Raw genomic sequence first — 49,275 nt, 5'->3', positions numbered from 1 at the left:
GGCCAGGCGCCATCAGGCGCTTTCGAAGATGCGGGTCAGGACGAATTCGCGGTGGCCCAGGGCTTCGGCCGCGGTCCAGCGGCCATTGGCGGTGGCGAGCATGCATTCGAGCAGCTTGTCGCCGGCCTGGTTCAGGTCGATCTCGCGCTGCAGCAGGCCGCTGGTGTCGACGTCGATGTGTTCCGACATGGTGCGCACCGTGCGCGGGTTGGCGCAGATCTTGATGACCGGCAGGATCGGGTTGCCGATGACGTTGCCCTGGCCGGTGGGGAAGAAATGCACTGCGTAGCCCGAGGCCGCGCACAGCGTCACCATCTCGGCCGCGGCCGAGGACGAGTCCATGAACCACAGGCCCGGCCCGTCGGGGATCTCGGCCTTGTCGATCACGCCGTCGACGCGGCATTGCTTGCCGATTTTCTGGATGTTGCCCAGCGCCTTTTCCTCGATGGTGGTCAGGCCGCCGGCGATGTTGCCCTTGGTGGGTTGCGATTCGGACAGGTCGCTGGTCTTCCAGCGGTCGATCATGGCCTGGTAGCGGTCGAACATGAACATGAAGCGTTCGCGCACGGCGTCGTTGGCGCAGCGCTCGGCCACGATGTGCTCGCCGCCGGTCAGTTCCGAGGTTTCGCCGAACACCAGCGTCGAGCCCAACGCGTACAGCTTGTCGAAGGCGTTGCCCACGGTGGGATTGGCGCCACAGCCCGAGGTGGTGTCGGATTCGCCGCACTTGGTCGAGACCCACAGGTCCGAGATCGGACACGTGCTACGGGTGAGCGCGGTGGCGTAGTGCACGAATTCCTTGGCGCAGCGCGAGGCCCGCATGATGGTGTCGTGGTCGCCGTGCAGTTCGATGCTGAAGCCCATGACCGGCTTGCCGGTGGCGGCAATGCCGTCGACCACGCGCTTGGTCCAGCCTTCCTCGATGCCGATCACCACCACCGCCGCCACGTTGGGGTTGCAGCCGGTGCCGATGAGGGTGCGGAAGTGCAGTTCCAGGTCTTCGCCGAACTGCAGGCGACCGTAGGGGTGCGGCAGGGCCAGGGTGCCCTTGATGTTGTTGGCGACGGCCTCGGCCGCGGCGTTGGAGATGTCGTCCACGGGCAGCACGATGACGTGGTTGCGCACGCCGACGCGGCCGTTGTCGCGGCGGTAGCCCTGGAAGGTGGTCTGAGCATTGATGACGGACATGATGGTTTCCTGTGTGGGCGGAGGGATCGGCTTACCAGCGCTTGGTCTTGATGTTGTGCACGTGGGCGTGCTGGCCGGCCTGGATCGGCGCGACCACGCGGCCGATGTCCACGCCGTACTTGTAGACCGTGTCGCCCACGGCCATGTCCTTCATCGCGACCTTGTGGCCGATGGGGATGTCCTGCGAGGCCCGCACATGGATGATCTTGTCTTCATCCATGATCCAGGCATTGAGTTCCGTTCCGGCGGTCAGGCCTTCCACCACGGCGACCGCCACCGTGTCCTTGGCATCGTGCAATACGGCGTGAATCATCGTCTTCCTCTCCTGGGTGAGCGCCACGGCGGAGTGCCGCGGGCGCTTCGGATCACAACGTCCGGCAAATCTTAGGGCGGGCGTTTTCGCATGTCAACTAAATCATATATATGAATTGTATGACTTGAGCGCAGGCCGCGCGCGCCGCTACACTGGAGGCCCGGATTTATTGCGATGCACCCATGAACACCAGCCTGTCATCGACTGTGCCTTTGGGCAGTCCCTTGTACGAGCAGGTCAAGCAGGCCGTGCTGGCCGCGCTGGCGCAAGGCGAATGGAAGCAGGGCGAGGCGATTCCGCCGGAAAAGCACCTGGCCGAGCGTTTCGGCGTGTCGATCGGCACGCTGCGCAAGGCGATCGACGAACTGGCCGCCGAGAACATCCTGGTGCGCCACCAGGGCCGCGGCACGTATGTGGCGGTGCACACGCGCAATCACCACTTCTTCAAGTTCTTCCGCATCCTGCGCCAGGACGGCCACAAGTCGTACCCGGCCACCGAGCTGCTGCGCTTTCGCCGCGTCAAGGCCTCGGCCGAGGCGCGCGACAAGCTGGGGCTGCCGGCCGGCGCCTACGTGTTCGAGTTCCTCAACATGCTGTCGCTGAACGGCGATGTGGTGATGATCGATGCCATCTGCCTGCCGGAATCGCGCTTTCCCGGCATGACCGAGGCCCATCTGCGCGAGCGTGCCAGCACGCTGTATGCGCTGTACCAGGACGTGTTCGGCGTCAACGTCATCGCCACCGACGAGCGCCTGCGCACCTGCCTGGCGGACCGCGCCCAAGCGCGCTGGCTCGGCGTGGCCGAAGGCTCGCCACTGCTGGAGATCCGGCGCGTGGCGTATTCGTACAACCGCCAGCCGGTCGAATGGCGCATCTCGCGTGTCAATACCGAGCGCTACGAATACCTGGGGCATGAGCCCTGGGAGGCGGGGGCCTGAGGCGCCTGCCGCCTCGCAGCGGGGCATGCGGCCGGCGGGAGAATGCGGCTGGCATCCCGGCGCTGACGGCCGCCGCCGTTCCCGGCCGCTTGCCGCTCCTGCCGCCAGCAGTGCTAGAATTCCTGCCGCACTACCCAATTTTCGGCGCCGATTTGCCTGATCCGCTTGCGGGCGCCTTCCAATAAATCCAGCTAAAGAGGTCCGTATGACCACTCCTGCCCAACATTTGGCCGGTGATTCGGCCAGCGCCGCGCTCGCGACCCTGCCCGCCGCCACCGTCAAGCAGTCCGATGCCGCTGATCCCGGTTCCGTCGGACTGGTCGCTCCCGTCTTCCTGCGTTTCGACGAGCCGTTGCCGTTGCTCAGCGGCCAGTCGCTGGCCAGCTACGAGCTGGCGGTCGAGACCTATGGCACGCTCAACGCCAAGCGCAGCAATGCGGTGCTGATCTGCCATGCCCTGAACGCCTCGCACCACGTGGCCGGCCAGGCCGCGGACAGCCCCGGCGACGTGGGCTGGTGGGACAACATGGTGGGCCCCGGCAAGCCGGTCGACACCAATGTGTTCTTCGTCATCGGCGTCAACAACCTGGGCTCCTGCTTCGGCTCGACCGGCCCGGCCAGCATCAATCCCGAGACCGGCAAGCCCTGGGGCGCCGCCTTTCCGGTGCTGACGGTGGAGGACTGGGTGCAGGCGCAGGCGCGGGTCGCGGACCACTTCGGCATCGAGCGCTTCGCCGCCGTGATGGGCGGATCGCTGGGCGGCATGCAGGCGCTGAGCTGGGCCATCACGCTGCCCGAGCGCGTGGCGCATTGCGTGGTCATCGCCAGCACGCCGCGTCTGTCGGCGCAGAACATCGGCTTTAACGAAGTGGCGCGGCGCGCCATCATCACCGACCCGGATTTCCACGGCGGCGATTACTACGCCCAGGACACCGTGCCGCGCCGCGGCCTGTCGGTGGCGCGCATGATCGGCCACATCACCTACCTGTCCGACGACGACATGGCCGAGAAATTCGGCCGCGCCCAGCGCGAGCCGGCCGCCAACGGCGCCTACCGCTACGGCTACGACGTCGAGTTCGAGGTCGAGTCGTACCTGCGCTACCAGGGCGAGAAGTTCACCCGCTATTTCGACGCCAATACCTACCTGCTGATCACCCGCGCGCTGGACTATTTCGATCCGGCCCGCAACACCGGCGGCGACCTGGCGCGCGCGCTGGCGCCGGCCAAGTCCGACTTCCTGCTGGTGTCCTTCACCACCGACTGGCGTTTTCCGCCGGAGCGCTCGCGCGAGATCGTGCGCGCCCTGCTCAAGAATTCCAGCCCCGTCACCTACGCCGAGATCGACGCGCCGCATGGCCACGACGCCTTCCTGCTGGACGACGCGCGCTACCATGCCGTGGTTCGCGGCTATTACGAGCGCATCGCCCGCGAGCTGGGGTTGACCCAAGCCGTTCAGACCGAAGGACGCCCCGCATGAACCCCGTCACTCCCCGTCCCGCCGTCAACGCGTTGCGCCCCGACCTGGCGCGCATCGCCAGTTGGATCGAACCCGGCAGCCGGGTGCTGGACCTGGGCTGCGGCGACGGCGCGCTGCTGGCGCACCTGCGCGATCATCGCCAGGTGCGCGGCGCCGGCGTCGAGCTGGACGACACCTGCGTCATCGCCTGCGTGCGGCGCGGCGTCGAGGTGATCCAGCAGAACCTGGAAGACGGCCTGGCGCTGTTCGACGACAAGCAGTTCGACACCGTGGTGCTGTCGCAGACGCTGCAGTCCATGCACCGCACCGAGCATATCCTGCGCGAGATGGCGCGGGTGGCGCGCTACGGCGTGGTGTCGTTTCCCAACTTCGGCTACTGGCCGCACGGCTGGGCCATCCTGCGCGGCCGCATGCCGGTGACGGGGCAGATGCCGTACCAGTGGTACAACACGCCCAACATCCACCTGTGCACGCTGCGCGATTTCGAACAGTTGGCCGACGAACTCGGCCTGCGCATCCTGGAGCGCGCTACCTTCAACGAAGGGCGCGAGATCAAGGCCTTTCCGAGCTGGCGCAGCACGCTGGCGGTATACCGCTTCGCCTCGCCCTGACATTCTGAAGCGCCGGCTGACGGCCTGGACGCCAGCGCCTAAAATGCCGCAAGCCCGCCGCGCCCGTCCGTGCGCCCGGCGGGCTCGTTTCAGGAGACCGTCATTTTCGCTGTATCCAACGTCTACACCAGCCCCCGCGTCGCACCCCTGCTGGTCCTGGGGTTCGCCAGCGGCCTGCCGCTGGCCCTGACCAGCGGCACCTTGCAGGCCTGGGCCACGGTGGCCGGGGTGCCCTTGCAGCAGATCGGTTTCCTGACCCTGGTGGGCACCGCCTACACCTTGAAGTTCCTGTGGGCGCCGCTGGTGGACCGCTATGCGCCGCCGCTGTTGGGCCGGCGCCGGGGCTGGATGCTGGTGACACAGGCGCTGCTGGGGCTGGCGATCATGGTCATGGGCACGCTGTCGCCATCCTCGTCGCTGCAGACGCTGGCCCTCCTGGCGGTGCTGGTGGCTTTCCTGTCGGCCACCCAGGACATCGTCTTCGACGCCTATTGCACCGATGTGCTGCGCAAGGAAGAGCGCGGCGCCGGCGCGGCCATCAAGGTCATGGGCTACCGGGTGGCCATGATCGTCTCGGGCGGCCTGGCGCTGATCATGGCGGATCAATGGATCGGCTGGGGCAATACCTATGTGGTGATGGGCGGCTTGATGCTGTTGTGCGTGCTGGCGACGCTGTGGGCGCCCGAGCCGGAGCACCAGTCGCAGCCGCCGCGCAGCCTGGGCGAGGCGGTGTCGGCGCCGTTGCGGGAATTCTTCACCCGGCGCGGTGCGCTGGCGGTGCTGCTGTTGATCGTGCTGTACAAGCTGGGCGATGCCTTTGCCGGCGCCTTGTCCACCACTTTCCTGATCCGTGGCGCCGGTTACACGGCCACCGAGGTCGGCGCGGTCAACAAGGTCATGGGCATGGCCGCGACCGTGGTGGGCGCGCTGGCCGGCGGGCTCATCATGGCGCGCTGGAGCCTGTATCGTTCCCTGATGGTGTTCGGCCTGCTGCAGGCGGTGTCCAACCTGGGCTATTGGCTGATCGCGGTCAGTCCCAAGAGCATCTGGCTGATGGCCGGCGCGGTGGGGCTGGAGAACCTGTGCGGAGGCCTGGGCACGGCGTCGTTTGTCGGGCTCTTGATGGCCCTGTGCCGGCAGCGTTTTTCGGCCACGCAGTTCGCGCTGCTGTCGGCCTTGTCCGCGGTTGGCCGCACCTACCTGGCCGGGCCGCTGACGCCGCCGCTGGTCGAACACCTGGGCTGGCCCGGCTTCTTCCTGGTGACGGTGGCGATCGCATTGCCGGGCCTGCTGCTGTTGCACGCGATGCGCGACCGCATCGAGGCCATGATGCGCGACGGCGACGCCTGAGGCCGGCGCCGCGCGGACGCGGCGCCGGGCGCGGCGTCATTGCTCGCCGGTCAGCCGCACGATCAGCACGTCGCTGGGCAGGGCTTCCAGCAGGCGCTCGGCAACGCTGCCGATGGCCGTGCGTAGCAGGCCGGTGCGGCCATGGGTGCCGGTGACGACCAGGTCGGCGCGGTGGTTGAACGAGTATTCCGACAGCACCGTTTCCGGTTGCCCGCATTCCAGCACCACTTCGGGCGCCGCCACGTTCGCCAGTTCCGGAGTGTCGGCGATGAACTCGCGCGAGCTCTGCTCGGCCGCGTGGTAGAAACTGCGCGTCACGGCGTCATCCGGCACATTCTTGCCCTGGAACGGCACGTCGTAGGCATGAAACAGCGTCAGGCTGGCATTGGGCACCAGTTGCAGCGCGGCGCGCAGTGCCTGGCGCGAACCGGCCGAAAAGTCGGTGGCGACCAGCACGTCGCGATACGGCCGGCGGGGCCTGTTCTTGACCACCAGCACCGGCTGGCGCGCCTGGCGCACCAGTTTTTCGACCGTGGTGCCCAGCAGCAGCCGGCCCAGGGTTTCGTCGCGCGCAATGCCGGCGATGATCAGCGAGCAACCGAAGCTGTCGGCCGTTTCCGTGATGCATGCCAGCGGATCGCCCTTGACCACCACGACTTCGGTGGGCACGCCGGCATTGGCCAGGTCTTCGGCCAGCTCACGCTCGGCCAGCGCCTTGTGGTCGGCCGCCAGCCGGCGCCAGACCGGCGTGGTCAGGCGGGCCGGGGTGGCATGGTTTTCCATGACGTGCAGCACCACCAGTCTGGTATTGAGCTCCTTGGCCAGTTGCAGCGCGCGATCGAGGGCGCGGTCGCCCCGCGCGCTTAGGTCCGTGGCCAGAAGGATGGGGCCAGGTTGTTGCGACATACGTTTCTCCCGATATGGGCCCGCCGTTGGCTCCCGCTAGCCCGCCGGCTGGCCGAAATCGCCCTTGCGGGCACATCCCCATTGTCCCGCCGGGACATGTGCGGGGGCTTGATCGATATCAACGCGCTTCCAGGGTAAGGGGCGCGCGCGCGGACTGCAATCGCCCGGCGGCCGCGCTGTCAATACAATGGGGCCTGCCGCCCGCCGCGACCGTGTCCGGTCGATCCGCGGGCTTGTCCGTCCACCCGTCCGGCCCATGTTCTACGATCTTTCGCCTGCCCTGCTGCATTCCCTTTATCTGGTCGCCATCGTGGCCGAGGCCATGACGGCGGCGCTGTCGGCCGGCCGCCGCGACATGGACTGGATGGGGGTCTGCATCATCGCCTGCGTCACCGCGCTGGGCGGCGGCTCGCTGCGCGACGTGCTGCTGGGGCACTATCCGCTGACCTGGGTGACCCATCCCGAATACCTGTGGATGACGGCCGGCGCGGCGTTGCTGACGGCCCTGATCGCGCCGGTGATGCGGCGCCTGCGCAGCGTGTTCCTGCTGGCCGATGCGCTGGGCCTGGTGGCGTTCACGGTGATCGGCTGCCAGGTGGCGCAATTGATGCAACTGCCGATCACGGTGGTGCTGGTCAGCGGCATGATCACCGGGTGCGCAGGCGGGGTGCTGCGCGACGTGCTCTGCAACGAGGTGCCGCTGCTGTTTCGCAAGGAGCTGTACGCCAGCGTCTCGGTGGTGACCGGGGCGCTCTACCTGGGAGCGCAGGCCCTGGGCCTGCCGGCCAATGCGGCGGTGCCGATCGCCCTGGCGGCCGGGCTGGCGCTGCGTTTGCTGGCGCTGCGCTTCAACTGGCAGATGCCGAAATTCGTGTATCGGGACGATTGGCATTGAAGCGGGCGGCCATGCGCCTTCCTGCAACAATTTTCCTATTTATGTTTCAATTTTTTTCTAGTATCTTCTCGGTGTCGCAATACTTGCATCACGCAGTACAAGGGGAGCCGATTGGACGTCAAAGCGCCCGCCACGATTCCGTACTTCCTACAGGAACAGATTCGTGAGTTGATAGTGGATGGCACTATCAGGCCCGGGCAGCCATTGCGGGAACAGGAACTGGAGCAGCGTTTCGGCACCAGCCGCAGCCCCATCCGGGAAGCGCTGCGCCTGCTGGAACTGAGCGGCCTGGTTACCCATGTCCAGCGCAAAGGCTTCCGGGTCACCCTTTATACCGAAAGCCAGATCCGCCATTTGTACAAGTTGCGCGCGGAACTGGAGGCCTATTGCATCCGCCAGGTCGCCGAAATGGAAGACATTTCGCCGCTGGTGGCCGAGCTGCGCGGCTATGACGAGGCGATTACCGCCGCCACGGCCAAGCGCGACGTGCGCGCCTATATTGCGGCGCTGCGCGAGTTCTACCTGGCCGGCGCCCGCTACACCGGCAATTCGCCGCTGGCGGACGTGCTGACCCGGCTGTACGAGCAGGTCGAGCCGCTGCGCTACTTGCTGGCGCGCCAGACCATGGCATCGAACAGTCTGCAGGCCTATACCCAAGGCGTCACGCAGGCCCTGGCTAGCCGCGATTTCGACCGCGCCGCCGAGCTGACCCGCAACTATGTGCTGGAAGTGTTGCCGGGCATCCTGCGGGCCTATCGCGAGGCTTCGCTGCTCGACGCCGAGGAAACCGCGCCGCGCTACGGGCGCGCATGAGCGCGCAACCGCGTCGGGCGCCGGGGGGGCTGGCGCGGCCCTGAGCCCGCTCGCAACCATGCGCGCCGCGAGCCGCGCCCGCCAAGGGCGGGCGGCTGGCCTCAGGCGTGCGCGGGCGGCGTGCGCACGGCGATGCCGGCGCGTTCCAGCGCCTCGCGGATGGCGCGCGCGAACGCCAGCGCATTGGGCTGGTCGCCGTGGATACAGAGCGTGTCGGCCTGCACCGCCACGTCCTTGCCATCGACCGAGCGCACCTTGCCCTCCCGGACCATGCGCACCACCTGCGCCACCGCCTGGTCGACATCCTCGATCATGGCGCCGGCACGGGTGCGCGGCGTGAGCGAGCCGTCGTCCTGGTAGGAACGGTCGGCGAAGACCTCGTTGGCCGCCGCCAGCCCGATGGCGCGGGCGGCGTCGATCAGTTTGCTGCCGGCCAGGCCGTACAGCACCAGCGAGGCATCCACGTCCTTGACCGCCTGGCAGATGGCGCGCGCCAGGCCTTCGTCCTTGGCGGCCATGTTGTAGAGCGCGCCATGCGCCTTGACGTGATGCAGCCGCGCGCCTTGAGACGCGGCCACGCCCGCCAGCGCGCCGATCTGGTAGACCGTGATGTCGTAGGCCTCATCCGGCGTGGTCGGGATGGCGCGGCGCCCGAAGCCGGCCAGGTCCTGCAGGCTGGGATGCGCGCCCAGCGCCACGCCCTGCTTGAGGGCGGCGGCCACGGTCTTGCGCATGGTGGCGGGGTCGCCGCCATGGAAGCCGCAGGCGATGTTGGCCGAACTGACGAAGGCCAGCACCGCGGCGTCGTTGCCCATGCTCCAGGCGCCGTAGCTTTCGCCCATGTCGCAGTTCAGGTCGATGCTTGTGCTCATGAGGGGGTTCCTGTCTGGGCCAGCCGCGCGCGCAGCGGCGCCAGCGCGTCCAGCAATTGGGTGAAGGCGCGTTCGCGCTCGCCGTCCAGGCGTTGCGCTTCCTCGAGTTCGATCAGCGAAAAGCGCAGTGTGTGCCCCGGCGCGTACTGCGCCAGCAGCGGCAGGTCGACGGTGGCGATCTGCGCGATCTTGGGGTAGCCGCCGGTGGTCTGCCGATCGGCCATGAGAATGATGGCTTCGCCGCCCGAGGGCACCTGCACGGTGCCGAAGCAGGCCGCCTCGGACAGCATCTGGCGCGGCTGGCTCATGGACAGCGCCGGTCCCTGCAGGCGGTAGCCCATGCGGTCGGACTGCGGGCTGATGCGGAATTCCGAGCCGCCGAAGGCATGGCGGCTGGCCTCGGAGAACTCCTGCCACTGCATGCCGGGCAGGAAGCGGATGGTGTCGCGTTGCTTGTTGCCGAGCGCGCCGGGCAGGTAGATGCGCAGGTCCCACAGGGCCTTTTGCAGGGCGTCGAGGTCGTGGCCGTCGAGCGCCTGGCGCAGGCCGACCTGGTCGCCCTTGGCCAGTGCGCGGCCCTTGAAGCCGCCGAAGCCGCTGCGCAGATAGGTGGTTTCGCTGCCCATCACCGGCGTCAGCGCGAAGCCGCCATGCACCGCCAGGTAGCCGCGCACGCCATTGGCGGGCCGTGCGCCGAAGGCCAGCACGTCGCCGGCGCGGGCGACCAGGGGCCGGTGCAGGGGGATCTCCTGGCCGTTGAGCGTGGCGCCCAGGTCGGCGCCCGCCAGCGCGAAGCAGGCCGGCGCGTCGAAGCGCAGGGTGGGGCCGGTCAGGGTCATTTCGAGGGTGGCGGGATCGCCGGTGTTGCCGGCGAGCGCGTTGGCCAGGCGGTGGGCGCGTTCGTCCATGGCGCCGGCGGCCGGGATGCCCTGGTGCTGGTAGCCCTCGCGGCCGCGGTCCTGGAAGCTGGACAGCATGCCGGGCTTGATGACGGCAACACTCACGGCCGGGCCTCCCGCAGACGCTCGAATTCGTCGGGGGTGATCGGCACGAAGCGCACCGAATCGCCCGGTTGCAGGTATGCGGCGGGGTCGCGCGCGGGGTCGAACATGGTCAGCGGCGTGGCGCCGATGATGTGCCAGCCGCCGGGCAGGCGGTTGGGGTAGATCACGGTCTGGCGGTTGGCGATGGCCACCGCGCCGGGTGGCACGGCGGTGCGCGGCGAGGCGCGCCGCGGCAGGTTCAGCTTTTCGTCGTGCACGCCCAGGTAGGCATGACCGGGGGCGAAGCCCAGCATGAACACCATGCTGCGGGGGCCGCTGTGCAGCGCGATGACTTCGTCGGGGGTCAGGCCGGCGGCGCGGGCGACTTCGTCGAGGTCGGGTCCGTGCTCGCCGCCGTAGCAGACCGGCACGTCGACCTCGCGGCCGGCGGCGGCGTCGGCCTGGATGCCGTCGGCCAGCAGCGCCTCGATGCGCTCGGCCAGGTCGGCGTAGGTGGGGCCATTGCCCAGGCCGTCGGGCCGGTAATGCACCGCCACCGCCACGAACGACGGCACCACGTCGGTCACGCCCGGCAGGCCGGCGTCGCGCAGCTTGCGCGCCGCCGCCAGGCAGGTGCGGCCGATGGCGGCGTCGATCCGCTCGCCGAACGTGATGAGGAGGCAGCGATCACCCTGGGGCTGGATGCGCCAGTCGGTTCCGGCCGGAGAAGATATGTCTGATGTAGCGTTCAACGGCACGAAACCTGTAGAGACGGATTACTTGGCGAACAACGAGTCCAGGTTCTTGAACGCCTTGAATTCCAGCGCGTTGCCCGACGGATCCATGAAGAACATGGTGGCCTGTTCACCGACTTCGCCCTTGAAGCGGATGTAGGGCTCGATGACGAACTCGGTGCCGGCATCGGTCAGGCGCTTGGCCATGGCTTCCCATTGTTCCATGGAAAGCACCGCGCCGAAATGGCGCACGGGCACATTGTGCGAATCGACCGCGCTGGTGGCCTTGTGGCCGCATTCGCTGGGCGCCAGGTGGGCGACGATCTGGTGGCCGTAGAAGTTGAAGTCGATCCAGTCGGGCGAACTGCGGCCCTCCGGACAGCCCAGCTTTTCGCCATAGAAGGCGCGGGCTTCGGCCAGGTCGCGGACCGGAAAGGCCAGGTGGAACGGCGGCAGGTTGGTTTGAGCGGTCATGAAAAGCTCCGGGTCAGGCGGAAAAGGTAATTCAGAATGCGGACCGTCACCATCGGGACGTGTCCTGAGTCGCTAGTTTATGAATTGTTTTTTTGATTGAAAAACGATATTTTTTGTGTCTTAGCATCGAAAATATTGATCGTGATCAAGGAATTCAAGACCTTCATCGCCGTGGCGCACGACGGCACCTTTACCGGGGCGGGGGCCCGGCTGGGCCTGACCCAGTCGGCGGTCAGTGCCCAGATCAAGCGCCTGGAGGACTACCTGGGCGTGGCGCTGTTCGACCGTGGCGCGCGCGCCGCCATGTTGAACGCCCACGGCCGCGAGATGCTGCCGCAGGCCGAGGAACTGGTCGCGATGGCCGAGCGCATGGCGTCCTCGGCCGGGGCCGGCCACGTCAGCGGGTCGCTGCGCATCGGCGCCATCGCCTCGGTGCAGCAGGACCTGCTGGTGCGGGCGCTGGGCGAGTTCCGCGCCGGCTATCCCGACGTGCGGGTGCGCATCGTGCCGGGGGTGTCGCTGTCGCTGCTGGGGCAGGTCGATGCCGGCGAGGTCGACATGGCGCTGCTGATCCGGCCGCCGTTCGCGCTGCCGCCGGAACTGGGCTGGCAGCCCCTGCTGCGCGAGGAAGTGGTGCTGGCGATGCCGGCCACGATGCCGCCCGCGCCGTGGCGCGAGGTGCTGGCCGCGCAGCCCTTCATCCGCTACGACCGCGCATCCTTCGGCGGGCGCGTGGTGGACCTGTTCCTGAAGAAGCAGCGAATCACGGTGCACGAGGCGGTGGAGCTCGACGAGATCGAGGCCATCGCCAACATGGTGCGGCACGGGTTGGGGGCGGCGCTGTTGCCGCGATTGCGCGGGCTGGACACGGACGGGTTGCGGCTGGTGTCGCTGGGCGAGGCGGCGTTTCACCGCGAGATCGGCCTGATCGGGCGGCTGCCTTTCGACACGGGCAGCGTCGGCGGCAAGATGGCGGAGTGCCTGGCACGGGCGGCGGGCGCCGGGCTGGCGCCCTGAAGTCGGCCGCGCTAAAACTCCGCCGTCACGGACAACAGCAAGGTGCGCGGCGCGGCCACGGTCAACCCTTCGCGCGCGGCGGATTGCCAGTAGTGCCTGTTGAACACGTTCTCCACCGTCGCTCGCAAGGTCACCGGCGTGCGGTTGATGTTCGTCGCATAGCGCGCGCCCACGTCGAAGCGGGTCCAGCCCGGCAGTTGCTGCGTGTTGGCCGCATCGACGTACTGGGTGCTAGTGCGCAGCACGCGCGCCGTCAGGGTCAGACCCTGCACGAAGGGCGTGTCCCATTCCGCCGCGGCGTTGAATTGCCAGCGTGGCACTGCGGGCGCGGCGTGCCCGTCGTTCGCGCCGCCGCGGGTCTTGGTCAGCATGCCCTGGGTATAGGCCAAGCCGCCCAGCAGGCGCACATGCCGAGCCAGTTCGCCTTGCAGCAGGAATTCCAGACCGCGGTTGCGCTGCCGGCCATCGGCCTGGTAGCGCAGCGTATCGGGATTGACGTAGGCGCTGGGCTGCTCGATCTGGAACGCGCTCAAGGTGGTCGCGATGGTGCCAAAGTCGTACTTGGCGCCGATCTCATACTGCCTGGATACATCCGGTTTGAGCGTTTCGCCCGCGTTGGCCGCTTCGGCCGGCGCCGTGCCGCCCTGGCTCAGACCCTCGATGTAATTGCCATAAAGGGACAGATGCCGACCGGGCTTGACCGTCAGGGCCAGTGCCGGCGTGACGGCCGACTTGCCATAGTCCGAGGTGCGGTCGCCGGTCGCCGCATTGTAGTTCACCGATTGCACGCGCTGCTGGCGCAGGCCGGCGGTCAACTGCACCGTGCCGTCCAACACGGACAACGTGTCGGCCAGCGCCACGCTGTACAGCCGCGTTTCGCTCGTCTTGCCCAGGTCGCTAGGCTTGGCTATGTCCGGTTTGACCAGGCCGATGGGGTCGTACAGGTCAGAGAATACCGTGGAGGAGCGCACCCGCGCCGACGAATAGTCAATGGCGAGGAAGCTGGCGGATAGCGTGGGTTCGTGCTGGACAGGGCCGCTATCGAAGCGGCCGCGGACGCCGATTTCGCCGGTCTTGCTCAGCAGCCGTTCGTTGAGGCGGGCGGGCACCGAACCGATACGGCCAGTCGAATCGAGCATCAACCAGGTCGTCTGCAAGCTCTCGAAATCGTGGCGGCGCGCGCCCAGCGCGCCATAAACCGTCCAGTCATCGGACAGGTCATATTCGGCCCGTACGTCGCCGCTCCATTCCTTCGCCTTCCAGTAAGTCCATTCGGGGAAGAAATTGCGTTTCGGATCTGGCGCATGGCCGATTTGCTGGCCCGCGCCGGGCGGGAACAGCAGCCCGCTGCGGGCCTCCGTCACGCGGTTCTGGTAGTTGATGTCGCCGTCGATGCGAAAGCGGCTGCCGCGATAGTCCATCCCGAGCGAAACCGCGCCCAGGTCCTCGCCGGCGCCGGAGATGTTCATGTCGCCACCGCTGCGCAGCACATTCAGCCGCATGCCGGTGCGGTCGTCCTCGCCGAAGCGGCGGGAAATGTCCGCCTGCGCGCCGAACTGGTTGTTCTCGATGTATGACAGCGTCAGGCGGTTGAGCGGTTCGTCGCCGGCGCGCTTGGGCACCAGATTGATCGCGCCGCCGATCGAGCCGAATGGCGCCATGCCGTTCAACAGCGCGTTGGGGCCGCGCAGTACCTCGACGCGTTCGATGCCGATCAACGATGTGGCGTTGCGCGGCGAGATGCCGTACAGGCCGTTGTAGGCGACGTCGTAATTGAACAGCGTGAAACCGCGGATGTTGAATTCGTCGCGGCCGGCGCCGCGCGCGTAGGTATTGCGCACCGAGGGATCGTTGACCAGCACGTCGCCGATGTTCTGCGCCTGCTGGTCATCGATCAACTTGGCGGTGTACGACGTTGCGCTGAAGGGGGTATCGAGAAAGTCGCGGTTGCCGAGCAGACCGATGCGGGCGCCGCGCGCCACTTCTCCGCCCGCATAAGGTTCGGGCAGGGCCGAGGCGCTGGCGCCCGTCACCACCACGGCCGGCAAGGTGGTGGCGGTTGGTGTTGACGCGGGCTGCAGCGCATAGCCGCCCTCGGGTCGGCGCACCGCTTCCAGGCCGGTGTTGCCAAGCAGGATCCGAAACGCGCCGTCGACGCCGTGGGCGCCGCGCACGCCAGGGCTGGTCTTGCCCGCCGTCATGGCGGCCGGCACGCTGAGCAGGATATTCGCCTGTTCCGCAAAGCGGCTCAGCGCGCCGGCCAGAGGGCCGGCAGGAACGTCATAGGCATGGGCGGCGCTAGTGGCGCGCGCTGTGTTTTGTGCATGGGCCGGCGGGACTGGCATCGTCGTCATCAGCAGCGCGCCGAGCACGGTCTTGCTCAACGTGCGATGGGGGGCCACTGACCATGACAATAGCGAGGGGGACGACCCGGGGCGGGCAGGATGGTGCGGGCGGCGCATGGAACGGTCTTCCTTGGAGTGGGAATGGCAAGGAGAGGCCCTCCGCGTGCGCACATGGAGCGCCGGCCGGCGCTCCGGTGCGGGTCCGGGCGGCAGGGACGCGGTACGGATCTGCGGGGTCCTCTTTCCTTGTTGATCGAACGAGCGACGGAAAAGCGAACCACGACGCGCATTTTTTTGATAGCCGTGCGCGGCCCGCGGCGCGAGATCGGGTTACTTCGGTTCCAGCGTCACCCACCACGGCAAGGTGCGCAGGACGCGGACCGGCAACTCGCGTTCGAGCATCGCTAGCGTGCGCGGCAGGTCGTCGACCGGGTAGCGGCCCACTACGCGCAGTCCGGCGATGCGAGGATCCACGCCGGTGTAGCCGACGTGATAGCGCCCCAATTCCGCGACGAGATCGCCCAGCGGCAGGTCTTCGGCCAGAAGCACGCCGCGCGACCAGGCTTCGCGGGCCGGATCGGCGGGCGTGGCCGCCGAGATGGCGTTGGCGTTGTAGCGCTTCTGCTCGCCGCGGCTCACGAGTGCCTCCTGCCCGGACACGGTGCGGATCCGCACCTGTCCCGCGTAGACCGCCAGCAGGATGTCGTCGTCGGCCTGCCTGACGGTGTAGCGGGTGCCCAGGGCCTGCAACCGGCCGAAGCGGGTGTCGACGAAGAAAGGACGCTGGCGCGCGTCTTTGGCGGTATCGATGAGGATCTCGCCATCGACCAGGGTCAGCAGGCGTTGCGTGGCGTCCAAGCGCACGTCAATGGCGCTGCGGGTGTTGAGCCAGACGAGGGTGCCGTCGTCCAGGACGAGCCGGCGTTGCTCGCCGATACCGGTCGCGTAGTCGGAGCGCCAGGCCGTCACGACGGCCTGCAGCGGTGTGGTCCGCCAGCCGAGCCAGCCCAGCACGCTGACACCGCACAGCGCGAGGACGCGACCCGCCACCCGGCGGCGCGCGGAAGGACTTCGCGAGGCGACCTGCACCGCCTGTTCGGCTGCGTCGCGTTCACCGTCGGCGCGCAGCACGTCGAAGCGGCGGCTCACCGCCTCGACGTGCGCCCAGGCGCTGCGGTGTTCGGGCCGCGCGTCGAGCCACTGCTGCCAAGCGAGGCGCTGCTGGGCGCCCACATCGGCATTCTGCAGGCGGGCGTACCACTCGGCCGCGACCTTCAGGCTTTCATAATTCGCGCGAGGAAGGCTCGACGCCACTAGTCCAACCCGGCGTCGATCAGCGCCAGATGCAGCATGGCCTGGGCCAGGTACTTCTGCACCATCCGCAGCGATACGCCCATGTGGTCGGCGATCTCGCGACTGCACAGCCCATGTATCTGCGCCTGGATGAACGCCGTGCGGGCCTTCTCCGGCAGGCGGCCCAGCCACTCGCCGACTTCCAGCAGGGTCTCGATAACCAACGCCTGGTGCTCCGGCGACGGGGCGTAGGCTGGCGGCAGGGCGGCCAGGCTTTCCAGCCAGGCCTGTTCCACCTGCCGCCGGCGCCAGAGGTCGGTGCACAGGCCCTGGGCCATGGTGCGCAGATAGGCACGGGCAGCCCCGGCGCTGGCGAATCCGTCGGGTGCCGGCCGGAGGATCAGCCGCATGAAAGCGTCATGCGCCAGGTCGGCGGCATCCGCGGCATTTCCCAGGCGGCGGCGCAGCCATCCCAGCAGCCAGCCGTGATGATCGCTGTAGAGAGCGTGCAGGTCTTGCTGCACGGGAAGATTGGCTGCGGACATCGGACAGGCTCAGGCGCGAACGGGCATGGCAATAAGGATGGGAATGGTTATCGTTTATAACTGAAGTGCGAGAGGTCGCGCAATGCCGGCAGACCCTGGACGGACGGGGCGCCCCGGGGGGCTGGCTTGTGCGGCTACTGAAAAAGGGCCCCCGCAGTTGTGAACTGCCCCTAGAAGTTGGATGTCAGAAGCTAACGCCCGAAGGCCTGACCGACGCCCCGGCCAGTCTGCCAGTCGTAGCATGTAAGCGATCTGCACTTCGGCAAATCTCGATCGTTCATGGTTTCTCCTCGCCCCAAGCGGGGCGCCGAGAAGCAACCTTATCCCTAGTTTTGACCTGTACGGATATTCCGGCTCCACGTCACGTTGGCGGGCCCTTTCTGGTGGTGGCCCCGTGCTACAGCCGGTCGCAGCGCACCGTGATCGGATGATCGCGTAACGCCGTCATGACGACGTCGTCGACCTGGCCTTCGACGTCGGTGATGACATAGCCGATCTGGCCCTTGGTCTGCAGCGTCTGGCTGACGATGTTCAGGCCGTGCTGCGCCATCAGGTTGTCGAGCGTGCCGAGCGCGCCGGGGGCGTTGCGGTGCACGTGCAGGATGCGGGTGGCGCCGGCCGGCTCCAGGTAGGGCAGCTCGGGGAAGTTGACCGCGCCCTTGGTGGTGCCGGCCTGCAGGAAGCGCACCAGCTTCTCGGCCACTTCGCGGCCGATGTTCTCTTGCGATTCCTGCGTGCTGCCGCCGATGTGCGGGGTCAGGATGACGTTGGGCAGGCCGATCAGCGGACTGGCCAGGGGTTCGTCGGCGCCCTTGGGCTCGGTGGGGAACACGTCGAGCGCGGCGCCCGCCAGGTGGCCGGACTTGAGCGCGGCGTGCAGGGCGTCGATGTCGACCACGGTGCCGCGCGAGGCGTTGATGAGGATGGCGCCGCGGCGCATGCGCGCGAGGGTCTGCGCATTCATGATGTTCTCGGTGGACTTGCCGCCGGGCACGTGCAGGGTGACCACGTCGGCCTGTTCCAGCAGGTCGTTGAGCGAGCCGGCCGGGCGGGCGTTGCCCAGCGGCAGCTTGGCTTCGACGTCGTGGTAGATGACGCGCATGCCGAGGCCTTCGGCCAGCGTGCTGATCTGCGAGCCGATGTTGCCGTAGCCGACGATGCCGAGCGTCTTGCCGCGGGTCTCGAAGGCGCCGGCGGCGCTCTTGTCCCAGTGGCCCAGATGCACGCGGGCATTCTTTTCGGGGATGCGGCGCAGCAACAGGATGGCTTCGCCCAACACCAGCTCGGCCACCGAGCGGGTGTTGGAGAACGGCGCATTGAACACCGGGATGCCGCGCTGCATGGCGGTGTCGAGGTCGACCTGATTGGTGCCGATGCAGAAGCAGCCGACGACGCGCAGGTCGGGATTGCCGGACAGCAGGGCGGCATCCAGGTGGGTGCGAGAACGGATGCCGACGACCTGGGCGCCGCGCAGGGCGTCCTGCAGTTGCGCCGGCGGCAGGGCCGCGGCATGCGTGACGATGTCGGTGTAGCCGGCGGCTTCGAAGACGGCGCGGGCGCTCGGGTGGATGTTCTCGAACAGGACGATGTGTGCCATGACTGCCAGGGGTCGGGTGAAGAATGCGTTTTATTTATTGTGGCGCATTTTTGCTGCGGTGCAAGAGGTACCCATTGCCCGGGTGGGGATGAATTGTTTCAGGCGGGTGGCCGGGGTTCGCCCGCCCACTGCCTTCAACGATACGCCTGGAACACCCTGGCGCCGCCGCGCTTGTCCACCAGCAGGACATCGTGCGGGGTCTTGCGGCCGCCGTATTCGGGGCCGTCCATGCCGGGCGAGCCCAGCGGCATGCCAGGCGCGGCCAGGCCGGCGGCGTCGGGCTTCTCCAGCAACAGGCGGCGCACGTCGCTGGCCGGCACGTGGCCCTCGATGGCGTAGCCGTCCACCACCGCCGTGTGGCAGGAGCCGTAGTCGGCCATGCCGGCATTGCGGCGCACGGGGCCGGTGTCCTGCACGTCATGCGTGGTGACCTCGAAGCCGTTGTCGCGCATGTGCCTGACCCAGTCTTCGCAACAGCCGCAGGTGGGCGTCTTCCAGACCTGGACCTTGGGCGCGGACTGGGCCTGTGCGAGGAGCGGCGCGTACAGGGGCAGGGATAGCGCGGCCGCCAGGAGCAGGCGGGCGGGGGTGAGGATTTTTTTCATGGGTCTCCGCGAGAAGGGTCAGAACCAGAAGCGCACGCCCGCCAGGACGGCGGCCTGCGAGCGGCCTTGGCCGGCGGCGGATGCATAGTCCGCAGTGCGGCCGAAGGTACGTTCGAAGGATACCCCGACGTAGGGCGCGAACTGGCGCGTGACTTCGTAGCGCAGGCGCAGCGACAGCGACCCGCTGGACAGGCCCGAGCCGATGCCGCGTTCGGGGTCGTTGCGGCCGTAGGCGCTGGCCTCGATTTCGGGCGTGAAAATCAGACGCTGGGTAAGCAGCAGGTCATATTCGGCCTTTATGGCCAGCGCGCTGCGGCCGGACGGGCCGGCGTATGCGGTGGTCTGGAACTCGATGTTGTAGGGCAGCACGCCTTCGATGCCGAGCGCGGCCCAGTTGCGTTTGGGGCCGCTGCCGAAGTCGCGCCGCGCGCCCACTTGCAGGTCCCAGAACGGCGCGATGGCGTGGCTCCAGAAGGCCTCGACCTTGGCTTCGGAGCCGCCGCCGCTTTCGCGCTCGCCTTCGCTCTTGACCACCAGCCGGTCGGTGGCGGTGCCCCACCAGAAGCGGCCGTCCCATTCCAGCGCGTTCTGGCCGTCGCGGTTGCGCGACCAGCCGAACTTGTCGAACAGCAGCCGCGATGAAGCATCCTTGTCCATCATGTGCGGGTGGATGCCGTAGCTGTCGTAGCCGCGCGGGCCCGCGCCGTCGCTGGACGGCAGGCTGCCGACTGGCGGGGCGGCGGCGGGCGCGCCGTGGTCCATGCCGGACATGGCGGAATGGTCCATGCCGGGTGGCATCGCGGGCTGGGGCGGGGCGCCGCCGGGGTTCATGTCCGGCATCGAGCCATGATCCATGCCGGCGTGGTCGCCCGCGGCCTGGCCGAGGGCCGGCTGGCCGGCCATGGCCGCCAGCAGGGCGCTGGCCAGCGCGGCGTGGCGGAACGGGGGAAAGGAGGTGCGCATAGTCCGGTTTCTCATCGCCTACTCCACCACGACCGCCCTGAACATGCCGGCCTCCATGTGATACAGCAGGTGGCAGTGGTAGGCCCAGTTGCCGCGCGCATCGGCGCTGACGCGGTAGCTCAGGCGCTGCGCGGGGTTGAGCGACAGGGTGTGCTTGCGCACCTGGAAGGCGCCGTCGGGCGATTCCAGGTCGCTCCACAGGCCGTGCAGGTGGATGGGGTGGGTCATCATGGTGTCGTTGACCAGCACGAAGCGCACGCGCTCGCCATGGCGCAGCACGATGGGCTTGGCGTCGGAGAACTTCACGCCATTGAACGACCACATGTAGCGCTCCATGTTGCCGGTCAGGTGCAGTTCGATCTCGCGGGTCGGCGCGCGGTTGTCGTCGGGTTCGCGGATCGAGCGCAGGTCGGCGTAGGTCAGCACGCGGCGGCCGTTGTCGCGCAGGCCGATGCCGGGGTCGTCCAGGCGGGTGGACACCACGTCGGGCAGCATCGAGTTGCCGGGGCCGCGTTCCTCGGGATAGGGGTGCCTGACCTCGACGATGCCACCCTCGCCGACGCCGCTGTCGTGGGAATCGCCATGGTCCATGCCGCTCATGCCCGCCATGTCTTGGCCGCCTGCGCCCATGTCGTGCTTCATGCCCATGTCCATCATGCCGAGCAGTTGCGCGCGGTCGACGGCCGGCACCTCGGCCTGCATGCCGGGACGCGGCGCCAGGGTGGCGCGGGCGTAGCCGGAACGGTCCATGGCCTGCGAGAAGATGGTGTAGGCGCGGTCCTCGGCGGGCTCGACGATCACGTCGTAGGTCTCGGCCACGGCGATGCGGAATTCCTCCACGTCGACCGGCCGCACGTCCTGGCCGTCGGCCGCCACCACCGTCATCTTCAGGCCGGGGATGCGCACGTCGAAGTACGTCATGGCCGAGCCGTTGATGAAGCGCAGGCGCACGCGCTCGCCCGGCTTGAACAGGCCGGTCCAGTTGCCGGCCGGCGTCGCGCCGTTGGTCAGGTAGGTGTATGTCGCGCCGGACACATCCGCCAGGTCCGACGGATTCATGCGCATCCTTTCCCACATCAGGCGCTCGGACAGCGCCGCCCGCCAACCTTTTTCGTCCGCCTCGCGCATCAGGCCATGGACGCTGGGCTGGTTGCGGTTGTAGTAGTCGGGCATGGCCTTGAGCTTGTCGAACACCCGCATCGGGTTTTCGTCCGTCCAGTCGGACAGCAGCACGGTGTACTCACGATCCGAGGCAACGGGGTCGGGCCGTTTGGGATCGATGACGATGGCGCCGTACAGTCCGGTCTGCTCCTGGAAACCCGAATGGCTGTGGTACCAGTAGGTGCCGCTCTGGCGCACGTCGAAGCGGTAGGTGAAGGTCTGGCCCGGATCGATGCCCGGGAAACTCAGGCCTGGCACGCCGTCCATGTCCGTAGGCAGCAGGATGCCGTGCCAGTGGATCGAGGTCTGTTCGCGCAGGCGGTTGGTGACGTGCAGTGTGATCGTGTCGCCCTCGCGCCAGCGCAGCAGCGGCGCCGGAAGCTGGCCATTGACGGTGGTGGCGATGCGGGCGGCGCCGGTGAAGTTCACCGGCGTTTCGCCGATCTCCAGGTGGAATTCGGTGCCGCGCAGTTCGGCGGGCAGGACGGGGGCCGCGTGCCGGCTCGCGGCGGCGGCGCGCCAGCCGCCCAGCGCCGCGAGCGCGCCGCCGGCGGCCAGCCCCTGCACGAAGCGGCGGCGGGCGGGAATGGGGAGGGTCTTCATGGCGGATCCGCGGCGGCGCTACTGCACCGACACCGCGCCCTTCATGCCGGCGCCATAGTGGCCGGGTTCCAGGCAGCCGAAGGACACGCTGCCGGCGCGGTCGAACTTCCAGACGATCTGGCCGCTCTTGCCGCCGTCCAGCGACACGGCGTTGGCCTCTGCATGGCGCATGCCGGGGTCCTTCATCATCATGGCGTAGTGGGCCTGCAGGTCGGCGTCGCTGCCCAGCACCATCTCGTGGCGGATGCGGCCCGCGTTACGCACGTTGAAGCGCACCGTTTCGCCAGCCTTGACCTGTACCTGCGCGGGCGTGAAGCGCATGGCGTCGGTCATGTCGACGTCGATGCTGCGGGTGACGCGAGCGGCGTCGCCGGGCGTGCCGATGGGGGCGGAGGCCGCCGGCATGGCGTGGCCGGCGTGTTCGCCATGGGCGCTGGCGGCGAAGGCAGTGCCGGTGCCGAGCAGCGCGGCCAGGGCCGCGGTCTGGGTGATGCGGAGCAAAGTGCCTTTCATGCTGTTCCCTTGATGGGGGTTGACCATGGGAGGCACTTTAGGAAAACCGGGGTGACCCGGTTCTGTCGCGAAGATTACTTCTTTGTAATGTGGCCGCCGGAGGTGTCCGGGTCCGACCCGCGCAGGGTGATGCCGACCACGGTGCCCCCGGGGCCGGAGGCCGCGTCGACCTCGCCGCCGTGCATGCGGGCGATGGCGCGCACGATCGCCAGACCCAGCCCGTGGCCTTCGCTGCGCGGCGCGCGCGCCTGGGCCGAGCGGAAGAAGCGGTCGAAGATGCGCGGCAGGTCGGCGGCCGGGATCGGCGCGCCGGGGTTGCGCACTTCGATCCGCGCGCCGGCCGGCAGCGTCTGGCAGGCCAGCACGATCTCGCCGCCGCGCGGCGTGGCCTTGATGGCATTGGAGATCAGGTTGGCCAGCGCGCGGCGCACCAGCCCGGGATTGGCGGCGACGGTGGCGTCGCCCTCGCAGCGCAGCGTGACGCCACTTTCTTCCAGCGCCGCCTCGTAGAAGTCGGCGACGCGCCGGGCCTCGGCGGCCAGCGACACCGGCGCCAGGTCGGCGGCGCGCTCGCCGCGGTCGGCGCGCGCCAGGAACAGCATGTCGTTGACCAGCGTCTTCAGGTCTTCCAGGGTTTCCAGGTTGGATTCGAGCGCGTCGCGCAGCTCGGCCGCGTCGCGGCCGCTGGACAGCGTCACCTGGGTGCCGTTGATCAGCGTGGCCAGTGGCGTGCGCAGTTCGTGCGCGACGTCGGCGTTGAAGCCCTCCATCTGCTGGTAAGCGGCCTGCAGGCGCTCCAGCGTGCGGTTGAACGACAGCACCAGCTCGTGCAACTCGCGATCGGTGTCGCGCAGCGGCAGGCGCACGGCCAGGTTGTCGGGCTGGATGCGGGCGGCCTGTTCCGACAGCCGGCGGGTGGGCGCCATGCTGCGGCGCACCGCCCAGGCCGCCAGCAGCACGGTGGCGCCGACCCACAGCGCGCAGATCAGCGCCAGCGCGGTGCCGTAGGCATACAGGAACTGCGAGCTGGTGCGGGTGCCGACCGCCACCGTCAGGTGCGCGCCCGGCAGGATGCGGTCATCGACGGGGACGCGCAGGCCGCGCATGCGGCTGCCGTCGGCCCGTTGCAGCAGCACCTGCCGGTCCGGCAGCGTCTGCAGCGTTTCGGGCGCCGCGCCGCCGTAGACCGGATGGCCCTGCGCGTCGACGATCCAGATGCCGAGCTGGCCCTGGCCGGCGCGCATGTCGTCGAACGTGGCGGCCAGGTCGTGCAGGCCGCGCGCGCTGTTCTGCATGTCGATCAGGTGGTTGATGAGTTCCAGCTTGCCGCTGACTTCGGTGATCTCCTGGCGCTCGACTTCGCGCTTCAGGGCCCAGAACAGGGTAGCGCCCGCCAGGCTGGAAACCACAAGGGCGATGGCGCCCAGCAGCAGGGTCAGGCGCGCCTGCATCGAGCGCACGCGCGGCGCTTTCATTCGCGCGCCGGCTCCGGCCGCGATTCGAGCACGTAGCCCATGCCGCGCACGGTGTGCAGCAGCTTGGCCTCGAACGGGTCGTCCAGCTTGCCGCGCAGGCGCCGCACGGCCACATCGATGACGTTGGTGTCGCTGTCGAAGTTCATGTCCCAGACCTGTTCGGCCAGGGTGGTGCGCGACAGCACCTGGCCCTGGCGCCGCAGCAACAGGGCCAGCAGGTTGAATTCCTTGGCGGTCAGGTCCAGGCGGCGGCCGCCGCGCGCGGCCTTGCGGCGCGCCAGGTCCAGTTCCAGGTCGGCCAGGCGGAACACGGTGGGCTCCTGCGAACGGCCGCGCCGCAGCAAGGCCTGCACCCGGGCCAGCAGTTCGGAGAAGGCGAAGGGCTTGACCAGGTAGTCGTCGGCGCCGCCTTCGAGCCCGCGCACGCGATCCTCGACGGCGTCGCGCGCGGTCAGCATCAGGATCGGGGTGTCCTTGTTGGCGCGCACCGCGGCCAGGATGCCGAAGCCGTCGACGCCGGGCAGCATCACGTCCAGCACGATCAGGTCGTAGGCGCCTTCCAGCGCCAGGTGCAGGCCGTTGACGCCGTCTCGCGCCAGGTCGACGACGTGGCTCTGTTCCGACAACCCTTTCTTGAGGTAGTCGGCCAGCTTGGGTTCGTCTTCGATGACCAGGATGCGCATGGCGGGAAATTTACCATCCGCGCCGCGATGGCGGCGCGGATGCCGCGCGTGGCGTGACGCCGCTTCAGGCGGACGGATCGACGGCGATGCGGTCCGGCGGAAAGCGCAGCGCGAACACGCTGCCCTTGCCGGGTTCGCTGCTGATCAGCAGTTCGGCGTCGTGGCGCATGGCGATGTGCTTGGTGATCGCCAGCCCCAGCCCGGTGCCGCCGACGGCGCGCGAGCGGCCGCGGTCGACGCGGTAGAAGCGTTCGGTCAGGCGCGGGATATGGCGGGCGGGAATGCCGATGCCGGTGTCCTGCACGCTGTAGCGGCCGCCGCCATCGGGCTCGCGCTCCCAGCGCACGGTGATGGTGCCGCCGTCGGGCGTGTAGCGCACGGCGTTGGTCAGCAGGTTCGACAGGGCCGAGGTCAGTTCGGTCTCGGAGCCGAGCACGTCGAGGGTTTCGTCGACGTGCCATTCGATCACGTGGCGGCCCCCCGACAGGGCCTCGATCTGCTGGCGCGCCTTCTGCAGCAGCGCGCCCATATTGACCGCGCGCGGGTCGCTGCCCGGCGACGATTCCAGCGTCGACAGCGTCAGCAGATCCTCGACGATGGCCTGCATGCGCTGGGCCTGCTCGTGCATCATGTCCAGGTACTGCGCGCGCTGCTCGGGCGGCAGGGCGTCGGCGGGCATGTCGCGCAGTGTTTCCAGGAAGCCGGCCAGCACCGTCAATGGCGTGCGCAGTTCGTGCGAGACGTTGGCGACGAAATCGCGGCGGGTGGTCTCCAGGCGCTCGATCTGGGTGACGTCGCGGGTGATGAGCAGGCGCTGGTTGCTGGCGTAGGCCGTCAGCTGCATCATCATCAGCCGTTCCTGGCCGTTCTGGCCCAGGCGCACCAGGATCGGATCGGGCCAGGAGGCGCGGTGGGCGTATTCGACGAATTCCGGCGCGCGCAGCAGGTTCAGCAGGTTGTGGCCGCGATCGGCCGGCAGGCGCAGGCCCAGGTGCTGGCGCGCCATGCGGTTGCACCAGTCGATCTGGAAGTCTTCATTGAGCGTGACGGCGCCGTCCGGCAGCGCCTGGGCGGCCGCCAGCATGCCTTGCATGGTGTCGCGGGTCTCGGCCAGTTCGCGGGCGCGGGCCCGGGTGTAGCGGTAGAGGGGGGCGAGGATGTCGTCCCAGGGGCCGACGGATGCCGGCGGCGAGGTGTCCGGGTGCCTGGCCCAGTGGGACACCAGGTGCAGGCGCCAACTGCGCCACAGCAGCATGGTGACCAGCGCGGCGCTGAACAGCACCCAGCCGGCCGGATCGCCCATGAGCCATTGCGCCAACAGCGCGACCGCCGCCCACAGGGCGACCAGGATAAGAGTGCGCAGCCAGATCATCGTGCGGGAGTTTTACCGCGCCGGGACCTGTGCCGTAAACCGGTAGCCGCTGCCGCGCACCGTTTCCACGTGGGCATCGTGGCCGCTGGGTTCCAGCGCCTTGCGCAGGCGGCGGATATGCACGTCGACGGTGCGTTCCTCGACGAACACGTGATCGCCCCACACCTGGTCCAGCAGCTGCGAGCGCGAGAACACGCGTTCCGGGTGGGTCATGAAGAAGTGCAACAGGCGGAATTCGGTGGGGCCGATCTGCAGCGACTGGCTGTTGCCCGACAGGCGGTGCGTGACGGGGTCCAGCTTGAGGCCGCCGACGTCGATCACGTCGTCGGTCAGCTGCGGCGCGCGGCGGCGCAGCACGGCCTTGATGCGGGCCATCAGCTCCTTGGGCGAGAAGGGCTTGGTGATGTAGTCGTCGGCGCCGGCTTCGAGGCCGTCGACCTTGTCCTGCTCGGAACCCTTGGCGGTCAGCATGATGACTGGGACGGCGCGGGTGCGCTCGTCGTTGCGCAGCTTGCGCGCCATGGCCAGGCCGGAGGTGCCGGGCAGCATCCAGTCCAGCAGGATCAGGTCGGGCAGTTCGGCGCGGATCAGCGTCTGGGCCTGGTCGGCGTCGAAGGCGCGCAGCACCTTGTGCCCGGCGAAGGACAGGTTGACGGCGATCAGTTCCTGGATGGCGGGTTCGTCTTCGACGACGAGGATGGTGCTGGACATGGCGAATTAGGCACGCTTCTGAGCGCCGGCGCGGCGCGAACATTGCGATAGTATGGCCGCAATATTTCAGGTATGTGACCGCCAGGCGTTGTCCCGCGCCCGCGGGCGGCGTCCGGCAGGCCCCGATAGGCTACCATTGGACGATATATCGGGAATTCACCATGCAAAACCCCTCCGAATCGCAACATTCCGCGGATTCCGCCTCCCCCTCGACGCATTTCGGCTTCCAATCGGTGCCGGAAAGCGAAAAAGCCCGCAAAGTCGCCGAAGTCTTCCATTCGGTCGCGCAACGCTACGACATCATGAACGATTTCATGTCGGCCGGGCTGCACCGCGTCTGGAAGGCCTTCACCATCGGCCGCGCCGCCATCCGCCCCGGCATGAAGGTGCTGGACATCGCCGGCGGCACGGGCGACCTGGCCAAGGCGTTCGCCAAGCGCGCCGGCCCAACCGGCGAGGTCTGGCTGACCGATATCAACGATTCCATGCTGCGGGTCGGCCGCGACCGCCTGGCCGACGCCGGCCATCTGGTGCCCACGGCCGTCTGTGACGCCGAGCGCCTGCCGTTTCCGTCGGGTTATTTCGACCGCGTCAGCGTGGCCTTCGGCCTGCGCAACATGACCCACAAGGACCGTGCGCTGGCCGAGATGACCCGCGTGCTCAAGCCGGGCGGCAAGCTGTTGGTGCTGGAGTTCTCCCGCATCGCCAAGCCGCTGGCGCCGGCCTACGACTGGTATTCCTTCAACGTGCTGCCCTGGCTGGGCAAGACCGTGGCCAAGGACGAAGCCAGCTACCGCTACCTGGCGGAATCCATCCGCATGCACCCCGACCAGGACACCCTGGCCGACATGCTGCGCACCGCCGGCCTGGAGCGGGTGCAGTACTTCAACCTGACCGCCGGCATCGCCGCCCTGCACGAGGGCGTGCGCCTGGCCTGATCCGCCTTGGTCTGATACGGCTTGACGACGCTCCGGGGGAACTTGTGGGGCGGTGGCTTGTCCGTTATTCTTACGTCATTCAGATTAATGTAAGGAAGTCGCGCTGAAGGACCGCACGATTCGTGCGGCTTTCCGCTGCTCGGGGCAGCGGGGGCGCGGGTACGAGGGAGCACATCCATGACCAAATTCTGTTTTTCGCGGTTTGTCGCCGCAGCGCTCATCGCCATTTCCGGCGCCGCGCTGGTAACGGCATCGTTCGACGCCGAAGCCCGCCGTGCCGGCGGCGGCGGCAGCTTCGGCCGTCAATCCTCCAATGTGACCCAGCAGCGCCAGGCCACCACGCCGCCGACCGCCGCCAGCAACACCGCGGGCGCTACCGCGGCCCCGGCGGCCGCTGGCGCGGCCACGGCTGGCGCCGCCGGCGCTGCCGCCAAGAGCGGCGCGTCGCGCTGGCTCGGCCCGATCGCCGGCATCGCCGCCGGCCTGGGCATCGCTGCCCTGTTGTCGAGCATGGGCCTGTCGGGCGCATTCGCTGAGTTCCTGTCGTCCGCGCTGTTGATCGCCGCGGTCGTGTTCGGCGTGATGTTCATCATCCGCCGCCTGCGGGGCGCCGCGCCGCGTCCGGCCACCCAGGGCGCTTTTGGTGGTTCCAACAATGCCCCCGGCCAGCCGCAGCAGCAGCCCATGTGGCGCGAGGCGCTGAAGCCGGCCGCTCCGGCCGCGGCCCCGGCTGCGGCCGCCGCTGCCGCCCCGGCAGCCGTGCTGCCCAAGGCGGGCGACGACAACAACTGGTTCGTGCCGGGCGACTTCGATACGCCCAACTTCCTGAAGCAGGCCAAGGACCAGTTCGTGCGCATCCAGGCCGTGTGGGACAGCGGCAGCACCGACCGCCTGCGCGACTACCTGACCGACGACCTGATCACCGAGCTCAAGCCGCAACTGGCCGAGCGCGGCGCCGCGCCCAACAAGACCGAAGTGGTGCTGCTGAACGCCGAGTTGCTGGGTATTGAAACGGTGTCCGACGGTCACCTGGCCAGCGTGCGTTTCTCGGGCATGCTGCGCGAAACCCCGGGCGCTGAAGCCTTCCGCTTCGAGGAAGTCTGGAACCTGTTCAAGCCCGCCAACGGCGGCTGGCTGCTGGCCGGCATCCAGCAGATCCCGGTGGAATACGCCAGCTGATCCGGCTGGCGCCATCTTCCTGATCTCGCGGCGGCTTCGTGGCCGTCCGCAACCAACCGGCCCGTCAGGGCCGGTTTTTCCATGCGCGGACGCAAACCGCGTCCAGACTGTCCGGAACACACCCCCATCCAACCCGTTACACTCCCGATTTACCTATCAACTTCGTCAGCCCCGTTGCGCGGGGCCGCGGACTGTCATGTTGCCTTTTTCGTTTCTGCCCACTCCCGCGCGGCTGGCCGTCGGCGCGCTCAACGCCTTGTTGAAGCGTGAGGACTGGGCGCGCGAGCGCCTGGCGCGTCACGCCGGCAAGACCGTGCGTTTCGCGCTGGGCGGGTTCGCGCTGGGCCTGACCATCGACAGCGACGGCCTGGCGGCCCAGGCCGACGCGGCGGTGGTGCCCGACGTGACCCTGACGGTGGCGCCCGAGAAGCTGCCGCTGCCGCGCCTGGGCGCGGGCGGCGAGGCGCCCGATTTCGCCGAGGCCACCCATATTTCCGGCGACGCCGCGCTGGCGCAGGTGGTGGCGGACCTGTCCAAGCAGTTGCGCTGGGACCCGGAAGACAGCCTGGCCCGGCTGGTGGGCGACATTCCCGCGCTGCGCATCGCCGGCGGGCTGCGCGCGGCCGCCGGCGGCGCGCGCCAGGCCGGCCAGCGCATGGCCGAGAACGTGTCCGAGTACCTGGCCGAGGAAAGCGGCATGCTGCTGGGCCGCCCGGCGCTGGAGCAGTGGCGCCTGGACGTGGCCGAGCTGAACGCCCGCGCCGACGCGCTGGCGCGCTCGGCCGCCGCCCTGCAATCGCGACTGGCCTCGGCCGCCGCCAAGCGAGGCGCCTGAGCCATGTTCCCCTTGCTGCGCCTGCTTCGCATCATCCTGGTTTCGCTGCGCTACGGTCTGGACGAGCTGGTGCTGTCCAGCCTGAACCATCCGCTGGCCACCTGCCTGCTGCGCGTCATCCGCCTGGGCACCCGGCCGCGCCAGCCGCGCGGCCTGCGGCTGCGCCTGGCGCTGGAATCGCTGGGCCCGATCTTCGTGAAGTTCGGCCAGGTGCTGTCCACCCGCCGCGACCTGATTCCGGCCGACATCGCCAACGAACTGGCGCTGCTGCAGGACCGCGTGCCGCCTTTCCCGTCGGCCCAGGCGGCCGCCTGCATCGAGGCCGCGCTGGGCGCGCCGCCGGAAAAGCTGTTCGCGCAGTTCCAGGTGGACCCGGTGGCGTCGGCGTCCATCGCGCAGGTGCACTTCGCGGTGCTGCACGACGGCCGCGAGGTGGCGGTCAAGGTGCTGCGCCCGGGCATGCTCAGCATCATCGAGAAGGACCTGTCGCTGCTCAAGGTCGTGGCCCGCATCATCGAGCGCCTGGGCGCCGATGGCCGCCGGCTCAAGCCGCGCGAGGTGGTGGCCGAGTTCGACAAGTACCTGCACGACGAACTCGACCTGGTGCGCGAGGCCTCCAATTGCAGCCAGTTGCGCCGCAACTTCGGCCCGGAATCGGGCCGCGGCGACATGCTGATGGTGCCCGAGGTGATCTGGGAATACACCGCGTCCACCGTGTTCACCATGCAGCGCATGTATGGCGTGCCGGTGGGCCAGGTCGAGCGCATGCGCGCCGCCGGCATCGACATCCCGACCCTGGCGCGCACCGGCGTGGAGATTTTCTTCACCCAGGTGTTCACCGACGGCTTCTTCCATGCCGACATGCACCCGGGCAACATCTACGTGTCCGACCGGCCCGAGACGCTGGGCAGCTACATCGCGCTGGACTTCGGCATCGTCGGCTCGCTGTCGGAATTCGACAAGAACTACCTGGCGCAGAACTTCCTGGCCTTCTTCCACCGCGACTACCGCCGCGTGGCGCAGTTGCACATCGAGTCGGGCTGGGTGCCGCCCGATACGCGCGAGGAAGAACTGGAGGGCGCGGTGCGCGCCGTCTGCGAACCCTATTTCGACCGGCCGTTGTCCGAGATTTCGCTGGGCCAGGTGCTGTTGCGCCTGTTCCAGACCTCGCGCCGGTTCAATGTGGAGATCCAGCCGCAGCTTGTGCTGCTGCAGAAGACGTTGCTGAACGTCGAAGGCCTGGGGCGGCAGCTCGACCCCAACCTGGATCTCTGGAAGACCGCCAAGCCCTACCTGGAACGCTGGATGCGCCAGCGTGTCGGGATCAAGGGCCTGCGGCAGAGCCTGGAAAAAGAAGCCGCGCAGTGGTCGCAGATGCTGCCGGCGCTTCCCAGGCTGGTCCACGACCACCTGAACCGTCCGAACCTCTCGCCGGCGCTGCTGGCCGAGATGGCGCTGTTGCGGCGAGCCCAGGAACAGAACAACCGGCTCGTCGCGGCGCTGGTTGGCGTGCTGGCCCTGGCCATCGGGGTGGCGTTGTGGGCATTGACCCGATAGGCGGCGCGATGATGTAAGTGCGATCCCCTGTCATGTTTCATTCATGAAACGGTCATCATAGCTTCGCGGGAGACGGCGAAAAATAGCGCTGGGCAGGCCTCTGTGCAGCGTCGCGCCGGCAAGCGCGTGCGCCATTCATCAATTTCCATAGCCCCACTAGCGGGACGAAAACAAGGGCAGAACATGCTTTATCCTGAACTCTTCAAGACCATGGAAGCGGTGCGCTGGAACATGGCGCACGATATTCCCTGGGGCGATTTTGATCGCAGCAAGCTCTCGGACGAGCAGGCGCACACGATCAAGATGAACGCCATCACCGAATGGGCCGCGCTGCCGGCCACCGAGATGTTCCTGCGCGACAATCGCGGCGACAGCGATTTCTGCGCGTTCATGTCGGTGTGGTTTTTCGAAGAACAAAAGCATTCCCTGGTGCTGATCGAATACCTGCGCCGCTTCCGTCCCGACCTGGTGCCCACCGAAGAAGAACTGCACAACGTGCGTTTCGAATTCGACGTGGCGCCCGAGCTGGAAACGCTGATGCTGCACTTCTGCGGCGAGGTGCGCCTGAACCACTGGTACCGCCGCGCCGCGGAATGGCATACCGAGCCGGTCATCAAGTCCATCTACAAGACCGTGGCGCAGGACGAGGCCCGCCATGCCGGCGCCTACCTGCAGTACATGCGCCGCGCCCTGCACGACCGTGGCGAGGATATCAGCGCCCAGGCGCGCCTGGCATTCTCCAAGATCGGCGTGCTGATGGCCTCGGCCGGCCGCAGCCAGCAGGCGCTGCACCCGACCAACCTGCACGTCAACAAGGACCTGTTCCCCAACGACACGGTGCAGTCGCGCCTGCCCGAGCCGGGCTGGCTGGAGCATTGGCTGGATACCCAGATCCGCTTTGACGGCATCTGGGAACAGAAGGTCGCCACCCGCATCCTGCACATCCTGTCCAAGCTGATGGACCGCAGCTTCGAAACGGTCAAGGACCTGAACCGCTACCGCAAGGAAATGACGGCCCTGATCTTGCCCAGGGAAAAGGAAATCGTGCTGGCCGGCGCCTGATCCGACGCCTTGGCGGCGCGCGCCGGCCCCGGTCGGGCGCGCTCGATGACCGATGACGGCGGCCACGGCCGCCGTCGTACAATCGCGGCATGCCAGCCGCCCGTTTCGAATCCAAAGTCCTGTCCCGCGACGATTGCGTCGCCGCCGTTGCCGCCGGCCGCCTGCCGCGGCCGCTGGTGTTCACCAATGGCGTCTTCGACATCCTGCACCGGGGCCACGCCACTTATCTGGACCAGGCCGCCCAGTTGGGCGCCACGCTGGTCGTGGCGGTCAACACCGACGAATCGGTGCGCCGATTGGGCAAGGGCGAAGAGCGCCCCCTGAACCGCATGGAAGACCGCGCCGCGCTGCTGGCGGCGCTGGGCTTCGTCACCGTGGTCACCTCGTTCCACGAGGATACGCCCGAGGCCCTGATCGGCCAGCTCAAGCCCGACCTGATCGTCAAGGGCGGCGACTACGACATGGAAAAGCTGCCCGAAACCGCCCTGGTCAAGACCTGGGGCGGTCGCGCGGTGGCGATTCCGTTCGAGTTCGAGCGTTCCACCACGGCGCTGGTCAGGAAGATCCAGGGCGGCTGAGGCGCCGCCGCGGCGATTCAGCGCGGTTCGCGCAGCAGCCGGTTGATGGCATCAAGGTCGGCTTCTCCCAGGATGCCGCTGGTGGCCTTCAGGCGCAGCCCCGCCAGCACCGTGCTGTAGCGCGCCAGCGCCAGGTCGCGCTGGGTGGCATAGAGCTGCTGCTGGGCGTTGAGCACGTCCAGATTGATGCGCACGCCTACTTCATAGCCGGTGCGGTTGGCCTCGACCGCGGCGCGGCTGGATTTCTCGCCGGCTTCCAGCGCCTGGATGCGCGCCAGGCCACTGGTCACGCCGGTATAGTACTGGCGCGCTGCCTGCACCGATTGCCGGCGCGCGGCCTCGAAATCGTGGCGCGCCTTCTGTTCCAACTGCACTTTTTCCGTGACCTGCGAGGACACGCCGCCGCCCGAATACAAGGGAATCGACAACACCACGCCGATGGTGCTGTCGATCGGCTTGCCCGGCGCGGCGTTGCGCATCACGGCATCGCTGGCGCTGCCGCTGGTGGCGCGCAAGTTGAGAGTGGGGTAGTGGCCGCTCTTGGCGATCTGGATCTCGCGGCCGGCGATGCGGGTCAGCAGTTGCGCCCGCAGCACCTCCAGGCTGGAGGATTCGGCCTGGTTGCTCCAGTCTGCCACGCGAGCCGGCTGCGGCGCGGGCAGTTGCACCCCGGGCGGCAGTTCGGCCAGCGCGCCGGGGGCCGTGCCGATGATCTTGGCCAGTTCCTCGCGGCGCACGTCCAGGTCGTTCTGCAGGCGCAGTTCCTGCGCCACCACCAGGTCGAAGCGCGCCTGGGCTTCGTAGGTGTCGGTGATGGTGGCGTTGCCAAGTTCGAAATTGCGCTTGGCCGACTCCAGCTGGCCGGCCACGGCGGCCTTCTCGGCCTCGGTGGCGGTCAGGGCGTCCTGCGCGTACAGCACGTTGAAATAGGCATCGGCTACGCGCAGCAGCAGGTCCTGGTAGGCCTGCCGCAACTGCACCTCGACGTCGGCGACGATGAGCTTGGATTGTTCGTAGTTCTGCCAGCGGCCCCAGTCGAACAGCGGCTGGGTCAGCGCCAGGTCCCAGACGCCGCGGCCGCCGCTGTAGGCCACACCCAGGCCGCGGGTGCTGCGGGTTTCCTGGTAGGCGCCGCCGACGCCTGCGGAGACTTCGGGCAGCAGCAGGGCGCGCGCCTGCGGTTGTCTTTCAAGGCCGGCGCGGTAGCTGGCCCGCGCCGCGGCGTAGATCGGATCATTGCCCAGGGCGGCCTGCCACACCTGCAACAGATTCTGCGCCGATGCGGCCGACGGGCCGACACTTGCGGCGGAGGTAAAAACCAGTAAAGCCGTAAGCAATCGGACGCGCATGATCTGTCAGGGGAGGGGTGCTGCTCCAGGGAATCCAGGGCGGGAGCCCATGGCCGGGCTGGCCGGCGTGGGGGGGCCGCGCGGCCCCGCCAGCGAACTCAGAACTTGAACTGCGACACCGTGGCGCCGCGCAGGGGCTTGATGACCGTTTCGAACAGATTGACGGTCTCGAAGCTGGCGGCCGTGGTGCGGGTGATGCGACAGGCCGTCATGACGGGGGCCTGGCCGACGACGACGACCAGGCGGCCGCCGACGCGCAACTGGTACTTGAGCGCGTCCGGCACGACCGGCACCGAGCCCGTCACCAGGATCGCGTCGTATTCGGTGGAACCCCAGCCGTTGCGGCCGTCGCCAGTTTCGACCTTGACGTTGGCGACGTTGTTCATCTGCAGGTTCTGCTGCGCGAACGTGACCAGGCGGCTGTCGATCTCGACCGAGGTGACCTGCTGCGCCAGGTAGCCCAGCAGCGCGGCCTGGTAGCCGGAGCCGGTGCCGATTTCCAGCACGCAGTCGGACTTGTTCAGTTGCAGTTCCTGGGCCAGACGGGCTTCGACCTTGGGCGCGAGCATGTTCTGGCGGGTGTTGACCGCGTTGATTTCCAGCGGCAGTTCCAGGTCGGAAAACGCCAGGGCGCGCAGGGCCGGCGGAACGAACTGTTCGCGGCGCACATCGAACAGTGCTTGCAGCACGTTGGCGTCCAGGACGTCCCACGGGCGGATCTGCTGTTCCACCATGTTGAAGCGGGCTTGTTCTACGTCGGGCAGGGTCGAAGCGTTCATGACGGTCAGGAAAAAAGCGGAGGAATCAGCCGACCATTGTACCGATTCGTAGCGTCCTGTGACGCCGGCGGGCGGGGCGGCCGGTTACAGCCACGGAAACGGCCCGGCCGGCGCGGCGGTTTCGGACGCAATCATGGCCAGGACGGCGGGGAATCCGGCAGCGAGTGCCGTGCCCCGCCAGGTTCACCACCAGGCGTGGAAGTGGTGCACCGGGCCATGGCCCGAACCGACCGACAGGCGCTCGGCGTGGCGGATGGCCTCGGTCAGGTAGGCCTTGGCGCGGCGCGCCGCCTCGGGCACGTCCTCGACCTGCGGCAGCAGGGCGGCCAGGGCGGCCGACAGGGTGCAGCCGGTGCCGTGGGTGTTGGCGGTCTCGATGCGGTGGCCGGGCAGCTCGATCATGCGGTCGCCGTCGTGCAGCAGGTCGATGGTGTCGTTGCCGGGCAGGTGGCCGCCCTTGACCATGACCCAGCGCTGGCCCGAATGCGCCAGCTTGTTGCGCAGGCGCTCGGCCACGCGCCGCATTTCCTTGACCGTCTCCACCGGACGCTCTTCCAGCAGCACGCCGGCCTCGGGCAGGTTCGGGGTCAGCAACGTGGCCTGCGGCAGCAGCGCTTCGCGCATGGCGCCAACGGCGTCGCGTTCCAGCAGCAGGTCGCCGCTCTTGGCCACCATGACTGGGTCCAGCACGACGTGGGCCGGGGCCCACTTGGCCAGCTTCTCGGCCACCACCTGGATCACCGGCTGCTGGCCCAGCATGCCGATCTTGACCGCGTCGATGCGCACGTCGGCGAACAGGGTGTCGATCTGCTGGCCGACGAAGGCCGGCGGCACCGGCGAGATGCCGCTGACGCCCTGGGTGTTCTGCGCGGTGAGCGCGGCGATGACGGCGCAGCCATAGGCGCCCAGGGCGCTCATGGCCTTGACGTCGGCCAGGATGCCGGCGCCGCCGGACGGGTCGACGCCGGCGATGGTCAGCGCGTTGGGGATCGGGCGGCCAGTGGCGGCCGGCTGGCGGCTGCTCATTTGGCGGCGCCGGGGGCGGCGGTGATCAGGCCTTCGGTCGGCGAGCTGGGCGCGCCGCTGTAGAGCTTTTTCGGCATGCGGCCGGCCAGGAAGGCCTCGCGGCCGGACTCGACCCCCTTTTTCATGGCGCTGGCCATCAGCACCGGGTCGCGCGCGGCGGCGATGGCGGTGTTCATCAGCACGGCATCGCAGCCCAGTTCCATGGCGATGGCGGCGTCCGAGGCGGTGCCCACGCCGGCGTCCACCACCACCGGCACGCGCGCCTGGTCGATGATCAGGCGCAGGTTCCAGGGGTTCAGGATGCCCATGCCGGAGCCGATCAGCGAGGCCAGCGGCATCACGGCCACGGCGCCCATGTCTTCGAGCATGCGGCACTGGATGGGATCGTCGGTGCAATAGACCATGACCTGGAAGCCCTCGTCGACCAGCGTCTTGGTGGCCTTAAGGGTTTCGGGCATGTTGGGGAACAGCGTGTGCGGATCGCCCAGCACTTCCAGCTTGACCAGGGCGTGGCCGTCCAGCAGCTCGCGCGCCAGGCGCAGCGTGCGCACGGCGTCGTCGGCCGAGTAGCAGCCGGCGGTGTTGGGCAGCAGCGTGAACTTGGACATCGGCACGTAGTCGAGCAGGTTGGGCTCGCCCGGGTTCTGGCCGATGTTGGTGCGGCGGATGGCGACCGTGACGATCTCCGTGCCGCTGGCGTCCAGCGCGGCGCGGGTCTGATCGAAATCCTTGTACTTGCCGGTGCCGACGAGCAGGCGCGACGAGTAGGCGCGGCCGGCGATGGTGAGAGTGTCTTGAGTGGTCATGGCGGTGTGTCAAAGAGCGGGCGCGCGCTGCGGGACCCGCGGGGGCTGGCTGATCATCGGGCGGATCAACGGGTTGATCACGGTTAGGCGAATCATAAAGCACGGGGCGGCGTGGCAGGCCTCGCGGCGCGGGCGCGGCGTTCCAGAAAACGCGCTTGCCGCGCAGCCGCGGGGCGCGCGAATGACCGGGTCGCGGGCAGGGGCATCCCTGGCGGCCGCCGTGGCGCGGGGGAGATGGCGCGAAGCGCCGCGCCCGTCGCCATGCCTAGGGCTGGCGCAGTTGATCGAGGTCCGCGCATAGCTGCTCGGCCGCGTCGACCAGGCGCGGGCCGGGGCGGTAGAGCGCGTCGGCGTCGATGCCGTAGACATGGCCGGCCTGCGCGGCCGGCAGGCCCATGGCGCGCCAGGCGGCCTGGTTGCGGGCCGTGTCGGCGGGCGTGGAGACGCCGGCCAGCACCGCGTCGGGGCGCGCCGCCAGCACGCTTTCCAGGCCGACTTGCGGCGCCACCACGGGCGCATCGCCGAACACGTTGACGCCGCCGCACAGGCGCAGCGCATCGCTGACGATGCTGGCGTGGTTGAGGGTGTAGATGGGGTCCAGGCCGGCCTGCACGAAGACCCGCACCGGCGCGCGGCCGGCATAGCGCGCGGCCAGCGCATCGAGCCGCGCGCGCAGGGCCTGGGCGGCGGCGGTGGCGCGGGCCTCGGTGCCGAACAGCACGCCCAGGCGCTCGACCGCCTCGGGAATCGCCGCCAGGGTCTGCGGATCGCTGTAGTAGACCGCCACGCCCAGCTTGTCCATGACCCGCGCCAGCGGCGCGGCGGCGGACGGCTGCCAGGCGATGACCAGGTCGGGCCGGGTGGCGGCCACGCGTTCGGGATCGGGTTGGGTGCCGTCGCCGATCACCGGCAGGGACCGGGCGGCGGGCGGATAGTCACTGCCGCGGATGGTGGCGACCAGGTAGGCGCCGGCGCCGGCCGCGTAGACCAGCTCGGTGGCGTGCGGCGCAAGGGTCACCGCGCGCCGCGCCGGGGCGGCCAGGGTGACGTCGCGGCCGCGATCGTCGCGCGCGTGGATCGCCGCCGACGTGGCGGCGGCATCGGCCGCCGCGCCCGGGGCGGACAGCAGCCCCAGGACGGCGAACGGAAGGGCGCGGGCGAAGGTCATGCGGTGGGTCGGTATGGTCGGCGCGGAACAACGCCGACTATATCGGATCGACCGCTCAGTAGCGCACCGTGAGCGAGGCGTAGAAGTTGCGGCCGGGCGCGGGGTACAGGTTGTAGTTGGCAACCGGGCCCAGCATCTGGAACGAGGCGTCGCCGCCACGGATGCCGTAGGTGGCGTACTTGCGGTCCAGCAGGTTGTTGATGCCGAACGCGCCTTCGATGTTGCGGGTGAACTTGTAGGCCACCTTGGTATTGAAGAGCACGTAGGCGTCCAGTTGCGTGTCGAACTGGTTGGCCTGGTCGTTGTCCATGCGCGACTTGCCCACGTACTGCGCCGTCACGTTCCACAGGAACGCGTCGGTGGGGCGCCAGGTTACGCCGGCGTTGGCCAGCCACTTGGGCGCCAGCGGCACGGTCTTGCCCGAGAGGTCGACGCCGGCGTAGGTGCCCGAGCGGAATTGCGCTTCCATCCAGGTCAGGTTGGCGTCCAGCGTCAGGCTGCTGGTCAGCTTGTGGTGGCCTTCCAGCTCGACGCCCTGGCGACGGGTCGGATCCAGGTTGGTGTTGGCGCCGGTGCCCGGGCCCCACTTGCCGTCGGCCAGCGGGTTGTACTGGATCTCGTTGGTCAGGTCGTAGCGGAACCACGACAGGCGGGCGCTGGTGGTATCTGACGCCCAGGTTACGCCCAGTTCCTTGTCGGTGGACGTCTGCGGCGCCAGCGGCGATTGCACCGACAGGGCCTCGTCGGCATTGGGCAGGCGGAAGCTGCGGCCGACCTTGCCGTACAGGCCGAAGCCGGCCGGCAGATCCTGGCGCACGCCAAGCTGCCAGGCGGTCAGGTGATGGCCCTTGTCCGATTCCTCGCCCGATCCGGAAATCACTTCCAGCTTGTCCGAGGCGTACTGGCGGCGCGCGCCCAGGGTGACGTAGGTGCTGTCGGTGGCGCGGATCTGGCCCTCGGCGAACAGGCCGTACTGATGCTGGCGCGACTGCCACTTGGACGGGGTGACGTCGTAGTAGGCGTTCTGGTCGGCGGAGGTCTTGGCTTCCTGCGCGTCGGCGCCGAACACCACGCTGTGGCCGCCGTTGATCGGCAGGCGGTAGCGCAGGCTGGCCAGGTTCTCTTCCAGCTTCTGCTGGCGCAGCGTGTCGCCAGAGCCGTCGTATGACAAGCCGTTGAGCTTCTTCTCGCGGGTCGAGGCATCGGCGTACAGGGTGCCGACGCCGAGCTGCTGCTCGACCTGCAGGCCGAAGGTGGTGGTGGTGGTCTTGACGAAGTCGACCTTGTTCTTGGCGCCGCGCGGGTCGCTTTCGAACTGGTTCTCGCCCGTGGTCGGGTTGATCAGGCGCGGGCCCGGCAGGTCCAGCTTCTGCGTGGTGGTGTTGCCATACAGGCGGATCGAGCCGTTGTCGTGGCGGAAAGTGATGCCGCCGCCGCCGCCCTCGCGGCTCTCGCCGCTGTGCTCGCGGTAGCCGTCGCTGTGCAGCGACTGCATGTAGGCGTCCACGCCCACCTTCTGGTTGTTCAGCGCCACGGCGGCGTCGTACTGGCGCAGGCCGTAGCTGCCGAAGGTGGCGGTGGCGCGGGCCGTGACCGGCTCCCTGGCGAAGTCTTTGCGGGTGATGATGTTGATCACGCCGCCGGTTGTGCCGCCGCCGTATTGCACCGAGCCGCTGCCGCGCACGATTTCGACGCGTTCGACCTGGTCCAGCGGCACCACGCCCAGGCTGGGGGCGGACAGGTCGTTGGTGTTCTGCTTGACGCCGTCGATCATGATCAGCGTGTTGCTGGCGCCGGTGATGCCGAAGCCGCGCAGGTCGACGATGGCGTTGTCGCTGGCGCTGGTGGTGTTGACCAGGTGGATGCCGGCCTGCGTCGACAGCAGGTCCTGCATGGTGCGGGCGCTGCTGGCGGCGATGTCTTCGGCGGTGATGACGGAGATCGACACTGGCAGGGTGCGGCCATCGCTGGGCACGCGCTGGGCGGTGACGGTGACGGTGTCGAGTTCGGGAGTGGCGGCTTGCTGGGCGGCCGAGAGGGCCGGGGCGGAACAGAGCAGGGCGCCGGCGTAGCGCCGGATGGAGCGGGATTTCATCTACAAGACCTCGATGCGACCCGCGACCCCGCAGGTCAATCACGATGGGGAGGATGCCCGGGGTCACGCCGCGTCCCTGGGGGGCGGGCGCCGGACGGGCGTCCTGGCGATCGAACAGGCCGGTATCGGGCTGCCATGGGCGCATCGCGCGCATGGGGACCGTTGCGGGGGCAGCACAGGCTGGATGTCCGAGCCGGCCTTGTGGGCGGCGGGGCGGGCGTCTTCCTGTTTCCCGTTTACCTTTCGCACGCGGACCGGCAAGTGTTGCGTTCTTGCCTGTCCCATTGCGCCGAAAGCACCGGTTCGGGGCCGAAACTGTATCATCGCGGGCCGTAACAGGGTCCAGTTTGTTACGATCAGGGGTTGATTTTTCGGCGTTTATCGCATTTTCGCGACATTCGCGCCGTCTTTCCTGCCGTCCAAAACCCTCCTTCCGGACCCGAACGTGCCGTATCCCCGCCTGCCTTATCCGCCCGAGAGCTTTACCCGTGGCGGCGATTTCGCCCGATTGCTCGGCCAGCGCATCCTGATCCTGGACGGCGCCATGGGCACGATGATCCAGCGCTACAAGCTGGGCGAGGCCGATTTCCGTGGCGAGCGTTTCGCCGGGCACGGCAAGGACCTGAAGGGCGACAACGAGCTGCTGTCGCTGGTGCGGCCGGACGTGATCTCGGAGATCCACCGCCAGTACCTGGAAGCCGGCGCCGACGTCATCGAAACCAACACCTTCGGCGCCACCTCGATCGCGCAGGGCGACTACGACCTGCCGGAACTGGCCTACGAACTGAACCTGGTGTCCGCGCAACTGGCGCGCCAGGCCTGTGACCAGTACAGCACGCCGGACAAGCCGCGCTTCGTGGCCGGCGCGCTCGGCCCGCAGCCCAAGACGGCGTCGATCTCGCCCGACGTGAACGACCCGGGCGCGCGCAATGTCACCTTCGACGAGCTGCGCGTCGCCTACATTGAACAGCTCAACGGCCTGCTCGATGGCGGCATCGACATCGTCCTGATCGAAACCATCTTCGACACGCTCAACGCCAAGGCCGCGATCTTCGCCACCGAGGAAGTGTTCGAACAGCGCGGCATCCGCCTGCCGGTGATGATCTCGGGCACCGTCACCGATGCGTCGGGCCGCATCCTGTCGGGCCAGACCGTCGAGGCCTTCTGGAACTCGGTGCGCCATGCGCGCCCGGTCACCATCGGCCTGAACTGCGCGCTGGGCGCGGCGCTGATGCGCCCGTACGTGGCCGAGCTGTCCAAGATCTGCGACACCTACGTCTGTGTCTACCCCAACGCCGGCCTGCCCAACCCGATGGCCGAGACCGGCTTCGACGAGACCCCGGCCGACACTTCGGCGCTGCTGGAGGAATTCGCCCGCGCGGGACTGGTGAACATGTCGGGCGGCTGCTGCGGCACCACGCCCGACCATATCCGCGCGATTGCCGACAAGGTCACGGCGCTGACGCCCCGAGTGGTGCCGGAGATCCCGGTCAAGACCCGCCTGTCGGGCCTGGAGCCGCTCAACATCGACGAGGACACGCTGTTCGTGAACGTGGGCGAACGCACCAACGTCACCGGCAGCAAGATGTTCGCGCGCCTGATCCGCGAAGAGAAGTACGACGAGGCGCTGGCCGTGGCGCGCCAGCAGGTCGAGAACGGCGCGCAGATCATCGACATCAACATGGACGAGGCCATGCTGGATTCGGTGGCGTGCATGCACCGCTTCCTGAACCTGATTGCCTCCGAGCCCGACATCGCGCGCGTGCCGGTGATGATCGACAGCTCCAAGTGGGACGTGATCGAGACCGGCCTGAAGTGCGTGCAGGGCAAGCCGGTGGTCAACTCGATTTCGATGAAGGAAGGCCTGGAGCCGTTCCGCCACCACGCCCGCCTGTGCCGCCGCTACGGCGCGGCCGTGGTGGTGATGGCGTTCGACGAATTGGGCCAGGCCGACACGCTGGAGCGCCGCAAGGAAATCTGTGGCCGTGCCTACAAGATCCTGGTCGAGGAAGAGGGCTTCCCGCCGGAAGACATCATTTTCGACCCCAACGTGTTCGCGGTCGCCACCGGCATCGACGAGCACAACCACTACGCCGTCGATTTCATCGAAGGCACGCGCTGGATCCGCGAGAACCTGCCCCACGCCCGCATCTCGGGCGGGGTGTCGAACGTGAGCTTCTCGTTCCGCGGCAACGAGCCGATGCGCGAGGCCATCCACACCGTGTTCCTGTATTACGCGGTCAAGGAAGGCATGACGATGGGCATCGTCAACGCCGGCCAACTGGGCGTGTATGCCGATCTCGATCCCAAGCTGCGCGACCTGGTCGAGGACGTGGTGCTGGACCGCGCCGAGCCGGTCGGCAAGACCGACCCGGCCGACGAACGCACGCCGACCGAGCGCCTGGTGCAGTTCGCCGACACGGTGAAGGGCTCGGGCGCGAAGAAGGAAGAAGACCTGGCCTGGCGCAATGCGGAGGTCGAGGCGCGTCTGTCGCACGCGCTGGTGCACGGCATCACCGCGTTCATCGTCGAGGACACCGAAGAGGTGCGCCAGAAGATCGCCGCGCGCGGCGGTCGCCCTATCGAGGTGATCGAAGGCCCGCTGATGGACGGCATGAACGTGGTGGGCGACCTGTTCGGCGCCGGCAAGATGTTCCTGCCGCAGGTGGTGAAGTCGGCGCGCGTGATGAAGCAGGCCGTGGCCCACCTGATCCCCTTCATCGAAGAGGAAAAGCGCCAGATCGCGGCGGCCGGCGGCGACGTGCGCGCCAAAGGCAAGATTGTCATCGCCACCGTCAAGGGAGACGTGCACGACATCGGCAAGAACATCGTGTCGGTAGTCCTGCAGTGCAACAACTTCGAAGTGGTGAACATGGGCGTGATGGTGCCCTGCGCCCAGATTCTGGAGAAGGCCAAGGAAGAGAACGCCGACATCGTCGGCCTGTCCGGCCTGATCACGCCCAGCCTGGAAGAGATGGCCTACGTCGCCTCGGAAATGCAGCGCGACGAGTATTTCCGCAGCCGCAAGGTGCCGCTGATGATCGGCGGCGCCACCACCAGCCGCGTGCACACGGCCGTGAAGATCGCGCCCAACTACGAAGGCCCGGTGATCTACGTGCCGGACGCCAGCCGTTCGGTGGGCGTGGCCACCAGCCTGATGTCCGACCAGGCGGACGCCTATCTGGCGGAGCTGGCCGAGGAATACGAGGACGTGCGCCGCCGCCACGCCAACCGCAAGGCCACGCCGATCCTGCCGCTGGCCGAGGCGCGCGCCTCGCGCCCGCGGATCGACTGGGACAGCTACACGCCGCCGCGCCCCAAGTTCATCGGCCGCCGCACCTTCAAGAGCTACGACCTGGCCGAGATCGCGAAGTACGTGGACTGGGGCCCGTTCTTCCAGACCTGGAGCCTGTTCGGCCCGTTCCCGGCGATCCTGGACGACAAGGTGGTGGGCGAGCAGGCGCGCAAGGTCTACGCCGACGGCCAGGCCATGATGAAACGCATCGTCGAGGGCCGCTGGCTGACCGCCAATGGCGTGGTCGGCTTCTATCCGGCCAACAGCGTCAACGACGAGGACATCGAGGTCTACAAGGACGAGAGCCGCAGCGAGGTGCTGTTCACCTATCGCAACCTGCGCCAGCAGGGCGCCAAGCGCGAGGGCGTCAGCAACAAGTCGCTGTCGGACTTCATCGCGCCCAAATCCAGCGGCAAGCTGGACTACATCGGTATGTTCGCGGTGACGGCCGGCATCGGCATCGAGAAGAAGGAAGCCGAGTTCGAGAAGGCGCTGGACGACTATTCCGGCATCATGCTGAAGTCGCTGGCCGACCGCCTGGCCGAGGCTTTCGCCGAATGCCTGCACGCCCGCGTGCGCCAGGACCTGTGGGGCTACGCGCCCGACGAGGCGCTGTCCAACGACGACATGATCGCCGAGAAGTACGTCGGCATCCGGCCGGCGCCGGGCTATCCGGCCTGCCCGGAGCACGTGGTCAAGACCGACATGTTCCGCGTGCTGGACGGCGCCGACATCGGCATGATGCTGACCGACAGCTACGCCATGTTCCCGGCCTCGAGCGTGTCGGGCTTCTACTTCAGCCATCCGCAGTCGCAGTACTTCAACGTCGGCATCATCGGCGAAGACCAGTTGCAGGACTACGCCGCGCGCAGCGGCCGCAGCATCGAGGATCTGAAGCGCACGCTGGCGCCGAACCTGGGCTGACGGCCTGGGGGTGCGGGATTGGCCTTCAGGGCCTTTCCCGGCGCTGGGCGCCTGGCATGCCCGCCAGGCACAGCAGCGCTCCAAGGGCCAGAAAGGCGACCGCCAAGGTCATCGATGCGTACATGCCATGCATGAATGCCTGTGGCGCGGTGTCGCGCACCAGATAACCGAATACGGCGACGCCCAGCATGCCGCCAATCTGCCTGGCCGAGTTGAGTACGCCAGAGGCAATGCCGGCGCGCGACGCATCCACCGACGAGAGGGTGGCATTGGTCATGGTGGGGATCGTCAGCGCGATGCCGCCACCGGCCATTAGCATCGGCACGACAAGCAGGGCGTAGCGGCCGTCGCGGCTGGCCAGCAGCATCAGCAGGTAGCCGATGGCCGCCAGCCCCAGTCCCAGCACCATCAGGCGGCGCGCGCCCAGGCGGGCCATGAGTCGGCCCGCCACGATGTTCGCGCCGATCAGGACGACCGTCATGGGCAGAAAAGCGAATCCGGCCTGTTGGGGCGACAGGTGCCGCTGGATCTGGAAGAACAGACTCAGCACGAACACCAGCCCGTAGTACGCGAAGTTCACTATCACGCCCGACGCCGATGAAATCGTGAACATCGGCACGCGGAACAACGCCAGCGGCAGCATTGGCGCTGGCGCATGCGATTCGATCCAGAGAAAGGCGCACAGTCCAAGCGCGAAAGCCGCCAGGCCGGCCAGGACCCAAGCATCGCCCCAGCCCCGCGAACCGGCTTCGATCAAGCTGGCCGTGAGCGCCGCGAGCGCCACCGCGGCCGCCACCTGGCCCGGCCAATCCAGACCCCGCCGGGCGCCTGCGGCATCGCGCGGCACATGGCGCAGCGTCAGGCCGAGGCCGATCATGCCGAGCGGCAGATTCAACAGGAAGATGGCACGCCAGCCAAGATGCGTGACCAGTACGCCGCCCAGCACCGGCCCGGCCGCCAGCGCAAGCGCGCCGACCGCACCCCACCAGCCGACCGCGCGATTGCGCGTAATCGCGGACTGGAACGCCCGCTGCAGCATCGAGAGCGAATTGGGTACCAGCAGTGCGGCGCCGAGGCCCTGCACAAGGCGGGCCGCGACCAGTAGTTCCAGGCTGTTCGCCAGGCCGCACAGCAGTGATGCCAGCGTGAACAGGGTCAGGCCGCACAAGAACACGCGGCGTGCGCCGATGCGGTCACCGAGGGCGCCGCTGGTCAGCAATAGCGCGGCGAATGCCAGGGTGTAGGCGTTGACAACCCATTGCAATCCTGCGATGTCGGTCGAGAACTCCTGGCGCAGCGCTTCCAGGGCGACATTGACGACGCTGACATCGAGCAGCACGATGGCGAAACCCGTGGCCGCGGCCAGCAGCGTGCCGCGCGGGGAGTGTGGACGAGAAGACATGGCGAGAATCCGGAGGGGCGTTGATCTGACGCCATGCTAGGCAGTATCAATATGTGCGTAAATTCCATAAAATTGCCAGTCAGACTGGAGAAAACGCACAGATGTTCGACTGGGAGAACCTGCGCTATTTCGTGGCGATTGCGCGGGCCGGGACTCTCTCCGGCGCGGCGCGGGCATTGCGCGTTGACCACGCGACGGTCAGCCGCCGCCTGGGCGCGCTGGAAGCCGAATTGCAGATGCAACTGGTCGAGCGGCTGCCGCGCGCTTGCCGGCTGACGGAGCGCGGCGGGCAGATCCTGGAACTGGCGCAGCAGATGGAATCGGCGGCCTTTGGCATCGCGCGCCGCGCCCGTGCCCAGCAAGCGCCGCTGGACGCCAAAGTCACCTTGAGCGCGCCTCCGGTCCTGGCGACGCATTTGTTGGCGCGCCATCTGGCGGCCTTTCGGCTGGCCCATCCCAGGCTTCAGCTCGCGGTGCTGGCGCAGGCGCAGCAGGTATCGCTGAGCCGGCGCGAGGCCGACATCGCCGTGCGGCTGGTGCGGCCAAAGGAATCCAGCAATGTGATTCGGCGCATCGGGCGCATGCCGTTCGCGCTCTATGCCCGGCGCGACTACGCCGCCACGGTGGCGCCAGCGGATTGGGTGTTCATCGCCTACGATGAGTCCCTGGCCGACATGCCTCAACAAAGCTGGTTGCTGGAAATCGCGGGCGGCAGGCCGGTGGTCTGCGAATTGAGCGACATCAGCGGCCATCTGGCCGCGGCCCGCTCCGGAGCGGGCGTGGCGGGGTTGCCCTGCTTCATCGGCGACGCGCATACCGACTTGACGCGGCTGGCGCACCCGGGAGACGCTTTCGCGCGGGACATCTGGCTGGTCGTGCATCGCGACCTTCGCCGCTTGAAGCCGGTGCGCGTCGTCATGGATTACCTCGTGGACATCGTCTCGCAAACGCCCATGCTGTCGCTCGACTAGCCGGCCGCCCTTGGCGCCCGGCCTGCCTTGCGTTCCCCGGTCAGTCCCGCGCCGGCGCGCCTGCCCGCGCTGGCGGCGCCAGGCGTCCCAGCAGGCTTTCGAGCGCCTGCCCGACCGCAAGAACGGTACGATCCGCACCAGGCAGGCCATCGATTTCCAGCCCAACCGGCAGGCCCGCGTCCGACAACCCCGCCGGCAGGCTCAGGCCGGGCAGGCCCGCGTTGCTGCCAGGATCGACGTTGTGCGCCAGCCGCAGGAACGACTCCAGGCTGCTGGCCTCGGGCGCGGCAAGCGGCGGCGGCACCGGCACCGTGGGGAACAGCAGCCCGTGCAGCGCGTGCTGCTCGAACGCACGGCGGTAGACGTCGATGAGGGCGTTGCGATGTTCCGCGATGGCGCTGTCGTACAGCGGTTGCAGGGGCAGCAGTTCGCCCGACGGCGTGGGCAGCACGCCGGGCACGACCAGGTCGTCGAAGATGGCTTTCACGTCGGGGCTGGAAATCCGCGCCACCAGTTCCTCGAAGCCCACGCCGACATCGTGGCGTTGCAGATAGGCGATCAGATCATGCTTCTGCTCGTACAGGCACAGCGGCATGCCAGTCGCGGCGTTGCTGGCTTCCAGGCCGGGCAGGTCCAGCGGGATCAGCGTCACGCCAGACGCGCGCAAGCGTTCCAGGGCGGCCTGCGCCGTGGCCTGTACCTGCGGGTCCAGGTCCTGCCAGAAATAGCCGGGCAGGCCCAGGCGCAGGTCGGCGGCGCGCAGCGCCGGCAGCGGCGTGTCATCGCCGGTCAGGACCGCGTCCAGCAGCGCGATGTCGGCCATGCAGTTGGCCATAGGCCCGGGCGTATCGCGGGTATGCGAAATCGGCGTGATGTCCGAACCGTCATAGCGACCCACGGAAGGCCGGAAGCCGACGGCGCCATTGAGCGCGGCGGGTAGCCGCACCGAGGCGCCCGTGTCGGTGCCGAGCGCGGCCGGCACCAGGCGCGCGCCCACCGCCGCGCCGCTGCCCGAGGACGAGCCGCCGGCGATGCGTTCGGGATCATAGGCATTGCGCGTGCCCGCGCCGCGCGGGCCGGGGTAGGCGGTGTTGTAGCCGGACACGCCGAAGGCCAGTTCATGCATGTGCGCCTTGCCGACGATGACGGCGCCCGCTTCGCGCAGCCGGCGCACCACCGGCGCGTCTTCCTTGGGGATGAAGCCACGCAGGGCCGGCGTGCCGGCGGTGTTGGGCAGGCCCGCCACATGGATGTTGTCCTTGATCGCCAAGGGTACGCCCTCTAGCGGCCGCGGGGTGCGGCCGGCGGCGCGCGCCGCGTCGGCGGCCCTTGCCTGGGCCAGCGCGCCCTCGGCGTCGACGGTGATGAAGGCATTGAGGTCCTGGCGGGACGCGATGCGGTCCAGGCAGGCGCGGGTCAGGGCTTCGCTGGTGATCTGGCCGTCGCGGAACAGCGCCGCGGCCTCGGTCACGGTGGGGCAGCTCGAGGACGTCTGGTGGGCGGTCATGGCGGGGTTGTCTCCTTGGTTTTGGGGCGGTTGCGTCGGGTCGACACCGTTCTGTGCAGGGTTGACCGTAGCGCGGCCGGGCGCCGTTCGTCGATATGCCGGTCCGGCCCGTGGTCGCCCGCGGGCGGGCCGCGGTACCGCCCGGGCGGCCAGGCGCTAAGATAGGTGGAGCTTATACACGTACAAGTGCCTCTCTTATCCTGGTATGAACACTTCCCCCCAGGCCGGCGCCGCCGGCCACGAAGGCTCCCGCCTGCGCCGCCAGGCGCTGGGCGAATTCGTGCGCAGCGCCCGCTCGCGCATCACGCCGCAGATGGCCGGCCTGCCCGAAGGCATGCGCCGGCGCACGCCGGGGCTGCGGCGTGAAGAGGTGGCGCAGTTGTGTGGCATCAGCGTCACCTGGTACACCTGGATCGAACAGGGGCGCGAGGTATCGGTGTCGCCCTCGGTGTGGTCGCGCATTGCGGGCGTGCTGCAACTGGCGCGGGCCGAGCGGGCCTATCTGTTCGACCTGGCCGATTGCGCCGATCCGCAGCATGCGCGCGACGATGCGATGGGGGCGCCGGGTTCGCTGCGCGAATGCGTGGACGCCATCACCGCGCCGGCCTATGTGCTGGATCGGGCCTGGAACGTGCTGGCCTGCAATGGCCCGCTGCGGGAACTGTTCGACGACTGGCCGGCCCGGGATCCGGAGCCGAACCTGTTGCGCTACATCTTTCTCGATCCGGCGGCGCGCGAGCTGGTGGTGGATTGGGAGCAGCGCGCGCGGCGCGTGGTGGCGGAGTTTCGGGCCGACGCGGGCGCGCATCTGGACGAGCCGGCGGTGCTGGCGCTGATCGATGCCCTGAACCGGCAGAGCGCGGTGTTCGCGCATTGGTGGAACCGGCACGCGGTGGTCGAGCGCGAGGGCGGCCTGCGTGAATTCGCGCATCCGCGGCGGGGGCGGATGGCGTTTCAGCAGATCACGTTTCGCCTGGCGACGCATCTGGATCTGAAGCTGGTGATGTTGCTGGGGGATGAGTGATGGGTGGGTTCTTGAGGCGCGAGTGACGGGGCAGGCGGGGGATGGCGGGGCTACGATTGCGGTCCGGAGCGTTCGCTCCGGACTGCCCCGTGCTCAACCTCGTTGCCGCCTACGGCGGCTGCCTTCGGTTTCCGCCGGGCGCATCTACACGCCCCGCCATCCCCCGCCTGCCCCGCCGCTCGCTCGCGTCGTGACTTAACGGCGGCTGGTGGGGGGGGGGGGGGGGCTGGCGGTTTTTTCCGCAAATCTCTGGGGGGGGAAGGGTTTGGGGGGTGGCCACGGGCGGCGCTTTTGATCCATTGCGGCCTCGGCACTGTCGCCTATCGTGCGTGGATGTTTGTGG

At 68.4% G+C, this 49,275-nt stretch carries 43 protein-coding genes and 1 riboswitch; of the genes, 16 read left to right on the top strand and 27 right to left on the bottom strand.

Features of this window, described 5'->3' with window-relative positions:
- Positions 1 to 12: 12 nt before the first annotated feature.
- Together AC6LKG_RS18910 and AC6LKG_RS18905 are read right to left on the bottom strand one after the other, a co-directional pair.
- Positions 13 to 1,188, bottom strand: a complete 1,176-nt coding sequence (locus AC6LKG_RS18910) for a UxaA family hydrolase (protein ID WP_006386837.1) — start codon at positions 1,186 to 1,188, stop codon at positions 13 to 15.
- Between the two features lie 31 nt (positions 1,189 to 1,219).
- A complete protein-coding gene (locus AC6LKG_RS18905) occupies positions 1,220 to 1,501 on the bottom strand; it encodes a UxaA family hydrolase (RefSeq protein ID WP_026385179.1) in 282 nt (93 codons plus the stop codon).
- 182 nt (positions 1,502 to 1,683) lie between these two features.
- On the opposite strand from AC6LKG_RS18905, the gene AC6LKG_RS18900 reads away from it, so the two are divergent.
- The 4 genes from AC6LKG_RS18900 to AC6LKG_RS18885 all read left to right on the top strand — a co-directional run bounded on the left by AC6LKG_RS18900 (position 1,684) and on the right by AC6LKG_RS18885 (position 5,877).
- Positions 1,684 to 2,439 (top strand): GntR family transcriptional regulator, encoded by a 756-nt coding sequence (locus AC6LKG_RS18900; protein WP_498166847.1) that lies wholly within the window; start codon positions 1,684 to 1,686, stop codon positions 2,437 to 2,439.
- A 134-nt stretch (positions 2,440 to 2,573) separates the two neighbouring features.
- Positions 2,574 to 2,655, top strand: a riboswitch (SAM riboswitch).
- Positions 2,645 to 3,916, top strand: coding sequence for a homoserine O-succinyltransferase MetX (gene metX, locus AC6LKG_RS18895; protein ID WP_498166844.1), 1,272 nt, complete (start codon positions 2,645 to 2,647; stop codon positions 3,914 to 3,916). It overlaps the preceding riboswitch by 11 nt.
- A complete protein-coding gene (gene metW / locus AC6LKG_RS18890) occupies positions 3,913 to 4,527 on the top strand; it encodes a methionine biosynthesis protein MetW (RefSeq protein ID WP_498166841.1) in 615 nt (204 codons plus the stop codon). The genes metX and metW overlap by 4 nt, the downstream gene beginning before the upstream one ends.
- Positions 4,528 to 4,596: 69 nt before the next feature.
- Positions 4,597 to 5,877, top strand: a complete 1,281-nt coding sequence (locus AC6LKG_RS18885; RefSeq protein WP_498166839.1) for a muropeptide transporter — start codon at positions 4,597 to 4,599, stop codon at positions 5,875 to 5,877.
- Positions 5,878 to 5,913: 36 nt separating this feature from the next.
- Here the strand turns inward: AC6LKG_RS18885 and AC6LKG_RS18880 are convergent, their stop codons facing one another.
- Entirely contained in the window at positions 5,914 to 6,783 is an 870-nt protein-coding gene (locus AC6LKG_RS18880) for a universal stress protein (protein ID WP_498166837.1), read from the bottom strand.
- A 256-nt stretch (positions 6,784 to 7,039) separates the two neighbouring features.
- On the opposite strand from AC6LKG_RS18880, the gene AC6LKG_RS18875 reads away from it, so the two are divergent.
- Both AC6LKG_RS18875 and AC6LKG_RS18870 read left to right on the top strand, forming a co-directional pair.
- Positions 7,040 to 7,678: a trimeric intracellular cation channel family protein gene (locus AC6LKG_RS18875; protein WP_498166834.1), complete on the top strand. Its 639-nt coding sequence runs from the start codon at positions 7,040 to 7,042 to the stop codon at positions 7,676 to 7,678.
- A gap of 111 nt (positions 7,679 to 7,789) precedes the next feature.
- Complete coding sequence (locus tag AC6LKG_RS18870; protein ID WP_498166831.1) at positions 7,790 to 8,491, top strand: GntR family transcriptional regulator; 702 nt, start codon at positions 7,790 to 7,792, stop codon at positions 8,489 to 8,491.
- A 101-nt stretch (positions 8,492 to 8,592) separates the two neighbouring features.
- Here AC6LKG_RS18870 and AC6LKG_RS18865 read toward each other — a convergent pair whose 3' ends face one another.
- The 4 genes from AC6LKG_RS18865 to AC6LKG_RS18850 are packed head-to-tail and all read right to left on the bottom strand — an operon-like array spanning position 8,593 to position 11,554.
- Positions 8,593 to 9,363, bottom strand: a complete 771-nt coding sequence (locus AC6LKG_RS18865; protein WP_498166828.1) for a LamB/YcsF family protein — start codon at positions 9,361 to 9,363, stop codon at positions 8,593 to 8,595.
- Positions 9,360 to 10,367 carry a 5-oxoprolinase subunit C family protein gene (locus AC6LKG_RS18860; RefSeq protein WP_498166826.1) on the bottom strand — a complete coding sequence of 336 codons (1,008 nt, stop codon included), beginning with the start codon at positions 10,365 to 10,367 and terminating at the stop codon, positions 9,360 to 9,362. The genes AC6LKG_RS18865 and AC6LKG_RS18860 overlap by 4 nt, the downstream gene beginning before the upstream one ends.
- Positions 10,364 to 11,098, bottom strand: a complete 735-nt coding sequence (pxpB, locus tag AC6LKG_RS18855) for a 5-oxoprolinase subunit PxpB (RefSeq protein WP_498166823.1) — start codon at positions 11,096 to 11,098, stop codon at positions 10,364 to 10,366. The genes AC6LKG_RS18860 and pxpB overlap by 4 nt, the downstream gene beginning before the upstream one ends.
- Positions 11,099 to 11,122: 24 nt before the next feature.
- Positions 11,123 to 11,554 carry a VOC family protein gene (locus tag AC6LKG_RS18850; RefSeq protein WP_498166820.1) on the bottom strand — a complete coding sequence of 144 codons (432 nt, stop codon included), beginning with the start codon at positions 11,552 to 11,554 and terminating at the stop codon, positions 11,123 to 11,125.
- 141 nt (positions 11,555 to 11,695) lie between these two features.
- Between AC6LKG_RS18850 and AC6LKG_RS18845 the strand changes: the two genes are divergently transcribed.
- A complete protein-coding gene (locus tag AC6LKG_RS18845) occupies positions 11,696 to 12,571 on the top strand; it encodes a LysR family transcriptional regulator (RefSeq protein WP_498166818.1) in 876 nt (291 codons plus the stop codon).
- Between the two features lie 11 nt (positions 12,572 to 12,582).
- Here AC6LKG_RS18845 and AC6LKG_RS18840 read toward each other — a convergent pair whose 3' ends face one another.
- The 12 genes from AC6LKG_RS18840 to phoB form a co-directional block, all read right to left on the bottom strand.
- Positions 12,583 to 14,955 carry a TonB-dependent siderophore receptor gene (locus AC6LKG_RS18840; protein ID WP_498166815.1) on the bottom strand — a complete coding sequence of 791 codons (2,373 nt, stop codon included), beginning with the start codon at positions 14,953 to 14,955 and terminating at the stop codon, positions 12,583 to 12,585.
- A gap of 291 nt (positions 14,956 to 15,246) precedes the next feature.
- On the bottom strand, positions 15,247 to 16,230 hold the full coding sequence (locus AC6LKG_RS18835; protein ID WP_498166813.1) for a FecR domain-containing protein: 984 nt from the start codon (positions 16,228 to 16,230) through the stop codon (positions 15,247 to 15,249).
- Entirely contained in the window at positions 16,230 to 16,754 is a 525-nt protein-coding gene (locus AC6LKG_RS18830; protein WP_498166810.1) for a sigma-70 family RNA polymerase sigma factor, read from the bottom strand. Before AC6LKG_RS18830 ends, AC6LKG_RS18835 begins: the two co-directional genes overlap by 1 nt.
- A 397-nt stretch (positions 16,755 to 17,151) precedes the next feature.
- A complete protein-coding gene (gene serA / locus AC6LKG_RS18825; protein ID WP_498166807.1) occupies positions 17,152 to 18,351 on the bottom strand; it encodes a phosphoglycerate dehydrogenase in 1,200 nt (399 codons plus the stop codon).
- Positions 18,352 to 18,485: 134 nt separating this feature from the next.
- Positions 18,486 to 18,956, bottom strand: coding sequence for a DUF411 domain-containing protein (locus tag AC6LKG_RS18820; protein ID WP_498166804.1), 471 nt, complete (start codon positions 18,954 to 18,956; stop codon positions 18,486 to 18,488).
- An 18-nt stretch (positions 18,957 to 18,974) separates the two neighbouring features.
- On the bottom strand, positions 18,975 to 19,919 hold the full coding sequence (locus AC6LKG_RS18815) for a copper resistance protein B (RefSeq protein WP_498166801.1): 945 nt from the start codon (positions 19,917 to 19,919) through the stop codon (positions 18,975 to 18,977).
- Between the two features lie 18 nt (positions 19,920 to 19,937).
- Entirely contained in the window at positions 19,938 to 21,683 is a 1,746-nt protein-coding gene (locus tag AC6LKG_RS18810) for a copper resistance system multicopper oxidase (protein ID WP_498166799.1), read from the bottom strand.
- Positions 21,684 to 21,701: 18 nt separating this feature from the next.
- Complete coding sequence (locus AC6LKG_RS18805) at positions 21,702 to 22,196, bottom strand: cupredoxin domain-containing protein (protein WP_498166796.1); 495 nt, start codon at positions 22,194 to 22,196, stop codon at positions 21,702 to 21,704.
- A 74-nt stretch (positions 22,197 to 22,270) separates the two neighbouring features.
- Positions 22,271 to 23,671 (bottom strand): heavy metal sensor histidine kinase, encoded by a 1,401-nt coding sequence (locus AC6LKG_RS18800; protein ID WP_498166794.1) that lies wholly within the window; start codon positions 23,669 to 23,671, stop codon positions 22,271 to 22,273.
- On the bottom strand, positions 23,668 to 24,354 hold the full coding sequence (locus AC6LKG_RS18795; protein WP_498166791.1) for a heavy metal response regulator transcription factor: 687 nt from the start codon (positions 24,352 to 24,354) through the stop codon (positions 23,668 to 23,670). The genes AC6LKG_RS18800 and AC6LKG_RS18795 overlap by 4 nt, the downstream gene beginning before the upstream one ends.
- Positions 24,355 to 24,418: 64 nt before the next feature.
- Entirely contained in the window at positions 24,419 to 25,726 is a 1,308-nt protein-coding gene (gene phoR, locus AC6LKG_RS18790) for a phosphate regulon sensor histidine kinase PhoR (protein ID WP_498166789.1), read from the bottom strand.
- A 12-nt stretch (positions 25,727 to 25,738) separates the two neighbouring features.
- Positions 25,739 to 26,437, bottom strand: a complete 699-nt coding sequence (phoB, locus tag AC6LKG_RS18785) for a phosphate regulon transcriptional regulator PhoB (protein WP_006386862.1) — start codon at positions 26,435 to 26,437, stop codon at positions 25,739 to 25,741.
- 161 nt (positions 26,438 to 26,598) lie between these two features.
- Between phoB and ubiE the strand changes: the two genes are divergently transcribed.
- From ubiE to rfaE2, 6 genes are all read left to right on the top strand, one after another.
- Positions 26,599 to 27,375 (top strand): bifunctional demethylmenaquinone methyltransferase/2-methoxy-6-polyprenyl-1,4-benzoquinol methylase UbiE, encoded by a 777-nt coding sequence (ubiE, locus tag AC6LKG_RS18780; protein ID WP_498166786.1) that lies wholly within the window; start codon positions 26,599 to 26,601, stop codon positions 27,373 to 27,375.
- Positions 27,376 to 27,552: 177 nt separating this feature from the next.
- On the top strand, positions 27,553 to 28,554 hold the full coding sequence (locus tag AC6LKG_RS18775; protein ID WP_498166783.1) for a Tim44 domain-containing protein: 1,002 nt from the start codon (positions 27,553 to 27,555) through the stop codon (positions 28,552 to 28,554).
- A gap of 196 nt (positions 28,555 to 28,750) precedes the next feature.
- The gene (locus tag AC6LKG_RS18770; RefSeq protein WP_498166780.1) at positions 28,751 to 29,389 is read left to right on the top strand and encodes a ubiquinone biosynthesis accessory factor UbiJ; all 639 of its coding nucleotides are present in this window, start codon (positions 28,751 to 28,753) and stop codon (positions 29,387 to 29,389) included.
- 3 nt (positions 29,390 to 29,392) lie between these two features.
- On the top strand, positions 29,393 to 30,946 hold the full coding sequence (gene ubiB / locus AC6LKG_RS18765) for a ubiquinone biosynthesis regulatory protein kinase UbiB (protein WP_498166778.1): 1,554 nt from the start codon (positions 29,393 to 29,395) through the stop codon (positions 30,944 to 30,946).
- Positions 30,947 to 31,129: 183 nt separating this feature from the next.
- Positions 31,130 to 32,008, top strand: a complete 879-nt coding sequence (locus AC6LKG_RS18760) for a ferritin family protein (protein WP_498166776.1) — start codon at positions 31,130 to 31,132, stop codon at positions 32,006 to 32,008.
- 89 nt (positions 32,009 to 32,097) lie between these two features.
- Positions 32,098 to 32,586, top strand: coding sequence for a D-glycero-beta-D-manno-heptose 1-phosphate adenylyltransferase (rfaE2, locus tag AC6LKG_RS18755; RefSeq protein ID WP_498166773.1), 489 nt, complete (start codon positions 32,098 to 32,100; stop codon positions 32,584 to 32,586).
- Positions 32,587 to 32,603: 17 nt separating this feature from the next.
- On the opposite strand, the gene AC6LKG_RS18750 is transcribed toward rfaE2, so the two are convergent.
- The 6 genes from AC6LKG_RS18750 to AC6LKG_RS18725 form a co-directional block, all read right to left on the bottom strand.
- Entirely contained in the window at positions 32,604 to 33,935 is a 1,332-nt protein-coding gene (locus AC6LKG_RS18750; RefSeq protein ID WP_498166770.1) for a TolC family outer membrane protein, read from the bottom strand.
- Between the two features lie 98 nt (positions 33,936 to 34,033).
- Positions 34,034 to 34,714, bottom strand: a complete 681-nt coding sequence (locus AC6LKG_RS18745; RefSeq protein WP_498166768.1) for a protein-L-isoaspartate O-methyltransferase family protein — start codon at positions 34,712 to 34,714, stop codon at positions 34,034 to 34,036.
- 183 nt (positions 34,715 to 34,897) lie between these two features.
- On the bottom strand, positions 34,898 to 35,740 hold the full coding sequence (gene thiD / locus AC6LKG_RS18740) for a bifunctional hydroxymethylpyrimidine kinase/phosphomethylpyrimidine kinase (protein WP_498166765.1): 843 nt from the start codon (positions 35,738 to 35,740) through the stop codon (positions 34,898 to 34,900).
- Positions 35,737 to 36,546 (bottom strand): thiazole synthase, encoded by an 810-nt coding sequence (locus tag AC6LKG_RS18735; RefSeq protein ID WP_498166763.1) that lies wholly within the window; start codon positions 36,544 to 36,546, stop codon positions 35,737 to 35,739. Before AC6LKG_RS18735 ends, thiD begins: the two co-directional genes overlap by 4 nt.
- A gap of 265 nt (positions 36,547 to 36,811) precedes the next feature.
- A complete protein-coding gene (locus tag AC6LKG_RS18730; protein ID WP_498166761.1) occupies positions 36,812 to 37,714 on the bottom strand; it encodes a cobalamin-binding protein in 903 nt (300 codons plus the stop codon).
- 55 nt (positions 37,715 to 37,769) lie between these two features.
- The gene (locus tag AC6LKG_RS18725) at positions 37,770 to 39,809 is read right to left on the bottom strand and encodes a TonB-dependent receptor (RefSeq protein ID WP_498166758.1); all 2,040 of its coding nucleotides are present in this window, start codon (positions 39,807 to 39,809) and stop codon (positions 37,770 to 37,772) included.
- A gap of 445 nt (positions 39,810 to 40,254) precedes the next feature.
- On the opposite strand from AC6LKG_RS18725, the gene metH reads away from it, so the two are divergent.
- Complete coding sequence (gene metH, locus AC6LKG_RS18720) at positions 40,255 to 44,028, top strand: methionine synthase (protein ID WP_498166755.1); 3,774 nt, start codon at positions 40,255 to 40,257, stop codon at positions 44,026 to 44,028.
- A 25-nt stretch (positions 44,029 to 44,053) separates the two neighbouring features.
- Here the strand turns inward: metH and AC6LKG_RS18715 are convergent, their stop codons facing one another.
- Entirely contained in the window at positions 44,054 to 45,430 is a 1,377-nt protein-coding gene (locus tag AC6LKG_RS18715; RefSeq protein ID WP_498166752.1) for an MFS transporter, read from the bottom strand.
- 101 nt (positions 45,431 to 45,531) lie between these two features.
- Between AC6LKG_RS18715 and AC6LKG_RS18710 the strand changes: the two genes are divergently transcribed.
- Positions 45,532 to 46,401 carry a LysR family transcriptional regulator gene (locus AC6LKG_RS18710; protein WP_498166749.1) on the top strand — a complete coding sequence of 290 codons (870 nt, stop codon included), beginning with the start codon at positions 45,532 to 45,534 and terminating at the stop codon, positions 46,399 to 46,401.
- A gap of 40 nt (positions 46,402 to 46,441) precedes the next feature.
- On the opposite strand, the gene iaaH is transcribed toward AC6LKG_RS18710, so the two are convergent.
- Positions 46,442 to 47,908, bottom strand: coding sequence for an indoleacetamide hydrolase (gene iaaH / locus AC6LKG_RS18705; RefSeq protein ID WP_498166747.1), 1,467 nt, complete (start codon positions 47,906 to 47,908; stop codon positions 46,442 to 46,444).
- A 205-nt stretch (positions 47,909 to 48,113) separates the two neighbouring features.
- On the opposite strand from iaaH, the gene AC6LKG_RS18700 reads away from it, so the two are divergent.
- Positions 48,114 to 48,932, top strand: a complete 819-nt coding sequence (locus AC6LKG_RS18700; protein WP_498166744.1) for a helix-turn-helix transcriptional regulator — start codon at positions 48,114 to 48,116, stop codon at positions 48,930 to 48,932.
- Positions 48,933 to 49,275 lie beyond the last annotated feature (343 nt).

Source organism: Achromobacter sp. 46006 (genome assembly GCF_059761975.1).
The sequence above is the reverse complement of the archived record's forward strand: the minus strand, read 5'-3'. Positions and strand labels throughout refer to the sequence as shown.

Coding starts and splice junctions, on each gene's coding strand:
- AC6LKG_RS18910 (WP_006386837.1), bottom strand. CDS start 1,188: ATGTCCGTCATCAATGCTCAGACCACCTTCCAGGGCTACCGCCGCGAC.
- AC6LKG_RS18905 (WP_026385179.1), bottom strand. CDS start 1,501: ATGATTCACGCCGTATTGCACGATGCCAAGGACACGGTGGCGGTCGCC.
- AC6LKG_RS18900 (WP_498166847.1), top strand. CDS start 1,684: ATGAACACCAGCCTGTCATCGACTGTGCCTTTGGGCAGTCCCTTGTAC.
- metX (WP_498166844.1), top strand. CDS start 2,645: ATGACCACTCCTGCCCAACATTTGGCCGGTGATTCGGCCAGCGCCGCG.
- metW (WP_498166841.1), top strand. CDS start 3,913: ATGAACCCCGTCACTCCCCGTCCCGCCGTCAACGCGTTGCGCCCCGAC.
- AC6LKG_RS18880 (WP_498166837.1), bottom strand. CDS start 6,783: ATGTCGCAACAACCTGGCCCCATCCTTCTGGCCACGGACCTAAGCGCG.
- AC6LKG_RS18875 (WP_498166834.1), top strand. CDS start 7,040: ATGTTCTACGATCTTTCGCCTGCCCTGCTGCATTCCCTTTATCTGGTC.
- AC6LKG_RS18865 (WP_498166828.1), bottom strand. CDS start 9,363: ATGAGCACAAGCATCGACCTGAACTGCGACATGGGCGAAAGCTACGGC.
- AC6LKG_RS18850 (WP_498166820.1), bottom strand. CDS start 11,554: ATGACCGCTCAAACCAACCTGCCGCCGTTCCACCTGGCCTTTCCGGTC.
- AC6LKG_RS18830 (WP_498166810.1), bottom strand. CDS start 16,754: ATGTCCGCAGCCAATCTTCCCGTGCAGCAAGACCTGCACGCTCTCTAC.
- serA (WP_498166807.1), bottom strand. CDS start 18,351: ATGGCACACATCGTCCTGTTCGAGAACATCCACCCGAGCGCCCGCGCC.
- AC6LKG_RS18820 (WP_498166804.1), bottom strand. CDS start 18,956: ATGAAAAAAATCCTCACCCCCGCCCGCCTGCTCCTGGCGGCCGCGCTA.
- AC6LKG_RS18815 (WP_498166801.1), bottom strand. CDS start 19,919: ATGCGCACCTCCTTTCCCCCGTTCCGCCACGCCGCGCTGGCCAGCGCC.
- AC6LKG_RS18810 (WP_498166799.1), bottom strand. CDS start 21,683: ATGAAGACCCTCCCCATTCCCGCCCGCCGCCGCTTCGTGCAGGGGCTG.
- AC6LKG_RS18805 (WP_498166796.1), bottom strand. CDS start 22,196: ATGAAAGGCACTTTGCTCCGCATCACCCAGACCGCGGCCCTGGCCGCG.
- AC6LKG_RS18800 (WP_498166794.1), bottom strand. CDS start 23,671: ATGAAAGCGCCGCGCGTGCGCTCGATGCAGGCGCGCCTGACCCTGCTG.
- AC6LKG_RS18795 (WP_498166791.1), bottom strand. CDS start 24,354: ATGCGCATCCTGGTCATCGAAGACGAACCCAAGCTGGCCGACTACCTC.
- phoR (WP_498166789.1), bottom strand. CDS start 25,726: ATGATCTGGCTGCGCACTCTTATCCTGGTCGCCCTGTGGGCGGCGGTC.
- phoB (WP_006386862.1), bottom strand. CDS start 26,437: ATGTCCAGCACCATCCTCGTCGTCGAAGACGAACCCGCCATCCAGGAA.
- ubiE (WP_498166786.1), top strand. CDS start 26,599: ATGCAAAACCCCTCCGAATCGCAACATTCCGCGGATTCCGCCTCCCCC.
- AC6LKG_RS18775 (WP_498166783.1), top strand. CDS start 27,553: ATGACCAAATTCTGTTTTTCGCGGTTTGTCGCCGCAGCGCTCATCGCC.
- AC6LKG_RS18770 (WP_498166780.1), top strand. CDS start 28,751: ATGTTGCCTTTTTCGTTTCTGCCCACTCCCGCGCGGCTGGCCGTCGGC.
- ubiB (WP_498166778.1), top strand. CDS start 29,393: ATGTTCCCCTTGCTGCGCCTGCTTCGCATCATCCTGGTTTCGCTGCGC.
- AC6LKG_RS18760 (WP_498166776.1), top strand. CDS start 31,130: ATGCTTTATCCTGAACTCTTCAAGACCATGGAAGCGGTGCGCTGGAAC.
- rfaE2 (WP_498166773.1), top strand. CDS start 32,098: ATGCCAGCCGCCCGTTTCGAATCCAAAGTCCTGTCCCGCGACGATTGC.
- AC6LKG_RS18750 (WP_498166770.1), bottom strand. CDS start 33,935: ATGCGCGTCCGATTGCTTACGGCTTTACTGGTTTTTACCTCCGCCGCA.
- AC6LKG_RS18745 (WP_498166768.1), bottom strand. CDS start 34,714: ATGAACGCTTCGACCCTGCCCGACGTAGAACAAGCCCGCTTCAACATG.
- thiD (WP_498166765.1), bottom strand. CDS start 35,740: ATGAGCAGCCGCCAGCCGGCCGCCACTGGCCGCCCGATCCCCAACGCG.
- AC6LKG_RS18735 (WP_498166763.1), bottom strand. CDS start 36,546: ATGACCACTCAAGACACTCTCACCATCGCCGGCCGCGCCTACTCGTCG.
- AC6LKG_RS18730 (WP_498166761.1), bottom strand. CDS start 37,714: ATGACCTTCGCCCGCGCCCTTCCGTTCGCCGTCCTGGGGCTGCTGTCC.
- AC6LKG_RS18725 (WP_498166758.1), bottom strand. CDS start 39,809: ATGAAATCCCGCTCCATCCGGCGCTACGCCGGCGCCCTGCTCTGTTCC.
- AC6LKG_RS18715 (WP_498166752.1), bottom strand. CDS start 45,430: ATGTCTTCTCGTCCACACTCCCCGCGCGGCACGCTGCTGGCCGCGGCC.
- AC6LKG_RS18710 (WP_498166749.1), top strand. CDS start 45,532: ATGTTCGACTGGGAGAACCTGCGCTATTTCGTGGCGATTGCGCGGGCC.
- iaaH (WP_498166747.1), bottom strand. CDS start 47,908: ATGACCGCCCACCAGACGTCCTCGAGCTGCCCCACCGTGACCGAGGCC.
- AC6LKG_RS18700 (WP_498166744.1), top strand. CDS start 48,114: ATGAACACTTCCCCCCAGGCCGGCGCCGCCGGCCACGAAGGCTCCCGC.